Annotated in this window: 27 protein-coding genes; 16 read left to right on the top strand and 11 right to left on the bottom strand. The window is 43.1% G+C overall.

Translation table 11 applies throughout. The features are described from left to right. The coding region (gene smc, locus A3729_RS11210) for a chromosome segregation protein SMC (RefSeq protein WP_068633840.1) at positions 1–3488 on the bottom strand (3488 nt) is incomplete at its 3' end. A gap of 308 nt (positions 3489–3796) precedes the next feature. Here smc and A3729_RS11205 point away from each other — a divergent pair. Next, a complete protein-coding gene (locus tag A3729_RS11205; RefSeq protein ID WP_068516688.1) occupies positions 3797–4756 on the top strand; it encodes a GGDEF domain-containing protein in 960 nt (319 codons plus the stop codon). An 18-nt stretch (positions 4757–4774) separates the two neighbouring features. Here the strand turns inward: A3729_RS11205 and A3729_RS11200 are convergent, their stop codons facing one another. The 7 genes from A3729_RS11200 to A3729_RS11170 form a co-directional block, all read right to left on the bottom strand. Further along, entirely contained in the window at positions 4775–5491 is a 717-nt protein-coding gene (locus A3729_RS11200; RefSeq protein ID WP_068553483.1) for a hypothetical protein, read from the bottom strand. Positions 5492–5499: 8 nt separating this feature from the next. After that, on the bottom strand, positions 5500–6684 hold the full coding sequence (locus tag A3729_RS11195; RefSeq protein WP_068516696.1) for an iron-containing alcohol dehydrogenase: 1185 nt from the start codon (positions 6682–6684) through the stop codon (positions 5500–5502). A gap of 12 nt (positions 6685–6696) precedes the next feature. Beyond that, a complete protein-coding gene (locus A3729_RS11190) occupies positions 6697–8085 on the bottom strand; it encodes an aldehyde dehydrogenase family protein (RefSeq protein WP_068553484.1) in 1389 nt (462 codons plus the stop codon). A 14-nt stretch (positions 8086–8099) separates the two neighbouring features. Beyond that, complete coding sequence (locus tag A3729_RS11185) at positions 8100–9473, bottom strand: glutamine synthetase family protein (protein WP_156490408.1); 1374 nt, start codon at positions 9471–9473, stop codon at positions 8100–8102. Between the two features lie 154 nt (positions 9474–9627). After that, positions 9628–10929 carry a DUF1302 family protein gene (locus A3729_RS11180; RefSeq protein ID WP_068633838.1) on the bottom strand — a complete coding sequence of 434 codons (1302 nt, stop codon included), beginning with the start codon at positions 10927–10929 and terminating at the stop codon, positions 9628–9630. Positions 10930–10940: 11 nt separating this feature from the next. Beyond that, positions 10941–11825: an outer membrane lipoprotein-sorting protein gene (locus A3729_RS11175; RefSeq protein ID WP_068506535.1), complete on the bottom strand. Its 885-nt coding sequence runs from the start codon at positions 11823–11825 to the stop codon at positions 10941–10943. Continuing rightward, positions 11822–14434, bottom strand: coding sequence for an RND family transporter (locus tag A3729_RS11170; RefSeq protein WP_156491928.1), 2613 nt, complete (start codon positions 14432–14434; stop codon positions 11822–11824). Before A3729_RS11170 ends, A3729_RS11175 begins: the two co-directional genes overlap by 4 nt. 348 nt (positions 14435–14782) lie before the next feature. Here A3729_RS11170 and ccoN point away from each other — a divergent pair, with 348 nt between their 5' ends. The 7 genes from ccoN to A3729_RS32920 all read left to right on the top strand — a co-directional run bounded on the left by ccoN (position 14783) and on the right by A3729_RS32920 (position 20033). Then, positions 14783–16213, top strand: a complete 1431-nt coding sequence (gene ccoN / locus A3729_RS11165) for a cytochrome-c oxidase, cbb3-type subunit I (RefSeq protein WP_068506532.1) — start codon at positions 14783–14785, stop codon at positions 16211–16213. Then, positions 16213–16818, top strand: a complete 606-nt coding sequence (gene ccoO, locus A3729_RS11160) for a cytochrome-c oxidase, cbb3-type subunit II (RefSeq protein ID WP_068554743.1) — start codon at positions 16213–16215, stop codon at positions 16816–16818. The genes ccoN and ccoO overlap by 1 nt, the downstream gene beginning before the upstream one ends. A 2-nt stretch (positions 16819–16820) precedes the next feature. After that, the gene (locus tag A3729_RS11155) at positions 16821–17003 is read left to right on the top strand and encodes a CcoQ/FixQ family Cbb3-type cytochrome c oxidase assembly chaperone (protein ID WP_068506528.1); all 183 of its coding nucleotides are present in this window, start codon (positions 16821–16823) and stop codon (positions 17001–17003) included. Between the two features lie 2 nt (positions 17004–17005). After that, positions 17006–17884, top strand: coding sequence for a cytochrome-c oxidase, cbb3-type subunit III (gene ccoP / locus A3729_RS11150; RefSeq protein WP_068554745.1), 879 nt, complete (start codon positions 17006–17008; stop codon positions 17882–17884). An 82-nt stretch (positions 17885–17966) separates the two neighbouring features. Further along, the gene (locus A3729_RS11145) at positions 17967–18308 is read left to right on the top strand and encodes a hypothetical protein (RefSeq protein ID WP_156490703.1); all 342 of its coding nucleotides are present in this window, start codon (positions 17967–17969) and stop codon (positions 18306–18308) included. Positions 18309–18389: 81 nt separating this feature from the next. Beyond that, entirely contained in the window at positions 18390–19802 is a 1413-nt protein-coding gene (ccoG, locus tag A3729_RS11140) for a cytochrome c oxidase accessory protein CcoG (protein WP_068506518.1), read from the top strand. Positions 19803–19844: 42 nt separating this feature from the next. Then, positions 19845–20033: a FixH family protein gene (locus tag A3729_RS32920; RefSeq protein ID WP_068554747.1), complete on the top strand. Its 189-nt coding sequence runs from the start codon at positions 19845–19847 to the stop codon at positions 20031–20033. 2 nt (positions 20034–20035) lie between these two features. Here A3729_RS32920 and A3729_RS11130 read toward each other — a convergent pair whose 3' ends face one another. After that, the gene (locus A3729_RS11130) at positions 20036–21565 is read right to left on the bottom strand and encodes a methyl-accepting chemotaxis protein (protein WP_068760189.1); all 1530 of its coding nucleotides are present in this window, start codon (positions 21563–21565) and stop codon (positions 20036–20038) included. A 320-nt stretch (positions 21566–21885) separates the two neighbouring features. Between A3729_RS11130 and msrB the strand changes: the two genes are divergently transcribed. From msrB to A3729_RS11110, 4 genes are all read left to right on the top strand, one after another. Continuing rightward, the gene (gene msrB, locus A3729_RS11125) at positions 21886–22908 is read left to right on the top strand and encodes a peptide-methionine (R)-S-oxide reductase MsrB (RefSeq protein ID WP_368664616.1); all 1023 of its coding nucleotides are present in this window, start codon (positions 21886–21888) and stop codon (positions 22906–22908) included. Positions 22909–22993: 85 nt separating this feature from the next. Beyond that, a complete protein-coding gene (locus tag A3729_RS11120) occupies positions 22994–23815 on the top strand; it encodes a glucosaminidase domain-containing protein (RefSeq protein ID WP_082870316.1) in 822 nt (273 codons plus the stop codon). 166 nt (positions 23816–23981) lie between these two features. Continuing rightward, positions 23982–24866 (top strand): MipA/OmpV family protein, encoded by an 885-nt coding sequence (locus tag A3729_RS11115; RefSeq protein WP_068633836.1) that lies wholly within the window; start codon positions 23982–23984, stop codon positions 24864–24866. Positions 24867–25070: 204 nt separating this feature from the next. Further along, positions 25071–26006 carry an SIS domain-containing protein gene (locus tag A3729_RS11110; protein ID WP_068633834.1) on the top strand — a complete coding sequence of 312 codons (936 nt, stop codon included), beginning with the start codon at positions 25071–25073 and terminating at the stop codon, positions 26004–26006. A gap of 19 nt (positions 26007–26025) precedes the next feature. On the opposite strand, the gene A3729_RS11105 is transcribed toward A3729_RS11110, so the two are convergent. After that, positions 26026–28140: an FG-GAP repeat protein gene (locus A3729_RS11105; RefSeq protein ID WP_197475807.1), complete on the bottom strand. Its 2115-nt coding sequence runs from the start codon at positions 28138–28140 to the stop codon at positions 26026–26028. Between the two features lie 306 nt (positions 28141–28446). Between A3729_RS11105 and dusA the strand changes: the two genes are divergently transcribed. From dusA to A3729_RS11085, 4 genes are all read left to right on the top strand, one after another. Continuing rightward, positions 28447–29463: a tRNA dihydrouridine(20/20a) synthase DusA gene (gene dusA, locus A3729_RS11100; protein ID WP_068633830.1), complete on the top strand. Its 1017-nt coding sequence runs from the start codon at positions 28447–28449 to the stop codon at positions 29461–29463. A 77-nt stretch (positions 29464–29540) separates the two neighbouring features. Next, positions 29541–30497 carry a transaldolase gene (tal, locus tag A3729_RS11095; RefSeq protein ID WP_068506497.1) on the top strand — a complete coding sequence of 319 codons (957 nt, stop codon included), beginning with the start codon at positions 29541–29543 and terminating at the stop codon, positions 30495–30497. After that, positions 30494–30934, top strand: coding sequence for a TerB family tellurite resistance protein (locus tag A3729_RS11090; protein ID WP_068506495.1), 441 nt, complete (start codon positions 30494–30496; stop codon positions 30932–30934). The genes tal and A3729_RS11090 overlap by 4 nt, the downstream gene beginning before the upstream one ends. A 27-nt stretch (positions 30935–30961) precedes the next feature. Continuing rightward, a complete protein-coding gene (locus A3729_RS11085) occupies positions 30962–31678 on the top strand; it encodes a glycerophosphodiester phosphodiesterase (protein ID WP_068506491.1) in 717 nt (238 codons plus the stop codon). 94 nt (positions 31679–31772) lie between these two features. Here A3729_RS11085 and A3729_RS11080 read toward each other — a convergent pair whose 3' ends face one another. Further along, positions 31773–40430, bottom strand: a complete 8658-nt coding sequence (locus A3729_RS11080; RefSeq protein WP_156497903.1) for a hypothetical protein — start codon at positions 40428–40430, stop codon at positions 31773–31775. Between the last annotated feature and the right edge of the window lie 72 nt (positions 40431–40502).

Here is a 40502-nt window from a genome sequence, read left to right as displayed (position 1 = left end):
ATATCAACAGAGACTAGCCTGGAAACGCCAGGCTCATGCATCGTCACACCCATAAGCTGGTCTGCTTTTTCCATAGACACCTTGTTATGAGAGATATAGATAAACTGCACTTGAGAAGACATCTCCTTTACCATTCTGGCAAAGCGGCCAACGTTTGCATCATCAAGCGGGGCATCTACTTCGTCCAGCATACAGAAAGGTGCCGGATTCAGCTCAAAAATAGCAAAGATAAGCGCGATAGCAGTTAGAGACTTCTCACCCCCAGAAAGAAGGTGAATCGTGGCATTTTTCTTTCCTGGTGGACGCGCAATAATCATGACACCAGTTTCCAGCAAGTTGTCATCAGTTAATTCAAGATACGCGTTGCCACCACCGAATATCTTCGGAAAGAGGCGCTGCAAGCCTTCGTTTACTTGGTCATATGTTTGCTTGAAGCGGGTGCGTGTTTCTTTATCTATCTTTTTAATCGCATCCACAAGCGTATCTAGCGCATCGACAAGTTCATCATTCTGCTCATCCAAATGCTGCTTTCGCTCGTTCTGAACCTTAAATTCATCAATAGCAGCAAGGTTAATCGAACCAAGGCGCTGAATTCTTTGCCCTAATTGCTCCAAAGCTGCCTTCAAATTTGCTTCGTTGTCGCCTGCGTGAATTTGTGAACTAAGCGCATCAATTTCGAATCCATCCTCAAGAATCCTCTCTTCGAGGTTTTTCTTATTAATGGATAGCGCTTGAGTATCCATCCTGATTGCTTCGAGCTTTTCTCTTGCTGACTGTATTGCACCTTCAAACTTAACGCGAGCGCCCTCTTCCTCGCGCAAGCTAATACTAACGCTTTCAACGGATTTTCGCGCTTCATTCAGTCGCTCTTCTGCAATTAGCCGGGATTCCAAGAGACCTTCAAGCTGCATAGACAAGTCCTCTAAGGACTCATCTTCGTAATGTTCGCTATTATTAAGCTCAGTAATTCGTTGCTTCTTATAACTTAACTCTTTGCCTAGCCTCTCAATAGTTTGTTTTAGGGAGTTTACCTGACTAAGCTTTTGCTGTTGTTCAATTTGTTTCTGATGTACTGAATTTTGCGCTTCGCGAGACTGAGCTCTATACATCTCTAGCTGAGATTGAACACGCTCTCTTTCTTCGCTAAGAACTGCTTTGCGCTCAGTGAACTCATCAAGCGATAGCAGCGCTTCATTCCAGATTTCGCGCGATTCAGCAAGTTGCTCACGATACTGTTCAAGCTGATCTAACAACTCCTTGATATCTTCATCGTTTCGTTTTAGCTGGAGATTGAATTGATCTAGCTTGGCTTTATCTGCTCCTTGCTGACCAGCTATTCGAGCTTTCTCATTGGTCAGCGTTTTAATAGATACCTCGAAAGACTCTAAGTCTTTACGATATTGATGTAGAGCATCTTTATTGGCTTCAAGTTGAAGATTAACGGCATCAAGCTGCTCCTCTAGCGCTGGAATAGCTTTCTTTATTTTTGCGATAACATTTGCACGCTCAAGAACGCCTGCCTCGGTATCACCGGGCCTGTATACTCTTGCCCATGTTTGACCAAACCAAAGGCCATCAGTACATATAACAGACTCGTGCTCCGCCAGTGTAGCAATAGCAAGCTGTGCTTGCTCTTTTGAATCAGCAACTTTGATATCGTTTAGTATTAAAATTACTTGAGACGGTGCACCTTCAACATATTGAGCAAGTGATCCAGATTTTGCTACAACATTAGAGTTTGATCCATTTTTATCCTTATCTAATAAGGTAACAGAACCTTCCAGAGTTGATGTTTCGCAATTCAGAATAAGATCCGTTGCTACGCCGTCGGAAACCAAAGAGTTCATCCAATCATGAAGCGCTTGCTGAACAGCAATTTCCCAACCTGAAGTGACCTTAAGCTCATTCATCAGCAATGGCAGCTGATCAATACCCATCTGCCGCTTTTGCGCAGAAACGCTAGAATCATCACCCAAGACAGATTCTTGAAGTGTTACAAGCGAAGCGAGGACAGCTTTCTGCTCCGATATCTTTGCATGCAAGATAGACTTCTGATCGCTTAGTGATTCAATCTTGTCTTGTTGTTGCTCAATTTTAGGCAATATGTCATCAACTTCCTGCTGAGAGCTTAATAGTTTTTCATCTACTATCAACTGCTCCTCTTCCCATTGACCATGATCTAGCTCTTCAATACTTCGCTGCACATCAATAGAGGAGTGAGATAGGCGTTCATGCCGTATTTCGAGCTCTTGAATTCGTTCTTCTGTTTGCTGGATCTTAGCTTGCTCAAGCTCTGCGCTTTTTTGAGCATTTGCAGAGTCCTGGTTAAATTGATCCCACCGAAGTTGCCAGGATTCCATGTCAGATTCGCGCATTTCCAGCTCGAAAGAGGATTGCTCAAGCTGCTCCTGAAGCTCAATAAATACCGCTTCAATTTCTTCTAGATCCGCTAGCACAAGCTCATGTGTTTCATGGTCAGCGGACAATACCTCGTCAATTTCAGCAATTTCCTCTTTAAGCCGACTAACCTGTTGCTCCTGCTCGAGCTGGCGGCTCTTAATAAACTTAAGTTTTTGCTCTAGCGCAGCAATCTCACCGCCAGACTGATAAAATTTTGCCTGAAACTTATTGAATACCTCTTGCTTGTCTTCAAGTTCAGTACGCAGCACATCCACTTTGTTTTCATTGCTATTCTTAGCAATAACGGCATCTTCTATTTCTTTTTCATATTTAACAGACAGATCGGACTTGCCCGATAGGTCCTGATCGAGAAGATCCCAATATACAAAATGAAGTTTTGCAGAGAGTAGACGTTCTTCTTTCTTGAATTCAGTATAACGTTCAGCTGCATTTGCTTGCCGTTTAAGGTGCTGAAGCTGCTTACCAAGTTCTTCACGAATATCGGCCAAGCGATCAAGATTGTCCTGAGTTCGACGCATACGGTTTTCTGTCTCTCTGCGACGCTCTTTATATTTGGATATTCCTGCTGCTTCCTCGAGATATACGCGAAGCTCTTCAGGCTTGGACTCGATTAAGCGGGATATCATCCCCTGCTCAATAATTGCGTAAGATCGAGGCCCCATTCCCGTACCGAGGAAAATATCAGTAACATCTCTTCTTCGGCACTTAGTGCCATTTAAGTAGTATTGAGAGCTACCTTCTCTTGTGACCTTCCGCTTTATTGATATCTCAGTGAATGAAGCATACTCACCACTCAGCTTGCCTTCCTGATTTTCGAACAACAACTCGATCGATGCTTGTCCGACGGGCTGTCTACCGGTAGAGCCATTAAAGATAACATCAGTCATCGACTCGCCACGAAGGTTCTTTGCCGAACTTTCACCCATCACCCAACGAACAGCGTCGATAATGTTTGATTTACCACACCCGTTAGGCCCAACGATAGCGGTCATATTGGTAGAAAAAGGAACCGTCGTCGCATCTACGAAAGATTTAAATCCGGCTAACTTAATGGACTTTAAGCGCATTGCTCAGAAAGTGCTCCAAAACTAATAAATGGGTTTTCAAAAATTTTCGCTATTATCTACGGTTCAAGGCGCTATTTCTATCAATATGTTGAGAATATCGACGAAGCAAGTGGCGACGCACTGCCGTGACGGCCTTTAGAGGCCGAATATTGAGACATTTTTTTGACGAACCGGCAAGCCGCAACGCAACAAATCGCGTCAATAGTTTGTTCAATCACATCTAAAGCATTGTTTATAAGCTGTTTTTCTGGCTTGGCCCACAATTTGTATTAATTAACAATACTGGAACATTATTGTGGAGCCATACGATGAGCGGTAACGAACGAAACGATACAACAATTGATTTTAATAAGGCTAAGATAGTATCTACCTATCGCGATCTAAATAAATCAATTAGCGACAATAACGATATTATTTCTCGCTTAACTCGCCGCCTCCAAACCACGCTAGATTGTAGTGACATCATTCATATGTTTGCGAGTGAAGTCCAGACTTTGGTGTCATTTGATCAAATGAAACATGAAGCTTCCAATCAGAGCCCTATCACAATTGGTGATAAATCTGGTGTACATTCTTGCCAGTACAACCTCACCATGGACGAAACAGAATTAGGCGCAATTACCTTTTCTAGAAAGAAGCGCTTTCTTGAAGAAGAACTTTCCATTATCGAGCGCCTGGCTAGCACCTTGGTATTTCCTTTACGAAATGCAAAACTATATCAAGCAGCACTTCAATCAGCGCTTAGAGATGAGTTAACGGGTTGCGGCAATAAACGCGCACTTGATGCCAGCTTACACAGAGAGGCAGAGCTAGCGACACGTCACAACACCCCTCTTTCCGTTCTCATGCTTGATATTGATCATTTTAAACACGTCAACGATACATACGGACACCTAGCCGGTGATAGCGTCCTTCGCGACCTTGCAGCGACAATCAAAAAGTGCGCGCGTGGAAGTGATTTGTGTTTTCGCTACGGTGGCGAAGAGTTCGTATTAATTCTAGATGATACAGATGCCAATCAAGCTTTAAAAATTGCTGATCGAATCAGGCAGAGCGTAGAGCAACACACCTACCTATATAAGGGCAAAATTATCCCTGTAACCATTAGTGCTGGTACCTCGACCTTCATTCAAAGTGAAACCCTTGATAGCCTGAAAGAGCGAGCAGACAAGGCACTATATAGTGCAAAATTGAATGGTAGAAACCAGGCAGTTTCAAGCGAGCTAAATGACACCCTAACTACCTTGCCGATAAGTCACGCACATTAACAGCCACCAAAACCAACATCACGCTTTCTGAAGTAAAAATTTCGAAATTACACTTAGGAAACCCCTGTTATCCAGAGGTTTCGCTAAGGACTCTAGACCAGCCTCAATTGTATTAGCAGGGATTCGGTCGCGACGATCATTCATTAAGGCTTCAGAGTATTCACAAGTCCATTCCGGGTGCCCTTGGATACTAATCAAGGAATCACTCCATTGAACGGCAAAGTATGGACAAAAATCACTTGTCGCTAGAAGCTTGGATTCTTGCGGTATATTCTGGACTTGATCTTGATGGCTAACAATCATATTAAGGGCATTTCCCTCAAAGCCTAAGTCATAGGCGCACTTGGTTAATTCATTACTTGAAACACCTACACCCCAACCTTTAGAAGATTTCTCAACCGAACAATTCTTTGCTAAAGCCATGATCTGATGACCAAAGCAGATTCCAAACACAGGTATCGATACTCGATCCAGACATTGCACAAACTCTACTAATTTACTTATCCAGAACTCATTATCGTAGACACTGGCTTTGCTCCCAGTGATCACATAAAAACGAAAATCCTGTATCTGTTTAGGATATTCACCTTTACGCACATCATAAGTAAAAAACTCTAAGCTATGCGAGACCTGCGTAAAGCAATCTTCAACCATACCCGGATAGTTTCCGAAGTCGGTCCGGAACTTATCTAGCACGTCATCACACTGCAAAATGGCGACTTTATAGTTATCCATTATGCAGCCTACGCCCCTTCCCCAGGCGTTTCATTTACGCCTTGAATGGCATTTCCGATCAAGCGCGCATAATCAGCTGACGACAGCTGGATAGGGTTGCCACCAGCTGAAGGATCTTCAACAGACATGGCAGCTAATTTTTGTACATCGCCTAAGTTGATACCGATTTCATCTAAGGTACGTGGTATACCAAGGTCTGCTCGAAGTTGGTGGACCCAAGAAATAAACGAGTCTGCGGAACCTCCGTCTAGGTCAAGATATCTCGCGGCGCGCCCGAGCTTTGTTTTGATTTCACTATAATTCTCTTCGAGGACATAAGGCATCAAAATAGCATTTAGAAGACCATGATGCGCACCATATGTTGCACCTATAGAATGTGCGATAGCATGCATCGCTCCCAAACCTTTCTGGAACGCTGCAGCCCCCATACTTGAAGCAACCAGCATATGCATCCGCGCTTCTAGGTTATCGCCATTTTCGTATGCAAGCTGGAGATTTTCTTTAATCAGGCGCATACCTTCAAGCGCAATACCCTCAGCCATCGGGTGGTAAGAAGGTGAGCAAAAAGCTTCAAGGCAATGTGATAAGGCATCCAAGCCCGTTGCAGCGGTAATTTTAGCTGGCAAACCTGTCGTTACGTTGGGGTCCAATATCACTAGCACTGGTAGCATCTTTGGGTGGAATATAATCTTCTTTAGGTGTTTTTCTGAATCAGTAATGACAGAAGCACGACCAACCTCTGAACCTGTTCCAGCTGTTGTAGGAATTGCAATAACAGGTGCAACACCCTCCTCCTTTACCTTGCACCAGTTATCGCCAACATCCTCAAACTCCCAAATAGGTAGCTCTTGCCCAACCATTAAAGCAATTGCTTTTGCTGCATCAAGTGCTGAGCCACCACCAAAAGCGATTACTGAGTCATGCTTTGAGCGTTTAAACTGCTCAACACCGCGGCACACATCTTCTTGATTCGGGTTGGCTGATACCTGATCATAAACATCAAACTTAATGTTTGCGCGCTCAAGTGTCTGCTTGAGTTCATCACAAATAGGTAAGCTCGAAAGACCGGGATCCGTCACGATTAAAGGATGTTCAAATCCCTTTTCCTGGCACTGAGTAGCGAGCTCAGCCAAACGACCGGCGCCCGAAATAATCTGATTCGGGTAGTTCCAGTTCCCCTCCAATATATGCATAGTCAATTACTCTCAAATAGATTTTATATGGTAAGACTTTAGTTGGATGTAATTATCAAAGCCGTGCACAGACAAAGAGTAACCACGCCCGGTATTTTTCACCCCTGTCCACACCAATTCGGGATCTAGAAAATCACAGCGATTAACAAAAAAAGTACCCGTCTCAATCTTTTCGCCTAGCGCAGTCGCAGCCTCTAGGTCATTGCTATAAATAGCTGCACTCAATCCCAGGTCACTGTCGTTCATAAGCTTTACTGCTTCTTCATCGGAGCTAACAGCCATTATCCCCACAACTGGACCAAAGGTCTCATCACGCATTACTGACATCGAGTGATCAACATTCGTCAGCACTTGAGGTGCTAGATAGGCCGTACCATTCTGATCAAGAGGGAAATTTGTGACATCGATATTGGCTTTGGCACCTGAATCAATTGCGCCTTGAATCTGTTTGCGTATTCTTGCTGCCGCCGAAGCATTGACTACCGGACCAAGCGTCGTTGCCTGATCATTTGAGCAACCCAGGACATACTCCCGAGTAAGCTCTACAAAGCGCTCGACATACGCACTATAAATTGACTGATGAACATAAATCCGTTCGAGCCCACAACACGACTGACCGGAATTAAAGAAAGCACCATCTACAGTTGATTCAACAGCATATTCAAGGTCAGCATCACTACGAATATAGGCCGGATCCTTGCCCCCTAACTCAAGCGTTAGGTTAATAAACCTACCTGCACATGCTTTTTCAATATCTTTACCGGCCTCGACAGAACCAGTAAAGGTCACAGCCTTTATGGAAGGTTGCTCCAGCATAGTCTTGGCTGTGTCATGACTCATATGAAGGCATTGTAATACGCCCTGAGGAAGACCCGCGTCGGCAAAAGCCTCTACAATACGTTCACCGCACAAAGGTGTTTGGGCTGAATGCTTTAGGATCACCGAGTTACCAGCTAATAAAGCTGGAATAATAGAGTTGATCGGTGTGTGTAGAGGGTAATTCCATGGTGCTAGAACTGCTACCGTTCCAACCGGACACTTTTTAATGAAGCGCTTAAACCCAGGCTTATCGTCAACCTCGTTTGACGCAAGGCATCGATCAGATATTGAGATCATATGACGGGCGCGTGCTGCAAAACTGGAAACTTCGCCTTCTGCATATCGTATCGGTCGTCCCATTTGCCAACATAGCTCTTCAGCTATAAGCTCTTTTTTTTCTTCAAAGCACTCTACAGCTAACGAACAAATGTGCTTCTTTTTTTCCAAGGGTACCAAAGCCCAGTCATCTTGCGCTTTATCTGCAAGCAGCACCGCTTCAAGCATCTGCTCTTCGCCAACCAACTCTCTTTGAACATATAGAGAGCCATCAATTGGCGAATAGGTTTTCAGTTTTCTAGCCATAATATGTCTTCTAGTTAAATAATCTCGAAATACCGGTCCATTTCCCAGTCACTAATGTGCTTGCGAAACTCTCGCTCTTCCCATTCTCGGCTCGATGCAAAATGCTCTACAAAGGCATCGCCAAATAGGCCTCTCGCCTCTTTAGACTCCTTTAGAGCTTGCGCCGCCTCCCAAAGTGTTGCAGGAAGTTTTAATGCGCTGGGATGCGTTTGTGAATACGCATCACCAACAACCATTGGTGTCGGTTCAAGTTTGTGCTCGATACCATACAAACCTGAAGCAAGCGCCGCTGCCAAGGTTAGATACGGGTTACCATCTGCCGAGCCTAAACGATACTCGACTCTCTGCGACTTCGCTGAACCAGGTATAACGCGCAGCGAGCAAGTACGATTCTCAACGCCCCATGTAGCATCGGTTGGCGCCCAAAAGCCTGGAATTAGTCGCGTATAACTATTAACCGTTGGCGCAATCAATGACAAGAACTTTGGCATCAATAACTGCTGACCCGCAACGAAATGCCTTTGAGTATCACTCATCGAATAATCTTTACTTTGATCAAAAAAGACTGACTCATTTGTCTTCGCATCGTTTAAGGAAATATGAATATGGCCGCTTTGGCCTGGGTAGTCGGCCGACCACTTAGCCATAAAGGTGGCCATCAATTCATTTTTTTGGGCCAATACTTTAATGAAAGTTTTAAATAGCGACGCTTTATCGGCGGCATTTTGTGCGGTATCAACAGCTATCGCAGCCTCAAGAACACCTGGCCCGGTTTCTGTATGTAGACCTTCAATCGGAAAATCCATTTCCTCCGCAAGCCCAAGGATTTGTGCATATAAGTCGTGATGAACGCTTCCCCTTAAAACAGAGTAACCAAAGTTATCCGGCGTAAAAGGCTCAAGGTTTCGAAAGCCTTTTTCTCTTACGCTTTTTGGGGTTTCGTTAAATAGAAAGAATTCATACTCTAGCGCTGCATTGGCAGAAAAGCCCATTGAGTCTGCTTTTTGTAATATCCTATTCAAAAGATTGCGCGGACAGAGCACTGCCGCGGCACCTACGAATTCACAAATAAAAAGTAAAGTACCTTGCTCAAAAGGAATCTCCCTACAGCTTTCGGGAATAATTCGTACAGAGGCATCTGGGTAGGCTGTATGCCAGCCAGTGTAACTGACATTGTCGTATAACTGATCTTTCGAGTCCCAGCCCAAAACAACATCGCAAAAACCAAAACCCTTGTCGAGCCCAGCAAAGAACTTATCTTTGCTCATATATTTACCGCGCATCACGCCGTCTATATCGAAAAGACCAACTTTGACATGCTTTATTCCACGAAGATTTACAATATGCTTCGCATCTTCAATCGTTTTTACAGATCTGGCTTCCATCATATTATCCAAATATTTTTATTTTATAATCGCATCTAGCCTTAAGTTTAGGTTAGAAATGTTACATGCGCATAAAACTGCGGTGCATTAATAAAAACTAAGAGGAAATTACTAACAATGCGAGATAAGTGGGAGCTCGCTAAGCAATTAGAAATCGCTAGAATTGGGCTTCTATTTTAAAGGTGCTGCTAAGTTTTGAATCAGGATAAACTGGGTCATTTGAGCCGCTTTTGCTGGCATAGCTAAGCGCAAGAGATAACTGAACATAGTCATTAAAGTCATACTCAGATGCCAGATTCAACACAAATAGCTCAGAGACAGTAGACCAAGCCCCAAGCACACTCAAGCCGAGCACATCATTAAAGTACTCCTTGCTCCATGAAACATTCCAGATCTCGTTATAGATGGTACGATTCGTATCTTGCTCTAGACTTTTAAAACGCCATACACCAGCATTCACTTGATGATTAGCGGCACTTAGATATTCAAAACCTAGCGCAATTTCAAGCCTGTTTTCTAAGTTTTCAGGCCGACCACTCAGCGCATATACTGAAGAGAGTTGATTTGTTTTATAGGCCAAATCAAGCTCGTACATAATGCTTCCCTGATTGATACCCAGCGAAAGCCCATAGAGTTCGTAACGCTGACTATAAGGTGTGCTTTGAAAAGTATTCTTATCGATTAGTATGGAGAAATGATTAGCATACAGGCGGGCATAGCTTAACGAGAGATCAAAAGCCTGCTTAGCCAAACTTAAACGCCCTCCCCATTCGTCGCCCATCCCTGATCTGGCAATACGTTCTAATTCGCTTTCGAAATGAGAGAAACGATTCAACAGAGCATCTTCTTGATAGAACAGCTCAGCTGTAAGATCGTTTTGATAGCAGCGAAAAAGAGCCATCTCTGACGAGAGTCTGATATCACTAAAATCAGTCAATAAGGGTTTAGTGAAGTCAACTGGTGATATGACATCAAGCGCATTAGCACCCTCTACTCGCCCCCAGAACAAGGTTTGACGTCCAAGCTTTGCAACGCAATCCGAAAAACTTACCTGCAACCAGGCTTCATTTAACTCTCTATTCGTATAGGACTCTCCATAGTCACGAGATAGATTCTCTGGAGAGAAAAAGTGTGTTACCTCATAATCTATACGTGCATACGCACCCGACCAAAGGGGTGTATCCAGCTCAAGCCTCATACCAATATTTGACTGTTCAACATGCCGACCGTATGCCAATTCACGCGTGACAGACACGCTAAATATATCTATGAGCATAGCTGAAGACGAACCTGGCCTTTCGTGAGAGTCTTCGCCTAGTTCGAATTCATCGCTAAGTAACAGTGATTCTTCAGCAAGTAAGCTAGTATCATCGTAGACCTCATCCTGCTCTAGTAAGTCTTCACATATAGCAAGGCCACAATATGAGAGCAAATAAGTGACTAGTAGGAATCTAAGCATTAGTGTAACTATCACTTAAAGTGCTTTCTCAGTTTCGACAAATGCTGTTCACGGAAGGCAAAATCGTTGAGGCTACGCTGGGTCAAAAACGCTTCATCTAGCGCAACGCCAAGAACAACTTGTTCATTTACGATGGTTGATAAGCGCTTAGATTGCAGATTAAAGACCGTAATTTCACGCGCTAGCCACTTCCCGGACAGCTTCTCGTATTTTTTCATCAGAGTGCGTTTGTAAAGCTTGCCATGCTTGTCGTAACCTTGCACTTTAAGCGCTACAAATTTTTCTTTATCAATCCATAGAAGTAGCTTGCTATAGTTAGTCTTTCTTAGACGCACAGGCTTTGGTTTCGCTTCTATAACCCAAACTTGAGTTTGACCGTACTTTCCTTCTTGCAAAATCTTGTAGTCATATTCATCAGTTTTGCCACTTTCCATATCTTCTGTTGTAAACTCAGAACCAAAGAAAGCGACTGGTTCTTGATCATCAGATGAGCCACTCACCATTCGTTTCACCTTCCCCAAGGCAGACAGGTATAACCAAGACTCGGTATCTCTTGAATCATCTTCGTAGCTATATGTCAGCATGCCCACACCTTTTTCGCGGGCGGGTTCTAGAATGATAGAGATAGCTTTGCTGTCTTTTTTATTAACGCCAGCCTGAATGCTGTAGGATTCAAATCGTTTGATTCGTTTTGACTCGGTGCACGACACTTTCTTGCTCTTGATTTGAAAAGGACAAGAAGAAAGTGTCGATAGACTTAAGTTCATATCAGCCGTTTCTCGCTGAACTACATCCACTTTTTCCATAATACTTTTCGCATCATTAGCAGCTTGAGACAGTGTGCTAAATGCAATTAGCATCACCAAGGCCGAGACCTTAAAGCTTATCGTTTTCATGCGCCGACCTCCTCTTGACGAACAAGCGCTGCCATATGTTTTTTCCGCCCTAAATCTGGTTTTAGCCAGCTTATCAAGGCAGGCAGTAATAGTAAGTCTGAAGACAAAGCAACTACGATTGATAATGAACCAAAAATACCGGTTTTTGCCAGTCCCATATAGTCTGAGAAGGCAAGCATTGAAAAGCCAATCCCTAAGACTAGGGTAGTAAATGTTACCGCCTGGCCAACTTCTGAGATGGTGCTTTTAAGAGCCGCGTCAACATCACCAAGTTCAAACCACGCATCTCGATAATGTGCAACAAAGTGAATAGTGTCATCCACGGCAATACCAATAATTAAGGGAGCAATAATCAACGTGTCCGTATCTAAAGGTATATCTAGCAAGCCCATCAGACCGAAGGTAAAGAATGCTGGCAGGAGATTAGGAATCATTGAAATCAACCCTGCTTGCACAGAACCTAAAGAGAATATTAACAAGATCGTGATAATAACCAGTGCAAAAGCGAAACTCTTGATTTGTGCCCAGCTGATGTGATCGATTAACTCCATCATTAAGGCTAACTGACCTGTAACACTTACTTCAAGATCTGGATACTGAGCCTTTAAAGGTTCAAAATAACGATCTAGGTCAAGTTGAACCTGCTCAAAGAAATGGGTGTATTCGAACGAGCCCTTGTTCCGCAATTGAGCTGAAATATGAGTCTTGGAGTAGTCATCGCTTACAACATTTCTTCGGTCTCGGCTGTTGGCATTATCAAAGAGGTAAAGAAGCTGCGCCGCTAGAACTGGGTCTTCCGGCACGCGATCATAAGTGGGGTCCCCTTCATGCATTACCTTATTTGTATCTTTTACGAAATCAGCCAAAGAAAAGGTTTTAACAACGCTGTCAGGGTAGGTTTCGACCAAGTGAGCCTGGAAGGCATCAATCACCTTAAGTACTGCCGGTTCTTTAAGCGCATCAGACGATTTCATGTCAACAATAAACTCGAGATTCTGTGCCCCCATCATCTCCTTGTCGACCAAATCGTAAGTAACCCGAATCGGTGCATCTTCTTTTGCCAATTCGACTAAATTTGAGTCAATTTTTACTTGAAGCGTACCAATTACAAACAAGCCGAAAAGCGCGATATAACAAAGCGTGACAACTTTACTCTTTCTTTTAATGTACGCGGGTATTTTATCAAGGAAGTGTTGAAGCGAACTTGCTCTTCCTGCACCTCCACCCGACGCATACTTGCTCTTCTTTGCCTCGGCTTTCTTGGACGCTTTCAGATGATACGGATGCCAGAGATCTAGTAGTACAGGTAAAAGAAATAATGTAAAAATGAAAGCTACACCGACACCTAGGGCAGAATTTAAACCAAAGATGGCTATTTGAGGTAGATCGCTAATCATCAGGGCCATCATACCCGCCATGGTCGTGATGGTTGTTAAAAATATAGGGATGCCGGTTTTGCGATAGGCCATTCGCATCGCAGGGCGATGCTCCTCACCTTCTTGTCTGTATAGCATATATGCGCTCAGCACATGTACACAGTCAGCAGTTCCAACGGCCAGTATCAACATGAATGACAGACTCACCATTGTCGACAAAGTAACGCCAATTGCGCTCAGAAAACCTATAGACCAGAAGGCCGAAAACGAAATCACAACGACCGGCCAAACGACAGCTGAAAAAGAGCGAAACAGTATCCACAGCAAGGTAACAACGGCCAATAGCATTAAGCCCATTAACATCGACGCTTGAGCCATATTGTTCATGGCAAACTCCATCATGGCGGCGTTGCCTGTAAAGTGGAAACTGAAATGAGCGAATTCAGGCTTTGCAGCAACGGTACGCAGAGACGTCATAAAAACTAAGTACTCATCCATACTCATTTCTTCAAAATCAATAGGCTCATCACTGAGCTCCGTTGACACTATCTCAACTGCTGCGTCATCAAACTCAAATTCATCGCCTTGGAGTAAATCAACACCTTCGTCAACCTGGGGTTCTGAGGAAGAGATAACGCCAAAATCGGTTTTTATACGAATACCGCCGAATCTATGATCTGGCGAAAAGTACGCTAACTTAAAAGCGTCCTGCCCTAGCGCAATAGATTTTCGTTGCTCTAGCTCGAGATCGCTAGTTGGATAATCCTGAGCGTACAATTTCTTAGAGATAAGCGTGTCTTTATCTGCTACCTGATACCGCGCATTGTACAAACTGTCAATTTGATCAATTCGCTGAAGTATTCCACGATCAAATTCTGGAGAAACATCTTCGCTGCTTAGTCCAAGCCGGTGGTCATCGAGCTGCTGGTGAAAGGCCCTAATAGTGGCTACAGATTTTGATGAGAAAACATTTCCATCCTGAGCTTCGTAAACAATATAGATGCCGTCATCACTGCCAAACTGCTGTCGATATTTATCTAAAGAAACTTTAGTTGGATCATCATCTTTGAACCAGCTTTCGAGGGACATATCCATCGTAAACTTAGTGACCATTGCGTAAATAAAAGCCGCAGAGATAACAAAGAAGAGGCTGACGACAAACAAACGGCGCTTAAGTAGATAATCCGGAGCTCGCTCGAAAAAGGAATTAAGACTAGAGAGATAATTTTGCAAAAGTAGGATCCATTCAATTAGTTGGGCAAGGCGCTGACGATGACTTTGTATAGCAAATTTGAAGAATGCTGCAGTTTTGTTGTTATTCAAATGCGTAAGCAATGATAACGAATTTCATTTACAGAAAGCTATAAAGGCCATAACTAAAATAGCAATCAGTTCTCAATTTTAGTTAATTGTACAAAATCTAAACTACCCACTTTGATGTATATCAACCCCACCCCTTAAGCACTTGATAAAAGGAATAAATATATACCCCACTTGACATACATCAAGGCAAAGTAGGTAGAGGCGCTACAGAATCGGCTTGCTTCCAACTTTTGGCAAATAATAAGGAACGTGAATCATATGAATCAAACGCCTATTCAACCTAAGAACTACGATTATGGAGTAGTTCGGCAATTCACCATTATGACGGTAGTCTGGGGAATTGTCGGAATGCTTGTCGGTGTGCTTATCGCCGCGCAACTTGCATGGCCCGCACTAAATTTCGATTTACCGTATTTAACTTTTAGCCGCTTGCGGCCTTTACATACGAATGCAGTAATCTTTGCGTTTGGTGGTTGTGCACTCTTTGCAACCTCTTATTACATAGTCCAAAGGACATGTCATACGACACTGTTCGCGCCTGGTCTGGCGAAGTTTACCTTTTGGGGTTGGCAGTTAATCATTGTATTAGCAGCAATCACTCTGCCTCTTGGTTTTACGCAAGGCAAAGAGTATGCAGAGCTAATCTGGCCAATAGACCTACTCATTGCAATCGTTTGGGTTAGCTATGGTGTTGTATTCTTCGGCACGTTGGTAAAGCGAAACGTTTCGCATATCTACGTTGCTAACTGGTTCTATGCAGCGTTCATTATCGCTGTAGCGGTACTTCATATCGTTAACAACTTATCTATTCCTACTAGCCTGACTCATTCCTACCCTGTCTTTTCGGGTGCAACCGATGCAATGACTCAGTGGTGGTATGGACACAATGCTGTTGGCTTTTTCCTAACTGCGGCGTTTTTAGGCATGATGTACTACTTCGTTCCAAAGCGTGCGAATCGCCCTGTATACTCCTATAGATTATCAGTTGTACACTTCTGGGCTTTGATCTCTATTTACATGTGGGCTGGTCCGCACCATTTGCAATACACTGCTCTACCAGACTGGGCCCAGTCACTTGGTATGGTGTTCTCCTTGGTTCTATTAGCTCCGTCATGGGGTGGTATGATCAACGGTATCATGACGCTATCTGGCGCATGGGATAAGTTACGCTCTGACCCGATCCTTAAGTTCCTGATTGTATCCCTATCGTTCTATGGCATGTCGACCTTTGAAGGGCCAATGATGTCGATAAAAACCGTCAACGCACTATCTCACTATACTGACTGGACAGTTGGGCACGTTCATTCAGGTGCGCTTGGTTGGGTTGCTTTTATTACTATCGGTTCCGTTTACATGCTTGTTCCTGAGCTATTTAACAAAAAGCGCATGTATAGCGAATCGCTGATAAACAGTCATTTCTGGATCGCAACAATTGGTGTAGTACTTTATATAGCATCAATGTGGATCGCTGGTGTAATGCAAGGCCTAATGTGGAGAGACATGGGTGACGACGGTACGCTGACATATACTTTCATTGAAAGTATCAAAGCTAGCTACCCCTACTATGTCGTACGTGTACTTGGTGGATTAATGTTCTTGGTTGGTATGTTGATGATGGCATATAACGTAATTAAAACCATCGGTTCTTCCGAGTTAGACAACGAAGCATCCAACAAGGAGGCAGCATAATGAATCATCAAACTATTGAAAAGAACAGCGCACTACTTGGTGTATTAATTGCCCTAGTAATTAGTGTTGCCGGTTTGGTTGAAATCGTTCCGCTGATGTTTCAAACACAAACGACAGAACCAGCACCAGGCGTTAAACCTTACACAGCGGTTCAGCTAGCGGGCCGCGACATCTACATTCGTGAAGGTTGTTACAACTGTCACTCACAGATGGTTAGACCTTTCGCTGATGAAGTGTTGCGATATGGCCCTCCGTCAGTTGCAGGTGAATCAGTTTACGACCGCCCGTTCCAGTGGGGTTCGAAACGAACAGGTCCTGATTTGGCACGCGTTGGTGGCCGTTACTCTGATGAATGGCATCGTATACATTTAATCAATCCTCGTGATTTGGTGCCTGAATCAAATATGCCAAGCCTCCCTTGGTTAGCCGAGGCACCAGCAGAAACTGATAGCATTATAAGCAAAATGGAAGCCTTACGTTTACTAGGCCATCCCTATTCAGACGAAGAAATCGCTAACGGGCCCGCCCAGCTAGCAAATATGACTGAAATCGATGCTTTGATTGCATACTTGCAAGTGCTTGGCACTGCAAACAACGGGAGATAAGCATGGGCGAATTACAGCACACACTAAGCGGTTTAATGACCGGCATGCTTTTGCTTACGTTCATCGGAATTTGCTTCTGGAGCTGGAGTGGCAAGCGTAAAGAAGCGTTCGAGGAAATGGCAAATCTTCCCTTGGATAACACTGCAACGAATACTTGCAATAACAAAGAAAAAAGTGAGGCCTAATTATGAGTACAGGATGGAGTATTTTCATCAGTGTATTGGTCATCGGCAACCTAGTTGGTGTCATGTGGCTACTGTTCGCGACTTCTTCAAAGAAGTCGGATGAGAGCGGTGAGGTCGAGTCTACCGGACATGAATGGGACGGTATATCCGAACTGAATCACCCACTACCAAAGTGGTGGTTTAACATGTTTATTCTGACAACTATTTTTGCAGCAATTTACATGTACCTTTACCCTGCACTAGGTAATAACGAAGGTTCATTAGGTTGGACTCAACTTAATCAGTTAGACGCCCAAATGGAAAAGAATAGAGCGGACCGCGCTGCCTTCTTTTCTCAATTTGAGGGCAAAACAGCTGAAGAACTTCAAGCAAATACTGAAGCAATGAAAACTGCTTCACGCTTGTTTGACAATAACTGTTCGCAATGCCATGGTTCCGATGCTAAAGGCTCAAAAGGCTTTCCGAATCTTGCAGATGATGACTGGCTATACGGAAATAGTTCAGATTTGATTTCGCAGTCAATTCTAAATGGCCGTCAAGGCGTGATGCCTGCTTTCGGCGCAATTTTAGATGACACGCAAAGATCTGACCTTACTCAGTACGTGCTTAGCTTAAGCAATCAGTCCACTGACGCGACCAAAGCAGAACAAGGCAAGGCAAGCTTTGATATGCAATGCGCTGCTTGCCATGGCATTGACGGTAAAGGCAACCAGCTGCTTGGTGCGCCCAACCTTACTGACAATATTTGGTTATATGGCGGACTGTTAAGAGATATTGACGCCACGATAGCCAATGGACGTAACGGCAACATGCCGTCGCACAGACATTTGTTTAGTGAGCAAGAAGCTAAAGTTCTATCAGCTTATATTTTGTCTCTATAACTTTGTCATCAAGGTGTAATTCAGCGCCCAATCATTTATATAGGCGCTGAATTACACCAATATTTATAATGATCCGAGGTCAATGATGATTCGAATTATCATATCGCAACTACGCACGATTGTTCCCGAGGAAGAATTACAGTCGAAAGTTTTCTGGCGCTCATTTGGTGTTATGGCTTGGGTGTCTTTTTTATGCGCAGCACTGGCAACAATGCTTTTCTTCGCAGCATTTGATCCGATAGAGTTATCAAGTATCGCGACTTTCCCTGTAGAGTTTAGCCCAAATGCTCTATATACATTAGGCTTTTTCCTCTTTTGGGTGTTTGGTTTTAGCTGCACAGCTTTGAGCTGTGTCTTATTGGCCCTACCTCTTGCCAAACGACAAAAATCCTTGTCAGAACATTACGATGAGGAAGCTGACTAGTCGGCTCAAGACAAAAACAACTTGCAGCTGCTCCTAGGCCTGCAGGCATCTAGTTCTATCTGTTTACATTGGTGTTAATTAATGGATATTGAAAACAAAATTGCACATCGCTTCAAGTCTTCCGACAGCAACTTGTATGCAAGTCATGAAAAGGTACACACCCGTGAAGTAAAAGGTGTTTTCCAATCGCTTCGCAAAGCAATGATGTTTACACTGCTCGGGCTTTACTATTTTGCAGCCTGGTTTACATGGGATGGACATCAAGCAATTTTGTTCGATTTACCGGAGCGCCAGTTTCATATTTTTTGGCTAACGTTTTGGCCTCAAGACTTTTTCTTTCTAGCTTGGCTATTAATCATGGCTGCGCTCAGCCTATTCTTTTTTACAGCCTTGGCTGGCCGCTTATGGTGCGGTTATGCCTGCCCCCAGACCGTCTGGACTGAAGCCTTCGTTTGGATGGAACGCATTATTGAGGGTGACCGAGGCGCACAGCTTAAGCTGGAAAAGATGCCCTGGAATGCTGAAAAAATTCGCAAACGGGGGACCAAGCAGCTTGTATGGCTCCTGTTCTCATTATGGACCGGTTTTACCTTGGTCGGATATTTTACACCTATACGCGAGTTATCAGCGTCTTTGTGGACAACGCTGTCTGGCACCTACACTCTTGGGCCCTGGGAAACTTTCTGGATCCTATTTTATGGTTTTGCGACTTATGGAAACTCTGGCTACCTCAGAGAACAGGTATGCTTATATATGTGCCCTTATGCACGCTTCCAAAGCGCCATGTTCGATAAGGACACTCTGATTGTCTCCTACGACGATGACCGTGGCGAGCCAAGAGTTAAGGGTAAAAAAAGAAAGGAAATGGCCGACCAGGCAGGTGACTGTGTTGACTGCTCTTTATGTGTGCAGGTCTGCCCTACTGGCATCGATATTCGCGAAGGCTTACAGTATGAGTGCATTGGCTGCGCAGCTTGTGTGGATGTATGTGACCAGGTAATGGAAAAAGTCTCGAAACCTCAAGGTTTGATTCGCTACACCACTGAACATTCCTTACATCACGAAAAAACTAAGATTCTTAGGCCGCGAATTGTCGCTTATGCTATTTTGTTAGTTGCTTTATTTGTTGCCTTTGTTATTGCCATTGCAATGCGTTCACCGCTAGCAGTTGATGTACTCAGAGATCGTGGTGCACTATACCGCGTTATCGACGCGTCTAATATTGAAAACGTCTATAACTTTAAGGTGATGAATAAAAGTAAGAATGCGCAAACATATCAAATTGATGTGTCCGGAATTGACGGCGCAAAGGTTTCTTACAATGAAGTGCAAAAAATAGCACCAGGCGAAGTTGGCAATGTTACCGTAACCGTTGCAAGCCCCGTAGCGTCTTTAGATAAACCTATTGAAACTCTTGAGTTTACAATCTCTACCAAGATTGAGGATGATATATATAAGGTTCAAGAAAGTTCTCGATTCTTCAGCCCAAGATAGCACCGTAATCACAATACCTACCCAGAGATGGAATATAACAATATGAACGATACAAATAATAAACCTCAAACTGCCTGGTATAAGCAGTTTTGGCCTTGGTTTTTAATAGCATTACCAGCATCAGTTGTTGTCGCGAGCATGTTCACAATCTCGATTGCTATAGATAGCGCGCCAATAATTACTGACCGTGAGATCGGGCGATTTGCCCGTGAAGAAGTGAAAGAACCTTAAGCTTATACTTGCAGTTTTCCGACGATGCTTTCAAGCTGATTAGCAAGATCAGCTATCCTCTTTGAGTCTTCGCTAACACTCATTGCATTAAGTAGAACGTGGTCGGCTCCTTTTTTGACTTCCTCTAGGCCATTGCTCACAGCGAGACTTGTTTGGCTCTGCTCTTCAGCGGCAGACGCCACGACAAGATTACTGCGATTGATACGATCACTTAGGGAGCGAATATCAGAGAATAAAGCAACCGTACGCTCCGAGCTCTCAACGCTGTTGTTTGCTGTCGAGGTACCTTGATCCATTACCCGAATAATATCGCTGGTTACACTTCGAATTGCATTTACAAGCTGCTGTATCTTCTCGCTCGACTCATGTGCATGTTGAGCGAGCGAACGAACCTCATCTGCAACCACCGCAAAGCCACGACCAGACTCTCCTGCTCTTGCAGCTTCAATTGCAGCATTGAGCGCCAAAAGATTAGTCTGTTCAGAGATTACCTGTATCTCGCTTGTTGTAGAATCTATTCTCTTCGTATCATCTTGCAAGGTTGATATCAAAGTCGAAACTTGGTCGATCTCCTGACTTAGCGTATGTGTAACATCCTTGGCTTGTTGGACTTCTAGCTCGCCCGAAGCAGTGAGATCAGCCGCAGACGAACTAACTTCATGCATCTCTGAAGCGCTGCTGGCCACTTCCTGTGCGGCAATTGTTAATTGCGCAATTGACTCTAGAATTGCCGCAGTTTCCTGCTGTTGCTCAGACATATCCCGCTCGGTTCGATTTGCATTCTCCTGAAGGCTTGCAGCAGATTGATGCAGCGATCCAGCAGTATCCATAAGCACTTTAACGGTACTTTGATAATTATCTTGCATGGCATTAAAAGCCTCAGCCATGTCGCCCACTTCATCAAGACAATCTATTTCTACTCTTGCAGTTAAGTCACCATTCTTCCTAACATGTCTCATAACTGATTTTAGATTATCAATATGACGTTCAAAGAAGGTAATCAAAATCTGTGAGCAGACTAAAAGAACTAACATCAAGACAAATACGACGGAGGCAAAATTGAGCGCTTGAGCTTTAAACATTTGTATCAAAGAAGGTTTAACGGCTACACGCGCAATGATTGCGCCATTGTCAAGACTCGCTTTTGTAAGAGTCACGGCAGGGAACTCATCGAGCCATCCACCACCAAAGGTAACAAGCAATTCTTTTGCATCGAGCGCCTTGTCGATAGACTCACTTGAAATTGAATTGTGAACATTTTTACCAGTAAAATAATCTTGCTGACCTGACTCACGGTAAATCAGGTTATTACTAGCTGCTGTCAATGCCCGGTACTCTAGTGGGTCCAACTCTTTTGAAATAGATAGTAAGCTATCGACAATATCAGCATTGTCCTCACGACTTTCATCCAAGATGAAAGAATGATTTATTGCAATGGAGGCAGCAACCATTAAACAAACAATGGTAAATGAAACCCCGTTTAACAACCAAAACTTATACTTTAAACGGAGATTCAAAAGAAACTTATACATATCTGGTAAGGCTCAATTAATTATTATCGTCAATAAAATAGCAGTATAGACCTAAACTTCGGATTCTAAAGGATGTTTAGTGATTTATTCACCTCCCTAAAATTAGCCCTCAGATAAAAACAGGCCTGACTAAGAGAAAATATCTAAAACGGATTTGGAACCTTTCTGCAAACCTCTTGTCCTAAGTTCTACAGTTGCTTAAAAGAATCCCGATAGAGTAGGAATTTATGAAAAAAACACTTTGGATCGTCAGTTTGCTTAGTATTATTACCTATCTGAGCGCAATCACCCAAGCAGCACAAGAGCCTGGGGCATCCACCATGAGTAAAGGCGCCATTGTCTCAGCGAGCGACACGGCGATTTTTGCCGGCGGCTGCTTCTGGTGTACCGAAGCAGACTTTGAAAAGCATAAAGGAGTACTTTCCGCCACGTCGGGCTATATCGGAGGTAGTGAACAGTCACCCGCATACAAGCAAGTAGCCTCAGGCAAAACCGGCCATGTCGAAGCGGTTCTAGTAAAATTTGACCCTAAAGTCACAAATTATCAGTCCCTACTTGATGTTTACTGGAAACATATTAACCCAACAGACTCTGACGGACAGTTTGTTGATAGAGGAAAGCAATATAGACCCGTAATCTTCTATTTGGACCGTGAGCAAATGAACTTAGCTGCTTCTTCTAAAGCATCCCTTCAGAGCAGCGGCATATTTGATAAACCCATTACGACAGAAATTATAGAAGCTGGTAAGTTCTGGCCTGCCGAAGACTACCATCAGGACTACTTCAAAAGAAACCCAATAAGATATAAATATTACCGCTACAATTCAGGTAGAGATCAGTATCTGGAAACAGTTTGGACAAAGGAAAATCTTGAGAGGAAAGCTATGAGCGAAAACAAACAGACTAATCAATACAGCAAACCAAGCGATACCAAGATACGTGAGAAGCTCAGCGACCTTCAATACAAAGTTACCCAAAAAGAAGGGACGGAAAGATCATTCGATAACGAGTACTGGGATGAGAAACGTGAAGGTATCTATGTCGATATCGTCAGTGGAGAACCCCTATTCTCATCGAGAGATAAGTTTGATTCTGGCACAGGATGGCCGAGCTTTACTAAACCGTTAATAGAAGAATATATAGTTGAAAAGAAAGATTTTCGTTTATTTATGTCTCGCACCGAGGTTCGTAGTAAATTTGCAGACTCACATCTTGGGCATGTCTTTGATGATGGCCCAGCGCCAACTGGTTTAAGATACTGTATTAATTCCGCCGCGTTGGAATTCATTCCCAAGCAGCAACTTAGTAGCCGGGGTTACGAGCAGTTTCTAGATCAGTTTTAAACGAACGATATATTTTCTTTCAGGGTGCTGTCTGTGTAATATAAGTAAAATTACTTTACTTAAACATTTGCGCCCTGAAACTTTAATGAGTTTAATTTCACGCCTCGTCAGCATTAACTACCCCGTTACCCTCTGCTTACTGTCTATTATTTGGGCAAGCATATGGTTCTATCACAGTCCCAAAAATATGCTACCCAAGATTGAAAACAAGGCCGATAGCAGTCTGTCCGTCCCGCTTCCTGACTTTTCAGTTATTCAGAATATAAGTGAGAAGAAGCAGTCTTTTTTTGAATATTTATTGCCAATGGTTAAGGACGAAAACCTTCACATACTTCGCCTCAGAACTGCAATACAAGCTATGAGCACTTCCATAAAAAAAAATGGTGCCGCCAGCCTGAACCAATACGACAGAAATTGGCTTAAAGCGCTTGCAATGAAATACAAGGTTGTGCCAACTACCAACCCAAGTCAGACACTTGGCAGACTGCTAGAGCGTGTTGATACCGTCCCTGCTTCTATGGTACTGGCACAAGCGGCCATTGAGTCTGGCTGGGGGACCAGTCGTTTCGCTAAGCAAGGAAACAACCTATTTGGCCACTGGTGCTTTAAAAAAGGATGCGGTCTTGTACCTAAATTCAGGAATGAGAACCAACAACATGAGGTAGCTCAATTCGAGACTATAAATGAATCCATCAGGGCCTATCTGATGAACCTAAATAGCTTCTCGGCATATGATGAATTCAGGAAACTACGCGCTAAGTTCAGCAGCACAAGCAAGCAAGACATGAGCAGCCTAGATCTACTGCCCGGACTTTCCCCTTACTCCGAACAAGCTGAGCGTTATATTGAGAAAGTTCGCATCATGATCGAAAGCAATAACCTCACTCAATATGACCTAGCCGGCTAATAAGGGTTAGCATTATTCAGAAATATCACGAATGATGTTATCCAGATCTCATCGTTTAAATTCAATAAGATATAGAATACAGAAATATTCAAGGACTCAGCATTCTCTGAACGCTTGGAAATTAAGTAATTAATCACACATGGAACTACCCAGGTAATTTATCACTATGGAATTCAACTCTCGTAAACTCTTATCATTGGCTGCAATAACACTGTCTTTGGTGCTTTGCTCGTCCGCAACTCAAGCAAGGGTACAAGAGCCGGTTCCAGTCTATGAAGACCATCTTTCTATCGGCCCCGGCATTACATTTGGGTCGGCACCCTATATAGGACATGATGGCACCTACTCCTTTTTACCGACTTTCAGTTTTCAGTGGGGAAATTTGTTCGGCTATAACAATCATGATGAGCCACTAGTTGGCTTCGAGTTATTCAGGCATAAGCGTATTATGTTTGGCCTTGCGGTAACATCGGGACGAACATTTTTGGATCTTGAGAATATTAGCGCTGATATGGAAGAGTTGTACTGGGGCATTGATGAAAATAGAGATAGAGCTTACGAGGCTGGCTTTATTTTTCGCTTTTTCTCTCGTGTGGGCTTAGTTGAAATCAAAGCTTTTCATGATGTTGTAAGCACCTACTCTGGCCCTAGATCTTCGATCAGCTGGTCGCGCCCCTTCCCTGATACTGGTAATTGGTCAATTATTCCACGTATGTTTATAAAACATTATGGCAACAAGTATAACACTTACTACTACCAAGTTACCGAAGCTGAAAATGAGGCGGCGGAAAGTTATGTTATTGAAAAATATGGTGCTGGCGAAGATGACGCCAATATCGATTATTATCAAACTATTACCAGACCTCAATATGAGCCTGGAAATAGTGGACATGTCGGGTTCGACCTTACCGTCGAATACAGCATATCTGACAAACTAACCGCGACGGGCTACCTTGCCATAGAGAAATTTTCAGGCGAAATAGAAACCAGCCCCTTAATAGAAGATAAAGAACTGATTCTAGGTAATATTGGCCTGCGATACAATTTTTAACCTGCACCTTCTTTTGGCAGCGCACCTCAATCACATTGCGCTGCCAACACCCACCCAAGTTAAACCTGTTGCACCTAAATTTCATTTAAGACAAAAGCCATTTTACTCTTTGTAAAACCGTTTATAATACAGACATAATTAGTGGTATCGTTTGTATCACCCACTCCCAAGCCCTTATAACCCCGCTTTACTAGGTAGGTGTAAATGTCTGATATTAATGAAACTGCGATTAGCAGCTTAAACGAAGCGTCCTCCGCTATTTCAAATCTCGCAAACTCTCTTGATAACAGTTTTTCATCTGCCATATCATTGATAATGAAATCTGAAGGACGCCTAATAGTTTCAGGCATGGGGAAATCCGGCCATATTGGCAAAAAAGTCGCAGCTACACTCGCTTCTACCGGCACACCTAGTTTTTTTATTCACCCCGCCGAAGCGTTTCATGGTGACTTAGGGATGATCCGCCCTAGCGATATCATCTTGCTTATCTCGAATAGCGGCGAAACCGAAGAAGTGATCAAACTCATCCCTAGCCTTCGGCGCTTCGGAAACAAAATTATTTCGATTGCTAACGCCCCTGATAGCACGCTAGCAAAAAATTCAGACGTCTACTTGAATATTTTTGTCGAAAAGGAGTCATGCCCAAATAATTTGGCTCCTACCACATCGACAACGGTGACACTAGCTTTGGGCGACGCACTTGCTGTTTCACTAATGAAAGAAAGAAACTTTCAACCTGAGCACTTTGCAGCCTTTCACCCTGGAGGAAGCTTGGGTAGACAGCTACTGACCAAGGTGCGTGACGAAATGCTTGCTCAAGACCTACCTTTTGTAAGCCCTGAAACACCTGTTGATGAAGTTATCATTACAATGACTCAATCGCTTCAGGGTATTGCAGTTGTTATCGATGAAAACAAAGCGCTTCTTGGCGTAATCACTGACGGAGACTTGCGCCGTTCTTTGGTAAAAGGTGGTGACATTCACACCCAAAAAGCAAAAGATATAATGACCACAGACCCAATAACCATTGACGAGGGAGAAATGCTCTTTACGGCTGAAACGATCATGAAGGAAAACAGCATTACAAAATTACTGGTTACTGACGGCAAAAGAACTGTTAGCGGCATACTCTCAATATAAGCCCTCTAAAACACTGAGTTTATTTTACCAAAAACAAAGGTTGTCCTGCTGTTTTGGTTGTGGCAACCACCTTATTTCCCTCAAGCGCAATCGTGCTTCCATATTCAACAACTCCAGGACTGCTTAATTCCAGCAGTTTAGACCAGGTCTTATCTTCATGATCCCGAGCATAGATGTAAGTGATACCCTTATCTTCAGAACCCCCTTCATCGAACAGTGAGTGCGAGACAACCAGGTCGTTATCATATAGCGCTACTGCGTTGCCAAAGCTCGAAAACGGTTCATTTACGGGAGCTTTTATATAGAGGTCCTGAGAAAAGTTTCCACTGGCAGCATCTCTTTTAAATGCGTAAACGGCTCCAGAATCGCTTGAATCGTTATTCGACATATCGCGATTGAACCCGGTACTTGCGCCGTCCTCATGGGATGCAGAAACAACCAGATAGTTTTCATTCGAAGCAATTGAGCTACCAAATAGATCACCAGAATCTGCATTCGATGCCTTTATAATTGAACGCAATTCGTGAAATCCCACCTGATTACTATTTATAGCGCTAAAAGCAAACACAGCGCCGGAATTTGACCTACTTAGTACAGGCTCATATGACTCTGGCGAGGGCGAATTATTTATCACACGGTCATTACTTTGTTCATAAGGAGCTGATACAAATACTTGGCCGTCAGGTGTTAAAGAAATAGCACTACCAAAGCGATCTCCCGCAACGGGTTCTAAAGCTTTTAACGTCTCGATATATTGCAAGAAATTGCCCTGACTGAGATTCAGCGAATACATATAAACTGCACCTGAGTTAATGGCTTGCGTGTCGGAAAAGATGCCATTCAGGCTATCTTCTTTTGGTGCAGCAATAGCTAGGCTATGACCAATATACTGCCCAGATGAACTTAACCGAGCGCTTAACGCAATTTGCTCACCAAACCCTTTGTCGAAACCGGAGGCACCTCGAACATTTTCCTTTGCTTTGATATAAGAGTGAAGTGCCCAACTTCCATCTCGCTGCAGCACATAAAGGTAGACTGCGCCAGATTCAGGAGAAAGATTGCTAGCGCTGGCATTTTCAAGTTCTTGAGAGAGCGCACTTGAATAGTCCCCTTCTGCAGTATAGTTAGTGTACACATCTTGCGCAGAGCTATCTTCACCAGGGGCAGAAACTACCAATAGCTCGCCGTCCACAAACACAGATTGACCAAATTTATCGCCTGGCTCAGCATTTGGAGCCTTCAACATCCAGACTAACTCCCAAGAATCGTTTGCATTTCTTTCATAGATATAAACAGCGCCAGAGTCCTCTGAGAATTCATTGACAATCGAGCCGTCAAGGTCATTCTGTATCTGAAGAGCAGTAAATTCACCGGCTGAAGAACTATCTTCCTTTGGCGAACCAAGTACCAAATAATCACCTGATAGTGAAAGATTATTCGATTCAAGTGAATTTTCATCAAACAGAGCTAGAGGATTAGCAAAGTCGGTAATTTCAAGCTCATCAGCTTCATCTCGAAATATTACGAAATTATAAGTTAAAACCTGTTCTACATTCCGCCGCATTCCTTGGAGCTCTAATACAGCGTTCTGTGTTTCTTCGGTACTTTCGCCCCCGTCATCTAGCAGTACGAGATTTCGTAACCTCTCGTCTAATTCGCACTCAAGCCCTGAATACGGCATCTGTAAGGACGCCGTAACTTCTAACGAAATCTCGTTTTTGCCAGGTTTAAGAGTAATATCGACTAACGAAGTGTTTTCTGAAAGATCAACATCAAACTGCCTCGTGTCATTATTATGAGAATGCTCAACGATTACACCAAATTCGCGAACCTCAATAGCCGCCTGATCAAGCCTTTCAAACTGAAGTGTAGAAAGTACAGTTTCACCGAGAGAATCTGCTTGAGTTAACTCAGGCAAAACGTTTGGAGCGAAGAACTGTTCAACCTGAGCAAAGCCTAGCGTAGTAATGTCTGACAAATGCTCTAAATTAAACTGATAATCAAACTGCCTATAATCAAAGCTAAATGGAAGACCAGAAAACGATACACTATCGAGCAACACTGGTGTCTCGTAAGGAGAATCTTCCAAACAATAAGGACTAGGCTCGGGTTCAACTTCGGCGGGAATTATCAAATCATCCTGCCTACCACAAGCAATTAAAATGAAACTTAGAGATATGACAGATAAAGTTTTATAAGAGCGGGCGAGCATGAATATTTTAGTCCTTTAGATGCGCGGCTATGATCGAACTATTGAGAAGAAAGAATACAAACCCTTAAGGCAATGACGATAATTATACGTGTATATCAAAGCAACAATCATGATATTGAACACATTTCTTTAAAGATTTATCAAACAACTAATAAAAATTAGTGACTTAGAGTGTGTTAAACTTGGTTTAATTAACCGTAGATTCCAAATTTCTTCTTTTCGACCCTTATGATTAACAACTCAGAGCCATCACAGAAAAATAGTTCACCAGCTATTGAGCCTAGCCGCAAGTTTTCAGTCGCCCCGATGATGGATTGGACTGATCGCCACTATCGCTATATGGCACGCCTACTTTCAAAACATACCCTTCTTTATACCGAAATGGTGACTACTGGCGCAATTATCCATGGGGGTGCTGATCGATTTCTCAGGTATAACAATGAAGAACACCCTATTGCACTTCAGCTTGGTGGGAGTAAGCCGTCCGAGTTATCACGATGCGCAGAAATTGCCGCTCAATTTGGCTATGACGAGATCAATTTAAACGTTGGCTGCCCAAGCGACAGAGTGCAAAATAACATGATTGGCGCTTGCTTAATGGCTCACGCTGACCTCGTTAAGCAATGTATTTCTGCGATGAAAAATACTGTAGACATCCCGATCACTGTTAAGCATCGAATTGGAATAGATGAACATGATAGCTATGAGTTTGTTCGTGATTTCGTATCGAAAATCGCTGAGGACGGATGTAAAACTTTTATCGTTCATGCGCGTATCGCCATTCTTGATGGCTTAAGTCCAAAAGAAAACAGAGAAATCCCACCTCTAAAGTATGAATATGTCTATCGCCTAAAAAAGGAATTTAAGGACCTTGAAATCATTATTAACGGCGGAATAAAGTCTATCGATTCGTGCAAGCAACACCTTAAGCTAGTTGATGGAGTAATGGTTGGACGCGAAGCCTACCAGCACCCATGGTTACTTTCTAGCGTCGACGAACAATTGTTTGGAGCAAAACCCCATGGTAAAAGCCGTCACGACATTATTCACGACATGATGCCTTACATTGAAACACAGCTTAAAGGGGGTCAAAAGCTTCATTACATTACTCGCCATTTATTAGGCCTCTTTCATGGACAATCCGGTGGCAAACAATTTCGCCGGTATTTAAGTGAAAACGCATACAAAGATGGAGCCGATCTTAAAACGCTAGAACAGGCGCTTTCTCTTGTGCCTGAAAAATGATTGGGATTGTCATATTCTTAAGCTAAAAAGCTGCTATCGTTTATAGATATGGAATACAAAAAGGAAATCAGAAATCAATGGCAAGTAAATTAGAACAGTTAAGACAGTACACTACCGTAGTCGCAGATACAGGTGACATTGACGCGATAAAAAAATGGCAGCCACAAGACGCAACAACTAACCCATCATTAATACTTAAGGCTGCCCCCCTCCCTCAATACCGCCCCTTAATTGACAACGCAATTAACTATGGATCTAGCCAGGGCAAGAGTGACCAAGAGCAGCTTTCTTTGGCATGCGACCACCTAGCAGTATCAATTGGTACCGAAATATCAAAAGTCGTTCCAGGCAGAGTTTCCACTGAAGTAGATGCTCGCCTTTCCTTTGATACCCCTGCCACAGTAGCCAAAGCTAAGTCCTTGATTCAACTTTATGAGGATAGCGGCGTTAGTAAGAGTAGAATTCTTATCAAGATAGCCTCCACATGGGAAGGAATTAAAGCGGCTGAGCAGCTGGAGAAAGAAGGCATCAATTGCAACTTAACCTTATTGTTTGACTTTGTGCAAGCTAAAGCAGCTGCAGAGTCTGGCGCCTTCTTAATTTCACCCTTCGTAGGTCGCATACTTGACTGGTATAAAGCAAACACCGACAAAGACCAATATCTTCCGCATGAAGACCCTGGCGTCATTTCGGTTTCAGAAATTTATAATTATTATAAACAACACGGCTTTAGCACTGTTGTAATGGGTGCAAGCTTTAGAAATACTGATGAAATTGAGCAACTAGCTGGCTGTGACCGGCTTACCATTAGCCCGGAACTACTGAAACAACTATCTTGTGACAATGGTAGCCTCGAACGAAAGCTGATTGTACCAAATTCGACTTCGACACAAGGTTTAGTAACTGATCAAGCAAGCTTTCGCTGGAATATGAACCAATCTCCAATGGCAACTGAAAAACTAGCTGAAGGCATCAGAAAATTTGCTATTGACCAAGTAGCCTTAGAAGGCTTGCTCAGAGACCACCCAGAATGATTCAGCGTTTAATTGCCAAAATAACACAATCAAATCAAGACCAAGCACTATCTGAAACTGACATTTCTACAGTTGCTACCGCATTATTAATTGAGGTTATTAATGCGGACCATAAACAAACCGAGTCTGAGTGGCTGGTACTTCAAGAGCATTGTGCATCTGCGTTTCAGCTTTCAATCAGTGACACTGACGCTTTAATCCGTGAAGCGCGCGAACTATCTCGCTCTGCCACCTCGCTTTGGGAACATACCGACCTTATAAATAAAAAGTTTGATAGCGACTCAAAATATCGCTTAATTCTTGCGATGTGGAAAATTGCTTACGCTGATAGCGATATTGATCGTTATGAAGAGCACCTGATCAGAAAGGTCAGTGATTTGATTTATATACCTCACACCCTGTTCATCAAAGCGAAACACGAAGCTAGTAATATATAGCACTTAGTTTTAGAACGGACGTCATAAATGATAATTATCGGACATAGAGGTGCTCGGAACGAAGCGCCGGAAAACACTGTAACGGGCTTTATTCATGCTCAATCAAATGGCTGTTTGGATTTCGAGTTAGACATTCAATTATCTTCAGATGGAGAGTTGGTAGTCTATCACGACCGAAATTTGTCACGCACAAGCAACCTGCAAGGCAAGATAGCTCATTATCCCTATTCTTTTCTAAGCAAAGTTGATTCCCGACATAATACACCAGGCTGGCACTCTCCCTGTTACATTCCACACCTACAAGAAGTGGTAGATAGCGTACCAAATACTCGAAGCTGGCAATTTGAAGTAAAGAACGATCATCGGCATGTATTGAAACTAATTGTAAAGCGATTACAAGATTTTTTTCGCAGCAATAATCTTTATGATAAGGCAACGGTTACTTCTGCCAGCCGCTGGATTCTACATGAAATAAACCGATTATCGCCAGAAATAGACACCGGCTATGTCGCAGAATACCGGTATCGCAGGCCATTGAAGACCGCTGTATCGCTCGATTGCAAGCTACTGGTCATCAACAACAGGTTGATTAGCCCAACCTTATTGAGAAACGCAAAATCTTATGGGCTTGAGGTATCATGTTGGACGGTGAATAGTATTGAAAGAATGGAAACCCTAAAAGCAATGGGCGTTCATAGTATTATCACTGATATTCCGAGCTCTGCACTGCATCACTTTAATTAGATATCGCGCTTTCAAACAACTAAGCTAGGCAAGCCAAAAACGGCTACTTACCATAAGGCTAAGAGCGGAACATAATCACCCTTAGCCTTCATCTTTAATTCAAATACGCTTCCTGAAAATCTGAAACCCCATTATCATTAGAGTCCGAATTGTCAGGTTTAGTATTTAACAGATACTCTTCGATATTTGTTAAATTATCCTTATCCAAGTCTTTGAACTTATCGCTTGGGTCACTATCATCCAAGCCGTAAAGCATCTCGAATATTCCCGGCATCCCGTCTGAATCTTGATCCGTCACACCGATAGGCATTATATCGACGAGCGAGTCATACACACTTAATAACGCAAAGTCACTCTGGCCTGCGACTTGTTGCGGCAAGACTTTCATCATTAGCTCATCTTCTGTGGCTTGCTGTATCAGATACTTTGTTGGTTCGCCATCATCTGTAGGCTTATTGTCCTCGATATAGACTGCCCGCGTTTCTTGAGAGTTAAATAAAGAACTAGGATCGTCAACGATAGCAATGAAGTGCTGGTTTTCTTCATGAAGATCATAAAACGTCGAGTATTCAGCTAAACCGTATGATTTATGCAACAAACTGCCTGCCACCGGCACCTCTAGTGAAGCCAGAGTAAGTTGATGCCCAGATCCGAAGTAGATCAATTCACCATTTTCAGATAACTGAATGGGCCCGCTAAGCGGTTTCTCTGATGATTCAAAAATAGTGGATATTTCATCAGAGGCAATACCAAACGTCGATAAGTCCAAGGTCATTGAAAGTACTTCATTGTTTGGATGATTATCTACACGAACAACTGCAAGAATATCAACCAAAGTAGTGCAGCTGTCATTGCGACAGGCTAATTTAATACTGTCTGGCAAAACATCATATTCGATGTCCACAATACTACCAAGCAGCGCGCCAGCAGCATCAAACATAATCAATTTGTAGCGCTCTTCTAAAGCGGTGGAGTTTCGCGTGAAAACAAACAAGTTATCGCCCAATCCACTTATATGTACAACATCTGAATCTTCAGCAGCGAGCTGAACAAACGGAACCAAGGGGCTGTCACTTTCAAGATTTTGATAATAAATAGCTCCTTCGTCATCTGCAAAATATAACCTTTGTAAGCTTCCTGAAAGCGCGGTTACTACATCACCACTTACCGGTGTATGCGGGAGATAATACGATGTATCTTCAGAAGCCCCCATTCGATATCTGATGATTCTATCCCAGCCTTTACCGGAAAACGTTACGACATTTTGACTCCCTGCACTTATATCATCCCAGCTGCCATTGCGAACTTGGTCGATAGAGGCCTGCCCCGCCATCCACGCGGAATAGCACTTCCTGTCAGAAGGATCATCATTATCAATTACGCCATCAGTTAATCTATGACAACTCCTATCAAGTGGAAAATGATCAAACATCTCTTTCGAGCTTTCCGTGACGTACCGATCAGGTACGCCGTCTGCATCACTATCTATCTTTGACGGGTCTGATATATATGAAAGTTGAACGCAATATTCACTGTTTCCTATGTTACTAAGTCGATATTCATCAGCATTACAAGAGGCTGTGCTCTCAATTAATCTCGGAGGGTTTGCGGAATCATAAATAACTTCATAACGAGATTCGGTGTCATTATTTTGATTGCCATCAAACAAGCCATCTCCATCTGTATCGTTCTTAGCAGGATTACTTTGGGTAAGCAGCACTTCAATACCATCCGGCAATCCATCAAAATCAGTATCTGCAACAATAACTGAAGAATCTTCATTATTTTGATCTAAGTCGTTGACATACAGATCATCATCTATGTCTTCATCGCCATCACTAAGGCCATCCCCATCGGTATCAGCCCTTAAAGGGTCAGATACTTTAAAGTTTTCTTCGTTGGATTCCAGCTCCTGGTAACTTGTATTGATATCGAGCGGATTAATATCAAAACGGGTATCACCATAGGTTTTCTCAATCAGCATGAGCTCGGTATAATCAGTAAGCCCGTCACCATCACTATCCGCTAGAGAAGGATTAGAGATATATCGAATATGAATTTTACCGATAACCTCAACACCCGCATCAAGCTCATCACCTTCAGCAACAAATGGCTCGTTTAGCGAAGTGCCAGCATCATTGACTACAATTCTCGCGACGTCTGTAACGAGATATTCGTAGGCAGCACCCTCGAAGCTATTGGAAGGCGGATTCCAACCAGTAACACCACTCTTTGAATTAAGGTCTATATCGAGATCACGACCAGTCTTGAGCAACGTTAACTCATCAAGACCGAAACCATAGACCCATACTTCATCTCCATCTTTAAGCCCATCAACATCACTATCGTTATTGTCAGGCGAGGTGCCTAAAATATGAACCTCAATGCCATCTAATAACGAATCGTTGTCGCTATCAGGCTGCAAGGGGCTATCATCCTGCCCATCCGCTAGAAAATCATTGTCAGTATCTGGATTTAGTGGGTCAGTTAACGATAACGTAAGTTCTTCATTGTCATCGATCCCATCAAGATCAGAGTCTGCTAAGAGAGGATTGGTACCTATAGCTAGCTCTTCGCTATCAGTAAGCTCGTCGCCATCTGTATCTGAACCAAGGGGGTCTGTGCCTTCCTGATCAGCTCGATTAATTTCATCAAAGTCTGAAACACCATCTTGATCGCTATCCTCTGGACTTGGGCATGATACAGCCTGATAGGCAATGCACGTCCCATAACCCAACTCTTCGATATTGCTTAAGCCATCACCATCTTGATCATCAAGGGCATCATTAACTTCATTGCCATCGCTATCAACAGTATCGAAAAGAGTGAAGGAAAGATTAAGCTCAACATAGTCGCTCAAACCGTCGCCATCACGATCTTCGTCACCATCTCTTATACCATCATCATCTGAGTCAGTATCAAGAGGATCTGTTCCCGTAATCAAAATCTCCTGCCCATCGCTTAGACCGTCGTTATCACTATCGCTGAGTACAGGACTAGTTAACTGATCTGCTATTGAAATGGGAGTACAGAGAACTTCGCTTAACTCAAGACCTAGTTCAGTAGCATCATTCAGGCCATCGAAGTCAGTATCACTTTCAGCAGGATTACTGACTCCAAGTTCTATGAAATCACACAACAAGTCACCATCTGTATCTAACAATAACGGATCTATTGTTAGGTTTACGTCAGGCTTACGTAAACGAAAATCGTCTGAATAACTGTCATAGACATAAGTGACCTCTAAAACGTCAGAAAGCCCATCACCGTCACTGTCTGACAACCTTGGGTCTGAAACCGGGTTTAGATTAGGAAGCTCGGAACATGATACAGGATCGCCTGACAAGCCAAGCTCAAATGCGTCACTTAATTCGTCAGAATCAGTATCGCTAAGTGCAGGGTCTGTTTGAAGATACTCACCATCTTGATCGTAAATATCTTCAAAAATATCACAAATCAAATCACCATCAGTATCTATGTTATTAGGGTTTGAGCCAACCAAAGTAACTTCGACATAGTCAGATAAACCATCTGAGTCGCTATCGGCATTATTTGGGTTAGAATTGCTATGATTTAGCTCGTAGCTGTCAGAGAGGCCATCACTATCACTATCAATCTCACCATCTAGCAGGACTCCATTACGCGACATACTGTCAAGCGGGTCGCCACCAAAGATTACTTCCTGGCCATCTTTAAGGCCGTCACCATCAGAATCAGGGTTAAACGGGTCAGTCGATGCAAAAAACTCCTCTCTATCATTTAAGCCGTCTTCGTCTGAATCGAAACTGAGAGGATCACTGAACACGTCCCCCTTGAAAAGAGCATCACAATTTAATGTAACGATACCCAGCTCTCTGCCATCTGTTAAGCCATCGCCATCCGAGTCTGAATTCAATAAATCTGTCCCTGTTAACTCGAGTTCTTGAGCATCACAGATAAGGTCGCCATCAGAATCATTGTTATCGGGATAGCTGCCTATCGTAATAATCTCATCATAGTCACTTAAGCCGTCGGCATCGGTATCACCTGAAGTCAGGCTGACTCGATGCTCGATACCCAGGCTGTCGGTAAACGAGTATTGTTGTTCGAACAAATCCGATAAACCATCTAGATCCGAGTCCGAAGGCGTAGGACATTCATCACTCACATCAACACAGCTACCTAGACTACGTTCCAATGAATTGCTTAGGCCATCATCATCCATATCTTCGCTATCTGAATCAAAATCCCTAGCAATTATGCTATTAAAATCTGTTGAAAAGTCATACTCTTCAGGCTGGTCGAAGTTGGAAAACTGAGCAAGCGTACCTTCTGCAAATAAGGACTCCCACCATTGAGGTAAGCCGTTGTCATCGGAATCTCCAACTTGAACCACATCAAACCTTAAGCCGGCAGAACCGCTTTCATCAATATTTGAAGGCTGAGTTAGAGCCAAAACATTAAACCCGGTAGGTATTAGAGCAACAAGCTCACGACCGTAATAACTTTGCTCAAGACTCCACTCACCTGTAAGGCCATAACTTAAGCGTAATGCATTATTAGCGCTCATAGATTGAATATGATGATCCTGGTGATAGATACCCAGATTAAAATTACTGCTATTGTCATATTCGAAACTTAAATCATTCGTGTCAAAGGTAACGCCGTTCGAAATATAGAGTTTTGAACCAGCGACCTCTTCTTTCACATATAAGGGTGACACGAGTGTTTGATCTGATTCAAAAATAGTTTGTGACAAACTCTTACCAGGAACATCCACGACAAGTTGCACCAACTCACTGCTATTACTCCTAAAGCCCCATAGTGCTGCGCTATCGGCGTTCTGCCACACGGCCGAAGACAATTGAATATTACTTGAGAATGGTGACACATTAACCGGAGATTGGCCTGCCCCCGCATCTTCAAACATAAAGATATTCTCACTAGCGCCGTCTGCAGAAACTGAAGCCAGGAGAAAATCACCCTGATCAACTAAGGCAATAACCGCTTGTTTTTCGGGAAGCAGATAACTAAGAGTTAGGCTTGGCTCTGCTTGGGTAAGATCAGCACTCCAAATCGAACCATCACTAAACCCTAAGTAGAGTAAATTACTATTGGTGCGCGCGTAATTAGCGGAGGTAATTCTCGCATCTATATCGCCTTTCCCGATTGCCTTGGTAAACCTTCCTTGATCAGCTTGAAATCTAATTACTTCAGGCCAAGTATCGTTAAAAAATAAAACTTCCTGCTTACTAGATTCGTCTATTTGAGGTTCAAAGCTCACTTTGATCTCATCAGCTTTATTTCTGGCTAGCCATGTGGCATAACACGTCCCCTGAGGAACGAAAGACTCAGAAGCATTTTTGTTGTACGCTAACAAATCATCAGGGTATAAAACCTGATATAAGGTCTTATCGTCAATAGCTAGTGAAGACTCCTCTTCACGATCTAAAACCCCATCGTTATCGGTATCAGAGCTTGACGGGTCGGTAAGCGTAAGAGCAACTTCGACACCATCGCTAAGCTGATCACCATCACTATCTGGTATAAGAGGGTTTGTTGAAGTCAAATACTTCTCGACACCATCAGATAAACCATCGCCATCGAAATCAGCGGAAAGAGGTTCAGTGCCGAGTAACAATTCTAACCCGTCTTCAAGTCCATCGTTGTCGGAGTCACTACCATTTACAAGTGTCCCATTTACTAATTCTAACTCATCGGTTAGACCGTCATGATCCTTATCATCACCAATTGATGGGTCCGCATCATCAATTGGGTCACTACCCCAGATGAGCTCAAAACCATCTGAGTAACCATCGCCATCACTATCAAGTAAAACTGGGGAGAGGTTTAATTCACTCTCAGTAAAGTCATTAATCCCATCAGAGTCAGAGTCTCGCAAATGAGGGTTGGTTGAATAGGCGCTTGTAAGTTCCACCAGGTCGGGCAGGCCATCAGAGTCTAGATCATCTGGGCGACCCTCGCCTTCCACTGAACAGTTCTGATCAAACCTGAAATAGTCGCGAAAGTTTGGAACTCCATCGCCATCACTGTCAACAAAAGCGTTTGAAGCATCAGTAGAACCGTTCAACTTATCGATATTTAGCCCTACAAAAGCTTTCGCACCCTCGTATGAAAACGAGTCTTGAACCTCATTGTCTTCAGCAACAAGGGGAGCAAGCTCTAAACGAATTAAATCACCATACCTTAGCTTTTCACCAGGATAGGTAAAATCTTTAACTAAACGATCCAGCTCACCATTTATATACCAACGAGCTTCAAGCGTTTCCAACGCAACAGCGCTGAACTTGGACAAATCTAGACTCACTGATTCGCCCTCCTCAACAACGACGGGAGTAATGGAAAACTCAGTTAGCTCAGAGTCTGTTTCGATAGTGGGGAGCCTAAGTGTTTCAGTACGACCGGACTCCTGCCCTATGCTGTACGAATATTCTACAGATATTACGTCGCCAAACCTGATGTTTGTCTCTGGGTTTGTCGGAAACTCAAAAGAGCTTTCTCCTGGAACCTCAACATCATTAATAAACCAAACTGGTGTGAAATTTGCTGCCGCGTAGAAGTCATCGTTCTCTGTACTACTGATCAATCGTGCTTTAACGCTTGCATCTACCGGATGAAGATTTTCATCCCAGTATTCAGTATCTAAAACAGGAATATAATTACCAAGATCACCTACAAAGACTCCTTCAAGCGTGGCAAGACGAATGTCTTGCTGACTGGAAAAATCTGCTGAGCGTTTAAGGTAAATAGTCGCTTCAATGACATCTCCGTATTCAAGCTTACTGGCTTCGTACAGATACGGATATCGTTTATCAGTAAAACTATATACTAGTGAATCTGTAGATATATCGTTTACAGCCCATTCGACATACAAATGATCTGCTATGTGCGCGCCTGACAAATCAAGCTGACCAGCACTTAAAAGGGGCGGATTTTCATCGTCTGAATAATCAGAGTTTAGGACAAAACCATTAGTCCCAATTAAATGCGTGGAATAACTATATTCTATCAACTGTTCATCTAGCGCTTTGACACTAAGATAGATTGTTAGCGTGTCACCAAATTCACCTTGCCCAGAGTCTAATGACACAGTATCGGTAGAATTCAAGCCTTCGAGTGATTGAACACTGCCGTCCCTATAGCGCTCAATTTCGTAACGTACGGCTATATCATTGGCAAATCGAGTTAAACTAAGGTTTCCTAAGTGAGGGGTAAGTAATCTACCCGGCTCTGGAAACGTCAAACCAAAATTAATACTTACCACATCGCCGTTTGAGTCGAATATTGCCGAGTTAGACGTCTCAGGCTGTATCAATAAGTTCGAACCTAAAAGAACAAAGTTCGAAGTGTCTTCTTCGACACTAGGTATATAAAAAGATGAAACAGATTGTGTAGTTAAGGAGTAATAGCTAATCGCACCTCCGCTAAATGCCAGATACATCCGTCTTAATTCAGAGTCGAACAAAAGCTTCTGTACTTTTTGATAATTACTGTACTTGTCTTTAGGCAGCTGTACGTGACCTAAGAACCTATCCCTATTGCCGCTTTCTCTAATGATAAAATGCCAACTGTCGTCAAAATACCAGTACTCATCTAGGTCTGAGTTGTAAACTTCGGCTTTGCTATCTGTTGCTGCTAAGATGTCAGCAAAACAAGGAAGATTGTCATTAGCGTCTATAACGCCATCTCCGTTCACATCATCAATTCCAGACAACGGTTCAGGGCATTTTTCTCGAAAATCTACAGCATCGACATCAACGACCGAAGCATTTATATCCCCCAAATATATGGACGATTGTTTGTCGCTATAGGTAAGCGTCGCATTTATGGCTTGGCCTGCCTGAAGGTTTGAAATAACTGACAAGTCGCCGGTAAGGCCCTCAGAAGCTGCTAGCTGGAAGGGGCTGGCTTCCTCTTCATCATTGATTTGATATTGGACAGAAAAAGATTCACCAATCAAGTCAAGATCGAGAAACTCTCCGACGTTTTCATTATTGTCACCGCAAACAGGATATAGCTCGCATATTTGATCAGTTGCTTTAAATTGAAGGACGATCTTAGAGCCTGCGTTAACGAACTCGGAGCCTGTCACAGGATCTTGATTTTCGCTTACAACCCTAAATTCAAGTGTTGAGAAATCAAAGATTGTGAAAGGTAGTTCAAATCCGAATTGCTGTTCATCGACCTCTACTGCTTTTGTCTCAGGGTTAACCTGAGCTTCTGTTGTGAGCTGTACATATGCAGAATACGAACCCGCTTTTGATCCATCGATTTTTAGTTCTAAGAAACGCGCACTTCCACTATCGAACAGACGAGAGGAAATAGTCGCATTATGCGTATCAGGTGCTACGTTGATGCTGGAAGCGACCTCTATTTCAACCGACATATCCCCAACCAATATACATTGGGAGTCATGAGGCGCACAGCTTAGCTTTTCATCATCACCTGTCTGAACTTCCTCTATTGGGATTGTCAGAACTAGACTTTGATCTATAGGCATTAGTAAAGCGTCTTCGAATTGCACAGAAACCGAACGCAATCCATCATAACCATTATCGACAATCTCATTGGGAGTTGATGGGTCAGGGTCATCATTATCGAGCATTCCGTCACCGTCAGAATCTACACCACCAGCCGCTCCAACCAACGCTAAATTTTGCAAATAAGAATTGTATTCACCGAAATCAGAGTCTTCGCCAACAAGCAGTTCAAACTCTTGCTCTAACAGTTGGCCCAATTCACTAACGTTCACCGTGGTATCTGGGATAAATGCGGAAGACGGCTCTCTCGTTGCAAANATACCACGGTGAACGTTAGTGAATTG

Source organism: Oleiphilus sp. HI0043, from assembly GCF_001634935.1.
The sequence above is the reverse complement of the archived record's forward strand: the minus strand, read 5'-3'. Positions and strand labels throughout refer to the sequence as shown.

Excerpts from the sequence above, each read along its gene's own strand:
- A3729_RS11205 (WP_068516688.1), top strand. The coding sequence starts at position 3,797 with ATGAGCGGTAACGAACGAAACGATACAACAATTGATTTTAATAAGGCT.
- A3729_RS11200 (WP_068553483.1), bottom strand. The coding sequence starts at position 5,491 with ATGGATAACTATAAAGTCGCCATTTTGCAGTGTGATGACGTGCTAGAT.
- A3729_RS11195 (WP_068516696.1), bottom strand. The coding sequence starts at position 6,684 with ATGCATATATTGGAGGGGAACTGGAACTACCCGAATCAGATTATTTCG.
- A3729_RS11190 (WP_068553484.1), bottom strand. The coding sequence starts at position 8,085 with ATGGCTAGAAAACTGAAAACCTATTCGCCAATTGATGGCTCTCTATAT.
- A3729_RS11185 (WP_156490408.1), bottom strand. The coding sequence starts at position 9,473 with ATGATGGAAGCCAGATCTGTAAAAACGATTGAAGATGCGAAGCATATT.
- A3729_RS11180 (WP_068633838.1), bottom strand. The coding sequence starts at position 10,929 with ATGCTTAGATTCCTACTAGTCACTTATTTGCTCTCATATTGTGGCCTT.
- A3729_RS11175 (WP_068506535.1), bottom strand. The coding sequence starts at position 11,825 with ATGAAAACGATAAGCTTTAAGGTCTCGGCCTTGGTGATGCTAATTGCA.
- ccoN (WP_068506532.1), top strand. The coding sequence starts at position 14,783 with ATGAATCAAACGCCTATTCAACCTAAGAACTACGATTATGGAGTAGTT.
- ccoO (WP_068554743.1), top strand. The coding sequence starts at position 16,213 with ATGAATCATCAAACTATTGAAAAGAACAGCGCACTACTTGGTGTATTA.
- A3729_RS11155 (WP_068506528.1), top strand. The coding sequence starts at position 16,821 with ATGGGCGAATTACAGCACACACTAAGCGGTTTAATGACCGGCATGCTT.
- ccoP (WP_068554745.1), top strand. The coding sequence starts at position 17,006 with ATGAGTACAGGATGGAGTATTTTCATCAGTGTATTGGTCATCGGCAAC.
- A3729_RS11145 (WP_156490703.1), top strand. The coding sequence starts at position 17,967 with ATGATGATTCGAATTATCATATCGCAACTACGCACGATTGTTCCCGAG.
- ccoG (WP_068506518.1), top strand. The coding sequence starts at position 18,390 with ATGGATATTGAAAACAAAATTGCACATCGCTTCAAGTCTTCCGACAGC.
- A3729_RS32920 (WP_068554747.1), top strand. The coding sequence starts at position 19,845 with ATGAACGATACAAATAATAAACCTCAAACTGCCTGGTATAAGCAGTTT.
- A3729_RS11130 (WP_068760189.1), bottom strand. The coding sequence starts at position 21,565 with ATGTATAAGTTTCTTTTGAATCTCCGTTTAAAGTATAAGTTTTGGTTG.
- msrB (WP_368664616.1), top strand. The coding sequence starts at position 21,886 with ATGAGTAAAGGCGCCATTGTCTCAGCGAGCGACACGGCGATTTTTGCC.
- A3729_RS11120 (WP_082870316.1), top strand. The coding sequence starts at position 22,994 with ATGAGTTTAATTTCACGCCTCGTCAGCATTAACTACCCCGTTACCCTC.
- A3729_RS11115 (WP_068633836.1), top strand. The coding sequence starts at position 23,982 with ATGGAATTCAACTCTCGTAAACTCTTATCATTGGCTGCAATAACACTG.
- A3729_RS11110 (WP_068633834.1), top strand. The coding sequence starts at position 25,071 with ATGTCTGATATTAATGAAACTGCGATTAGCAGCTTAAACGAAGCGTCC.
- dusA (WP_068633830.1), top strand. The coding sequence starts at position 28,447 with ATGATTAACAACTCAGAGCCATCACAGAAAAATAGTTCACCAGCTATT.
- tal (WP_068506497.1), top strand. The coding sequence starts at position 29,541 with ATGGCAAGTAAATTAGAACAGTTAAGACAGTACACTACCGTAGTCGCA.
- A3729_RS11090 (WP_068506495.1), top strand. The coding sequence starts at position 30,494 with ATGATTCAGCGTTTAATTGCCAAAATAACACAATCAAATCAAGACCAA.
- A3729_RS11085 (WP_068506491.1), top strand. The coding sequence starts at position 30,962 with ATGATAATTATCGGACATAGAGGTGCTCGGAACGAAGCGCCGGAAAAC.